The 46279-nt window shown below is 70.8% G+C and carries 46 protein-coding genes and 3 pseudogenes (1 of these 49 running past the window's edge); 36 read left to right on the top strand and 13 right to left on the bottom strand.

The genetic code is table 11. The annotated features are described in order from the left end of the window. Positions 1–181: 181 nt before the first annotated feature. Positions 182–1387, top strand: coding sequence for a zinc-dependent alcohol dehydrogenase (locus ACSHSS_RS13085; protein ID WP_035956289.1), 1206 nt, complete (start codon positions 182–184; stop codon positions 1385–1387). Positions 1388–1389: 2 nt separating this feature from the next. After that, on the top strand, positions 1390–1740 hold the full coding sequence (locus tag ACSHSS_RS13080) for a hypothetical protein (RefSeq protein ID WP_006417218.1): 351 nt from the start codon (positions 1390–1392) through the stop codon (positions 1738–1740). Between the two features lie 10 nt (positions 1741–1750). On the opposite strand, the gene ACSHSS_RS13075 is transcribed toward ACSHSS_RS13080, so the two are convergent. Further along, complete coding sequence (locus tag ACSHSS_RS13075) at positions 1751–3334, bottom strand: PAS domain-containing hybrid sensor histidine kinase/response regulator (protein ID WP_445545061.1); 1584 nt, start codon at positions 3332–3334, stop codon at positions 1751–1753. A gap of 435 nt (positions 3335–3769) precedes the next feature. Between ACSHSS_RS13075 and ACSHSS_RS13070 the strand changes: the two genes are divergently transcribed. The 11 genes from ACSHSS_RS13070 (at position 3770) to ACSHSS_RS13020 (ending at position 16048) form a co-directional block, all read left to right on the top strand. Beyond that, positions 3770–4141 (top strand): hypothetical protein, encoded by a 372-nt coding sequence (locus tag ACSHSS_RS13070; RefSeq protein WP_043282141.1) that lies wholly within the window; start codon positions 3770–3772, stop codon positions 4139–4141. A 161-nt stretch (positions 4142–4302) separates the two neighbouring features. Next, positions 4303–5274 carry a BON domain-containing protein gene (locus ACSHSS_RS13065; protein ID WP_049019152.1) on the top strand — a complete coding sequence of 324 codons (972 nt, stop codon included), beginning with the start codon at positions 4303–4305 and terminating at the stop codon, positions 5272–5274. A 47-nt stretch (positions 5275–5321) separates the two neighbouring features. After that, positions 5322–8066: an ABC transporter transmembrane domain-containing protein gene (locus tag ACSHSS_RS13060; protein WP_049019150.1), complete on the top strand. Its 2745-nt coding sequence runs from the start codon at positions 5322–5324 to the stop codon at positions 8064–8066. After that, on the top strand, positions 8011–8535 hold the full coding sequence (locus tag ACSHSS_RS13055) for a hypothetical protein (RefSeq protein ID WP_035957039.1): 525 nt from the start codon (positions 8011–8013) through the stop codon (positions 8533–8535). Before ACSHSS_RS13060 ends, ACSHSS_RS13055 begins: the two co-directional genes overlap by 56 nt. A 187-nt stretch (positions 8536–8722) precedes the next feature. Further along, positions 8723–9472, top strand: a complete 750-nt coding sequence (locus ACSHSS_RS13050) for an SDR family oxidoreductase (RefSeq protein WP_006398898.1) — start codon at positions 8723–8725, stop codon at positions 9470–9472. Next, the gene (locus tag ACSHSS_RS13045; protein ID WP_006398899.1) at positions 9463–10074 is read left to right on the top strand and encodes a D-glycero-alpha-D-manno-heptose-1,7-bisphosphate 7-phosphatase; all 612 of its coding nucleotides are present in this window, start codon (positions 9463–9465) and stop codon (positions 10072–10074) included. The genes ACSHSS_RS13050 and ACSHSS_RS13045 overlap by 10 nt, the downstream gene beginning before the upstream one ends. Continuing rightward, a complete protein-coding gene (locus tag ACSHSS_RS13040) occupies positions 10071–11288 on the top strand; it encodes a glycosyltransferase family 9 protein (RefSeq protein ID WP_049019151.1) in 1218 nt (405 codons plus the stop codon). The genes ACSHSS_RS13045 and ACSHSS_RS13040 overlap by 4 nt, the downstream gene beginning before the upstream one ends. Before the next feature lie 3 nt (positions 11289–11291). Further along, entirely contained in the window at positions 11292–13037 is a 1746-nt protein-coding gene (locus tag ACSHSS_RS13035; RefSeq protein WP_006417278.1) for a carbamoyltransferase family protein, read from the top strand. Continuing rightward, positions 13034–14035, top strand: coding sequence for a glycosyltransferase family 2 protein (locus tag ACSHSS_RS13030; RefSeq protein WP_048995119.1), 1002 nt, complete (start codon positions 13034–13036; stop codon positions 14033–14035). Before ACSHSS_RS13035 ends, ACSHSS_RS13030 begins: the two co-directional genes overlap by 4 nt. Next, entirely contained in the window at positions 14032–15108 is a 1077-nt protein-coding gene (locus ACSHSS_RS13025; protein WP_006415346.1) for a glycosyltransferase family 9 protein, read from the top strand. Before ACSHSS_RS13030 ends, ACSHSS_RS13025 begins: the two co-directional genes overlap by 4 nt. After that, complete coding sequence (locus ACSHSS_RS13020) at positions 15098–16048, top strand: glycosyltransferase (RefSeq protein ID WP_043281482.1); 951 nt, start codon at positions 15098–15100, stop codon at positions 16046–16048. Before ACSHSS_RS13025 ends, ACSHSS_RS13020 begins: the two co-directional genes overlap by 11 nt. A 46-nt stretch (positions 16049–16094) precedes the next feature. Here the strand turns inward: ACSHSS_RS13020 and ACSHSS_RS13015 are convergent, their stop codons facing one another. Further along, on the bottom strand, positions 16095–17138 hold the full coding sequence (locus ACSHSS_RS13015; RefSeq protein ID WP_111311729.1) for a sigma-54 interaction domain-containing protein: 1044 nt from the start codon (positions 17136–17138) through the stop codon (positions 16095–16097). Between the two features lie 348 nt (positions 17139–17486). Between ACSHSS_RS13015 and ACSHSS_RS13010 the strand changes: the two genes are divergently transcribed. Then, positions 17487–18854, top strand: a complete 1368-nt coding sequence (locus ACSHSS_RS13010) for a sigma-54-dependent transcriptional regulator (protein WP_445545060.1) — start codon at positions 17487–17489, stop codon at positions 18852–18854. A 21-nt stretch (positions 18855–18875) separates the two neighbouring features. Here ACSHSS_RS13010 and ACSHSS_RS13005 read toward each other — a convergent pair. Both ACSHSS_RS13005 and ACSHSS_RS13000 read right to left on the bottom strand, forming a co-directional pair. Next, a pseudogene (locus ACSHSS_RS13005) lies at positions 18876–19796 on the bottom strand (glycosyltransferase family 2 protein); the annotation flags it as partial. Beyond that, complete coding sequence (locus ACSHSS_RS13000; protein ID WP_006415723.1) at positions 19775–20485, bottom strand: PIG-L family deacetylase; 711 nt, start codon at positions 20483–20485, stop codon at positions 19775–19777. The gene ACSHSS_RS13000 and the pseudogene ACSHSS_RS13005, both read right to left, overlap by 22 nt. A gap of 116 nt (positions 20486–20601) precedes the next feature. On the opposite strand from ACSHSS_RS13000, the gene ACSHSS_RS12995 reads away from it, so the two are divergent. Continuing rightward, positions 20602–22905: a hybrid sensor histidine kinase/response regulator gene (locus tag ACSHSS_RS12995; protein ID WP_445545059.1), complete on the top strand. Its 2304-nt coding sequence runs from the start codon at positions 20602–20604 to the stop codon at positions 22903–22905. 22 nt (positions 22906–22927) lie between these two features. On the opposite strand, the gene ACSHSS_RS12990 is transcribed toward ACSHSS_RS12995, so the two are convergent. Beyond that, on the bottom strand, positions 22928–23974 hold the full coding sequence (locus ACSHSS_RS12990; protein WP_006398911.1) for a UDP-glucuronic acid decarboxylase family protein: 1047 nt from the start codon (positions 23972–23974) through the stop codon (positions 22928–22930). Continuing rightward, positions 23974–25290 (bottom strand): glycosyltransferase family 4 protein, encoded by a 1317-nt coding sequence (locus ACSHSS_RS12985; RefSeq protein ID WP_006415724.1) that lies wholly within the window; start codon positions 25288–25290, stop codon positions 23974–23976. The genes ACSHSS_RS12990 and ACSHSS_RS12985 overlap by 1 nt, the downstream gene beginning before the upstream one ends. 266 nt (positions 25291–25556) lie before the next feature. On the opposite strand from ACSHSS_RS12985, the gene ACSHSS_RS12980 reads away from it, so the two are divergent. The 8 genes and pseudogenes from ACSHSS_RS12980 to ACSHSS_RS12945 form a co-directional block, all read left to right on the top strand. Further along, complete coding sequence (locus ACSHSS_RS12980) at positions 25557–25961, top strand: BON domain-containing protein (RefSeq protein ID WP_006415722.1); 405 nt, start codon at positions 25557–25559, stop codon at positions 25959–25961. Positions 25962–25985: 24 nt separating this feature from the next. Continuing rightward, the gene (locus ACSHSS_RS12975) at positions 25986–27014 is read left to right on the top strand and encodes an SDR family oxidoreductase (protein WP_006398915.1); all 1029 of its coding nucleotides are present in this window, start codon (positions 25986–25988) and stop codon (positions 27012–27014) included. A 31-nt stretch (positions 27015–27045) separates the two neighbouring features. Further along, entirely contained in the window at positions 27046–27345 is a 300-nt protein-coding gene (locus ACSHSS_RS12970) for a DUF2795 domain-containing protein (RefSeq protein ID WP_006415718.1), read from the top strand. Positions 27346–27403: 58 nt separating this feature from the next. Further along, positions 27404–27970 carry a hypothetical protein gene (locus ACSHSS_RS12965; RefSeq protein ID WP_006398917.1) on the top strand — a complete coding sequence of 189 codons (567 nt, stop codon included), beginning with the start codon at positions 27404–27406 and terminating at the stop codon, positions 27968–27970. A gap of 131 nt (positions 27971–28101) precedes the next feature. After that, positions 28102–28959 (top strand): SDR family oxidoreductase, encoded by an 858-nt coding sequence (locus ACSHSS_RS12960; protein ID WP_006414507.1) that lies wholly within the window; start codon positions 28102–28104, stop codon positions 28957–28959. A gap of 26 nt (positions 28960–28985) precedes the next feature. Then, a complete protein-coding gene (locus ACSHSS_RS12955) occupies positions 28986–29600 on the top strand; it encodes a DUF4142 domain-containing protein (RefSeq protein WP_006414506.1) in 615 nt (204 codons plus the stop codon). A 57-nt stretch (positions 29601–29657) separates the two neighbouring features. Beyond that, positions 29658–30266 carry a DUF892 family protein gene (locus tag ACSHSS_RS12950; RefSeq protein ID WP_006414504.1) on the top strand — a complete coding sequence of 203 codons (609 nt, stop codon included), beginning with the start codon at positions 29658–29660 and terminating at the stop codon, positions 30264–30266. A 28-nt stretch (positions 30267–30294) separates the two neighbouring features. Further along, positions 30295–31437: pseudogene (locus ACSHSS_RS12945) on the top strand (alcohol dehydrogenase catalytic domain-containing protein); the annotation flags it as partial. A gap of 42 nt (positions 31438–31479) precedes the next feature. Here ACSHSS_RS12945 and ACSHSS_RS12940 read toward each other — a convergent pair. Further along, positions 31480–32784 (bottom strand): Nramp family divalent metal transporter, encoded by a 1305-nt coding sequence (locus ACSHSS_RS12940; RefSeq protein WP_048995100.1) that lies wholly within the window; start codon positions 32782–32784, stop codon positions 31480–31482. Then, positions 32781–33440, bottom strand: coding sequence for a UdgX family uracil-DNA binding protein (locus tag ACSHSS_RS12935; RefSeq protein WP_043280526.1), 660 nt, complete (start codon positions 33438–33440; stop codon positions 32781–32783). Before ACSHSS_RS12935 ends, ACSHSS_RS12940 begins: the two co-directional genes overlap by 4 nt. 198 nt (positions 33441–33638) lie before the next feature. Here ACSHSS_RS12935 and ACSHSS_RS12930 point away from each other — a divergent pair, with 198 nt between their 5' ends. Further along, on the top strand, positions 33639–34160 hold the full coding sequence (locus tag ACSHSS_RS12930; RefSeq protein WP_006412872.1) for a response regulator: 522 nt from the start codon (positions 33639–33641) through the stop codon (positions 34158–34160). 102 nt (positions 34161–34262) lie between these two features. Here ACSHSS_RS12930 and ACSHSS_RS12925 read toward each other — a convergent pair whose 3' ends face one another. From ACSHSS_RS12925 to ACSHSS_RS12915, 3 genes are all read right to left on the bottom strand, one after another. After that, a complete protein-coding gene (locus ACSHSS_RS12925) occupies positions 34263–34649 on the bottom strand; it encodes a PRC-barrel domain-containing protein (protein ID WP_217121532.1) in 387 nt (128 codons plus the stop codon). A gap of 88 nt (positions 34650–34737) precedes the next feature. After that, entirely contained in the window at positions 34738–35169 is a 432-nt protein-coding gene (locus tag ACSHSS_RS12920) for a CBS domain-containing protein (RefSeq protein ID WP_006398926.1), read from the bottom strand. A 53-nt stretch (positions 35170–35222) separates the two neighbouring features. Then, on the bottom strand, positions 35223–35483 hold the full coding sequence (locus ACSHSS_RS12915; RefSeq protein WP_006412871.1) for a hypothetical protein: 261 nt from the start codon (positions 35481–35483) through the stop codon (positions 35223–35225). A gap of 170 nt (positions 35484–35653) precedes the next feature. Here ACSHSS_RS12915 and ACSHSS_RS12910 point away from each other — a divergent pair, with 170 nt between their 5' ends. The 11 genes from ACSHSS_RS12910 (at position 35654) to ligD (ending at position 44295) form a co-directional block, all read left to right on the top strand. Continuing rightward, complete coding sequence (locus ACSHSS_RS12910) at positions 35654–35959, top strand: hypothetical protein (RefSeq protein WP_035957046.1); 306 nt, start codon at positions 35654–35656, stop codon at positions 35957–35959. A gap of 410 nt (positions 35960–36369) precedes the next feature. Continuing rightward, positions 36370–36600: a hypothetical protein gene (locus tag ACSHSS_RS12905; RefSeq protein ID WP_035956331.1), complete on the top strand. Its 231-nt coding sequence runs from the start codon at positions 36370–36372 to the stop codon at positions 36598–36600. After that, positions 36597–36908 (top strand): hypothetical protein, encoded by a 312-nt coding sequence (locus tag ACSHSS_RS12900; protein WP_006413627.1) that lies wholly within the window; start codon positions 36597–36599, stop codon positions 36906–36908. Before ACSHSS_RS12905 ends, ACSHSS_RS12900 begins: the two co-directional genes overlap by 4 nt. Positions 36909–36952: 44 nt before the next feature. Then, the gene (locus ACSHSS_RS12895) at positions 36953–37264 is read left to right on the top strand and encodes a hypothetical protein (RefSeq protein ID WP_006413625.1); all 312 of its coding nucleotides are present in this window, start codon (positions 36953–36955) and stop codon (positions 37262–37264) included. A 20-nt stretch (positions 37265–37284) separates the two neighbouring features. Then, positions 37285–37794 (top strand): DUF892 family protein, encoded by a 510-nt coding sequence (locus tag ACSHSS_RS12890; protein ID WP_006413626.1) that lies wholly within the window; start codon positions 37285–37287, stop codon positions 37792–37794. A gap of 191 nt (positions 37795–37985) precedes the next feature. After that, positions 37986–39413, top strand: coding sequence for an RNA polymerase factor sigma-54 (locus tag ACSHSS_RS12885; protein ID WP_006413623.1), 1428 nt, complete (start codon positions 37986–37988; stop codon positions 39411–39413). 65 nt (positions 39414–39478) lie between these two features. Continuing rightward, complete coding sequence (locus tag ACSHSS_RS12880; RefSeq protein WP_012464947.1) at positions 39479–39667, top strand: DUF3008 family protein; 189 nt, start codon at positions 39479–39481, stop codon at positions 39665–39667. A 46-nt stretch (positions 39668–39713) separates the two neighbouring features. Then, positions 39714–39875, top strand: coding sequence for a DUF1328 domain-containing protein (locus ACSHSS_RS12875; RefSeq protein WP_006398937.1), 162 nt, complete (start codon positions 39714–39716; stop codon positions 39873–39875). Beyond that, positions 39872–40258 carry a DUF3022 domain-containing protein gene (locus ACSHSS_RS12870; RefSeq protein WP_006413624.1) on the top strand — a complete coding sequence of 129 codons (387 nt, stop codon included), beginning with the start codon at positions 39872–39874 and terminating at the stop codon, positions 40256–40258. The genes ACSHSS_RS12875 and ACSHSS_RS12870 overlap by 4 nt, the downstream gene beginning before the upstream one ends. Before the next feature lie 185 nt (positions 40259–40443). After that, the gene (gene ku / locus ACSHSS_RS12865; protein ID WP_006413412.1) at positions 40444–41487 is read left to right on the top strand and encodes a non-homologous end joining protein Ku; all 1044 of its coding nucleotides are present in this window, start codon (positions 40444–40446) and stop codon (positions 41485–41487) included. Positions 41488–41511: 24 nt separating this feature from the next. Further along, positions 41512–44295 carry a DNA ligase D gene (gene ligD, locus ACSHSS_RS12860; RefSeq protein WP_048994857.1) on the top strand — a complete coding sequence of 928 codons (2784 nt, stop codon included), beginning with the start codon at positions 41512–41514 and terminating at the stop codon, positions 44293–44295. 6 nt (positions 44296–44301) lie between these two features. Here the strand turns inward: ligD and ACSHSS_RS12855 are convergent. Both ACSHSS_RS12855 and ACSHSS_RS12850 read right to left on the bottom strand, forming a co-directional pair. Next, a pseudogene (locus tag ACSHSS_RS12855) lies at positions 44302–45622 on the bottom strand (cation:proton antiporter domain-containing protein). Positions 45623–45661: 39 nt separating this feature from the next. Beyond that, a complete protein-coding gene (locus ACSHSS_RS12850; RefSeq protein ID WP_006412891.1) occupies positions 45662–46018 on the bottom strand; it encodes a DUF3175 domain-containing protein in 357 nt (118 codons plus the stop codon). Between the two features lie 154 nt (positions 46019–46172). Between ACSHSS_RS12850 and ACSHSS_RS12845 the strand changes: the two genes are divergently transcribed. Beyond that, positions 46173–46279, top strand: partial view of a hypothetical protein gene (locus tag ACSHSS_RS12845; protein ID WP_048994856.1) — the beginning only. Its footprint extends 268 nt past the window's final position; only the first 107 of its 375 coding nucleotides appear in the window; the start codon lies at positions 46173–46175; its stop codon lies beyond the right edge, outside the window.

The raw sequence follows: 46279 nt of genomic DNA, 5'->3' as shown, positions 1-46279 counted from the left end.
CACACCGCACACCGCACACCGCACACCGCACACCGCACACCGCACACCGCACACCGCATCTCCCCCTGCTTCCTTGTCGATCCGCGCCGCGCATCGCTCACGCGCGCGATGCGGGCGCGCGCCTTGCTCGACCGCGTGGCGGCGACGATGCCGTTGCCGCGTTCGACAAGGAGGGTCCGACATGAAAGCAGTCGTATTTCACGGTATCGGCGACATCCGCATCGATACCGTTCCCGATCCGGAAGTCGCCGACACCACCGATGCGGTCGTGCGCCTGACGGCCAGCGCGATCTGCGGCACCGATCTGCACATGGTGCGCGGCACGCTCGGCGGCATGAAGCCGGGCACGATTCTTGGGCACGAAGGCGTCGGCATCGTCGAGGCGGTCGGCCGCGACGTGCGCAATCTGCGGCGCGACGACCGCGTGCTGATTCCGTCGACGATCGCATGCGGCCACTGCGTGTACTGCCGCGCCGGCTATACCGCGCAGTGCGACGTCGCGAATCCGGGCGGCCCGCGCGCGGGCACCGCGTTCTTCGGCGGCCCCGCCGATTCGGGCGCGTTCGACGGACTGCAGGCGGAATACGCACGCACGCCGCTCGCGAACGCGAGCCTGATCCGTCTGCCCGACGAAATCGACGACGATCGCGCGATCCTGATGTCCGACATTTTTCCGACCGGCTATTTCGGCGCACAGCTCGCCGAAGTGAAGCCGGGCGATACGGTCGCGGTGTTCGGCGCGGGCCCGGTCGGGCTGTTCGCGATCGCGAGCGCGAAGCTGATGGGGGCGGGCCGTGTGATCGCGATCGACCGGATCGCGTCGCGTCTCGACATGGCGTGTGCGCAGGGCGCCGAAGCGGTCGACTTCTCCGAGGACGATCCGGTCGACACCGTGCTGCGTCTGACCGGCGGCATCGGCGTCGATCGCGTGATCGATGCGGTCGGCGTCGACGCGATGCGCGCGACGCACGGGCCGGCCGCCGCGGACGCCGACGCGGCACGTGCGTTCGATGCGGAGGTCGACGCGGTCGCGCCGCGCCGCAAGCCGGACGGCCGCAACTGGGTGCCGGGCGACGGGCCGTCGCAGGTGCTGCAATGGGCCGTGCGCGCGGTCGCGAAGGCGGGCACGGTCGCGGTGATCGGCGTGTATCCGCCGCAGGCGCGCGTGTTTCCGATCGGCGAGGCGATGAACCGCAACCTGACGATCAAGATGGGCAACTGCAATCACCGGACGATCACGCCGCAGCTGATCGAGCTGGTGCGCAGCGGTGCATTCGATCCGTTGTCGGTGCTGACGCAGCGCGAGCCGCTGACCAATGCGATCGACGCGTATCGCGCGTTCGACGTGCGCGAGCCGGGCTGGGTCAAAGTGAAACTGGAGCCGTGATCATGGCACCCGCAACGAACCGCACCGAACTGAACGCGCGCTACGACACCTGCATGGCTGCATGCGACGCATGTGCGCATGCGTGCGACGCCTGCGCGGGCGCGTGTCTCGCGGAGCCCGACCCGCGCGCGCTGACCGCCTGCATCGCACTCGACATCGAATGCGCGCTGCTGTGCCGCTTCGCGTCCGGCGCGATGGCCCGGCGCAGCGTGCTTGCGCCGCAGGTCTGCGCACTATGCGCGCTGGTCTGCGAGCGCTGTGCGGCGGAATGCCGGCGCCATACGCACGAGCACTGCCGGCGCTGCGCGCTCGCCTGCGATGCCTGCGCGGCGATGTGCCGCGCGATGGCATGAACGCGGCCGCTTACGGGCGCGCGTGGAACTTGCGCGCGACGCGCTGCAGCAGCGCGTCGAGCACCGGCATCTCGACCGGTTTCACGAGATGGTCGTCAAAGCCGGCGCCGGTACTGCGCGCGCGGTCCGCCGGTTGCGCGTGTCCCGACAGCGCGACGCACGCGGTGTCGGCGAGCGCATCGATGCGGCGCAGTGCCTGCAGCAGCGCGAACCCGTCGACGTCCGGCATCGTCAGGTCGATGAGCATCAGATGCGGCGTGTAGTCGCGTGCGAGCGCGAGCGCTTCGTCCGCGCTGTATGCGACGCGCGGCGCGTGGCCTTTGACCTGCAGCAGCACGGCGAGCGTGTCCGCGGAGTCGCGGTTGTCGTCGACGACGACGATGCGCAACGGTGCGACCGGCGCGGCGGCGGCCGCCGTCGCGACGGGCACCTCGGGCTCGGCGCGCGCCGCGCGCTCGACCGGCAGCCGGACGATGAACGTCGCGCCGTGGCCGGGGCCTTCGCTTTCCGCCGAAATCATCCCGCCGTGCAGTTCGACGAACGACCGGCAGATCGCGAGGCCGAGCCCGAAGCCGTCGGCCGGCCGATGGGCGGCGCCTTCCTGCTCGAACAGATCGAAGATCGATTCGAGCGCACCGGGCGCGATCCCGACGCCGCGATCGACGACGCGGATCGCGACGACCGTGCCCTCGACACGCGCGCTGATGTCGATGCGCCCGCCGCGCGGCGAGAATTTCGATGCGTTGTCGAGCAGGTTGTGCAGCACCTGCACGAGCCGTGCATCGTCGCCGCGCAGCACGATCGGCTCGGGCGGCAGCTCGACGTGGATCTCCTGCTCGCGCGTCGCGAGCTTCGGTTGCACGCTTTCGACGCCGCGGCAGACGAGATCGCGCACCGTCACCGGCCGATCCTCGAGCTCGACCTTGCCCGACGTGATGCGGCCGACGTCCAGCAGATCGTCGACGAGCCGTGTCAGTTGCCCGACCTGACGGTGCACCGCTTCGCGGCACTGCGCGAGCGCGGGCGCCGGATCGGGCAGGCTTTGCAGCACGCCGACCGAATGGCGCAGCGGCGCCAGATGATTGCGCAGTTCGTGCGCGAGCATCGCGATGAATACGCTGAGCCGATGCGTGGACGTCTCGAGTTCCTCGAGCCGCTTGCGCTCGGTCATGTCGCGCGTGATCTTGATGAAGCCGCACAGCTGATCGGACTCGTCGCGCACCGCGGTGATCGTCACGCTCGCCCAGAACAGCGAGCCGTCCTTGCGCACGCGCCAGCCTTCGTCCTCGAAGCGGCCGTGCGTCGCGGCTTCGCGCAGCCCGTACGACGGGCGGCCGGCCGCGAGCGCTTCGGGCGGATAGAAGCGCGAGAAATGGTTGCCGACGATTTCGCTCGCACGGTAGCCCTTGATCCGCTCGGCGCCGGCGTTCCACGTGACAACGCGCCCCTCCGTGTCGAGCATGAACACCGCGTGGTCGGTGATCGAGGCGACGACGGTCTGAAAACGGAATTCCGCGAAGCGATGCAGCAGGTCGCCCGCGTCCGGGGCGGACGGCGGGGGATTCGAGTGGGGTCGAATGTCGTCTTTCGTCATCAGAGGCGGGCTCGGCTGCAAATGACACGCCATGGGCCGTCCGCGGGACAGCGGGACGGCGGCGCGGTGGTTCGGGGCGGCACCCCGAGAGCATACGGGATCGCCGCTTGATTGGCCAATCTGCACGCACGGACTGTGCCGGGCCGCACGCAATGAACGGGGCCGGTCGCGCGCGGGACGCCGGCGCCGGGCGAGCGCACCGATGACCGCGCCGCCGGTCACGCCCACCCGTCACGCCACACCCATCGTGCGCGCCCGTCACGCGCGCCGGCCGCGCACGCCGGTCGCCCGGACCGCCCCGGCCGCCCGCGCCGCCCGCGCAGGCCGCCTGTCGTCGCGCTCGCGGCCGGCACGGCCCTTGCGTCCCTCGCGTGCCCGGCGACCGGCGCGGCCTGTTCGGGCCGCGCCGCGCATGGCAACCGCGAGGACATGGCGATGAGCACACTGAATCCCGACAACGAGCCGGCCGGCCCGGACGACGAGAACGCGAGCCGCGGCCGCGACGGACGCGCACTGGGCCCGAGCGACTCGTCGGACAGCGGCAGCGACACGGCCGGCGCACGGCGCCACGCGTTCGACGTCGATTCGCCGCTCGACGCGCATGCGCTGGAGCGCGGCGACGCGACGCTCGACAGCGACACGGACCGCGCGGGCACCGGCGAGCGCGCGGCCGCCGACGGCGACGCGACGCTCGAGGAGAGCGCGGACATCGAGCCGGACCGGCTCGAGCAGCTCGCCGAGCCGCCCGAGGTGGACGAGCCCGACGAATCCGACGAATCCGACGCGGGCGGCGGTCGGCGCGGCTGACGCGCACGCAAAAACTGCAATCCGGTTGCAGATCGGCACGACCGGCGCGTGCGGCGCACGCGTTCGGGCCCCGCGCGCGCGGCATGCCGATTGCGCCGGCGACGCGACGCGCGCCGGGCGGCATGGGGCCGTCCGCCGCGCACGCGGTCAAGGAGGACACGATGCAACGACGATATCCCGGGCGGCCGGTCGAACGGCGCGGCCCGCCCGATTGGCAGGAACGCAGCGAACGCGCGTACCGGGACGCGGGCGAGCGCGGTTTTCCGGACGATCCGGCGCTGCGCCCCGAAGAGGACTACGAGTCCGCGTACCGGCGCTTCGCGAGCGAAGACGTCGGCCCGGAGGAATGGGGCAGCGAATGGAGCGAGCGCTCGGCACGGCCGGCCGCCGAGCTCGGGCGGCGCGGCGCGCGCACCGAATGGCACGGCGGCCCGGGCGGCCCGGGTGAACCGCGCGGCGCGCGCGATGCGGCATACGAGGCCGAGCGCGGCCGCGGACAGCCGGACGAGCGCTCGGCCGCGCACCGCTACGGCGGCGGCCGTGACGAGCCGCCGGGCCTGCGCGGCCATTTCCGGCTCGGCTGGTACGGCGGCGGCGAGCGCGGCTACGACGATCCGCGTACGGCCGACGCGCCGGACCTGTCGCGCTTCGGCAGCGGCGCGGCGCGCGACGCGATGCGCGGCCGGCGCGGCCCGAAAGGCTATACGCGCTCGGACGAACGGATCCGCGAGGATGTCTGCGAACGGCTCGCGCATGCGCTCGACATCGATGTCAGCGACGTCAGCGTGCAGGTCAGCGACGGCCGCGTCGAGCTCGAGGGCACGGTGCCCGCGCGCTGGATGAAGCATGCGATCGAGGACATCGCGGACGATTGCATGTGCGTGCGCGACGTCGAGAACCGCGTGCGCGTGAAGCGCGAAGGCGAGCACGACAGCGGCATGGTGCTGCACCCCGCGCAGCGGACCGTCACGCCGACGCAGCCGGCCGTGCGCGAGCCGGAGCCCGGCACGTCGGCGGCGCAGGGCGCGGGCGGTGGCGACGCGGGTAGCGGCGGCAGCGCAGGCAGCGGCGCCGCAGGCAGCGGCACTGCGGCGGGCACCGGCGGCACGCCGGGCCGCGAGCGCCATCACTGACGGAGGACGGGCGCCATGAACCCGCCACAACGGAACGCAGTGCGCGCATGACGGCGGCGACCGGGGAGACGCGACGCGACGCGCGCGGCCTGCGGCTGCGGATCACGGCCGAGCTGTGGCGCGCGATCTGGCGCTATCGCGCGCGCGTGCTCGCGGCGATTGCGCTGCTCGTGCTCGCGAAGGCCGCGGCCGTGTCGGTGCCGCTGCTGCTGAAGGAGATCGTCGACGATTTCGGCCAGCTCGCGCAGCGGCCCGCATCGCTGCCGGTGCTGCTGCTGTTCGCGTACGCGGTCGTGCGGTTCGCGTCGAACGCGCTGAACGAAGTGCGCGACATGACGTTCGTGCAGGTCACGCAGAGCACGGTGGCCGCGTTCACGGTACGCACGTTCGGCCATCTGCACCGGCTCGGCGCGCGCTTCCATTCGCAGCGCGAGACGGGCGCGGTCGTGCGCGACCTCGAGAAGGGCACGGCCGGCATCGGCTATCTGCTCGGCGTCGCCGTGTTTACGATCGTGCCGACCGCGATCGAGATCGGCTCGGTGCTCGTGATCGTCGTCAGCAAGTATGGCGGCGGCTTCACCGCGATCATCTTCGTCACGTTCGCCGTCTACGCCGCGTACACGATCGTGTTCACGCGGCGGCGCATGCGCTACCAGCGCCGCGTGAACGCGCTCGAGGCCGAATCGAATTCGCGGATCGTCGACAGCCTGCTGAACGTCGACACCGTCAAGTACTTCGCGCGCGAGGACGTCGAGCGCGACCGGCTCGACCGCGTGCTGAACGCATGGTCCGACGCGGGCGTCGACAACCAGTACGCGCTGTCGACGCTGCACATCGGGCAGAGCGCCTGCATCGGCGCGGGCATCGCGGCCGTGATGCTGCTCGCCGGCGAGCGCGTCGCGAGCGGCGCGATGACGGTCGGCGACCTTGTGCTGATCAACGCGTACATCATCCAGATCAGCCTGCCGCTGAACGCGCTCGGCTTCGTGTTCCGCGAGGCGAACGACGCGATGACGAACATCGAGCGGCTGTTCGGGCTCCTCGACGCGCGCGGCAAGCCGGGCGAGGACGGCGACGTGCCGGGTGCGCAGCCGCTCGTCGTGCGCGGCGGCGCGATCGAGTTCGAGCACGTGGACTTCGGCTACGAGCCGAGCCGGCAAATCCTGTGGGACGTGTCGTTCCGGATCGAGCCCGGCCAGTCGGTCGCGGTGGTCGGCGGCAGCGGCTCGGGCAAGTCGACGCTCGCGCGGCTGCTGTTCCGGCTCTACCAGCCGGACGCCGGCACGATCCGCATCGACGGCCAGGATCTGCGCCTCGTGACCGAGCGCAGCCTGCGCGACGCGCTCGGCATCGTGCCGCAGGACACGATCCTGTTCAACGACACGATCGCGTACAACATCGCGTACGGCAAGCGCGACGCGACGCGCGCGGAAGTCGTCGCCGCCGCGCGCAGCGCGCAGCTCGACACGTTCATCGAGCGGCTGCCCGATGCCTACGACACGCGCGTCGGCGAACGCGGCGTGCGGCTGTCGGGCGGCGAGCGGCAGCGTGTCGCGATCGCGCGCGCGCTGCTGAAGGCGCCGCCGATCGTCGTGTTCGACGAGGCGACGTCCGCGCTCGACACGCGGTCGGAGCGCGCGATCCAGCAGGAGCTGATGCGCGTCGCGCAACACCGGACGAGCCTGATCATCGCGCACCGGCTGTCGACGATCGTCGATGCGGACCGCATCCTCGTGATGGAGTACGGCCGCCTCGTCGAGCAAGGCACGCACGACGAGCTGCTCGCGAGCGGCGGTGTCTATGCGCAGATGTGGGCGCTGCAGGCGAAGCAGCGCGAGCTCGAACGCACCGAGGCGAAGTTCGCACGGCAGCCGGTGCGCATCAATCCGCTCGTGTCGCAGGTGCTCGACGGGCTCGCGGACGCGGCCGAGCGGCGCGGCGTGCCGGTGTTCCGCCATTTGTCCGACGAGGACCTGATCGTGAAGGCCGATCCGGCCGCGCTGCGGCGCTTCGTGTGGGAGCTGTGCCGCAACGGGATCGACGTGAGCGGCAGCGGCGGGCGCGTCCAGGTCTATACGGAGCGGCACGATCCGGACGCACGGATCACGGTCGCATGCGCGGGCGTCGATGCGCCGGAGCTGTCGCTGCTCGCGCTCGAGCCGCTGCAGAACGCGATCGAGGAGGCGGGCGGCTACGTCGTGCGCGAACGCGACGACACCGGTGTCACGCTGCACGTCGCGCTGCCGCTGTGCGCGATCGCGCCGGCGTCGATGCAGCCGGCCGATGCCGTGCCCGCGCCGATCGCCGACAAACCGCTCGAAGGGCTGCGCATCGCGTGCGTCGACGATCACGACGAAGCGCGCGATGCGCTGACCGCGCTGCTGACGGTGGCCGGCGCGCAGGTCGACGCATTCGCGTCGGGCCAGGCGCTGCTCGATACGCTGTGGCGTGCGCGCCGGGCGGACTGGCCGGCGCTGCTCGTCTGCGACATCGACCTCGGCGACGACGAGGAAGACGGCTACACGGTGATGACGCGCGTGCGCCAGCTCGAAGCGGCGCGCGCGAACGAGGACGGCGCGTCGTCCCTCGAAGCGCTCGCGCTGTCCGGCCACGCGCGCGAACGCGACCGCGCGCGGGCCGTCGAGGCGGGTTTCCATGCGTATCTGACCAAGCCGGCGGCGCCGGCCGACCTGATCGCGACGCTGCGCGCGCTCGCATTTTCCTCCGGAGACTCTCATGCCCACTCATCTGAATCCGCCCCCCGAAGGGTTGACCGCACGTCGCGGCGGTAGCGCGTTCGCGGATCGCCAGGCCGCGATCGCGGCCGTCGAACTGCTGTTGCCGACGCTGTCGGCCGCGCTGCAGAGCGACTTCGTCGGCGACAGCGGCTGCCTGCACATCGTGATCATGGATCCGGCGCTCGGCCCGCAGGACGCGTCGTTCGAAGACGCGATCCTCTACGAGTTCTCGCTGCCCGACCCGAAGGACTGGGACGCCGACTATCGCGCGTATGCGCGCGCAAAAGCGCGCCTGTCGTGGGAAACCGGCCGCGACGGCCACGTCGTGCAGGCGCTCGAGCCGTACCGGCTGCGCGCGGGCGACACGAACCTGTGGGGCGCCGTCGCGCAGCACGGCATCGTGGTCGGCGTATCGGGCGCGCAGCCGTGGTTCGACGAGGCGTTCGCGGGCTGCATCGCGCACTGCCTGCGCGCGCTCGCGAAGCATCGCGCACAGGCGACGCCCGACGCGCTCGCGATCTGATCGCGCGCCGCGCGCGGTGCGGGCACGTTTTTACAGCCGGTTATAAAAAAGCCAGCGAACGCGCGGCGGCGCGCGACGCAACGCGGTTCGAACCGGACGGGCACAAATCTCGCTGTCTTCCCTGTCATGACGCTTGTCACGACAAGCGTTCCGACGAAGTTCTTCGGACGCCGACAGGGAGGTACTTGTGAACGGGACCCACGATCCAGCTCAACTGCCGCTCGCCGGCCGCACCGCACTCGTCACGGGCGGCGGCCGCGGGCTCGGCGAAGCGATCTGCGAGGAACTCGCGCGCAACGGTGCGCACGTCGTCGTCGCGGATCTCGACGGCGACCGCGCGGCGGCCGTCGCGCAGCGGCTCACGCGGCACGGCGTGAAGGCGGTCGGCCGTCCGCTCGACGTGCGCGACGAGGCGTCGGTGCTGCAGGCCGTGCACGATGCGCGCGAAGTCGTCGGCGATCTCGACGTGATCGTCAACAACGCGGCGATCGACGTGACCGCGCCGATCGACGACGTGAGCGTCGACGCATGGCAGCAGGTGCTGATGACGAACCTGTTCGGTCCATACCTGATGTGCCATGCGGTCGTGCCGATGATGAAGGCGCGCGGCGGCGGGCATATCGTCAACATCGCGTCGACCGCATCGAAACGCGCGTGGCCGAACGCATCGGCGTATCACGCGACGAAGTGGGGGCTGCTCGGTCTGTCGCATGCGCTTCATGCGGAGCTGCGCCCGGCCGGCGTGCGCGTCTCGGCGATCGTCGCGGGCGGGATGCGCACGCCGTTCCTGCTCGACCGCTTCCCGGACATCGACGAGGACACGCTGCAGCCGCCCGAGAACGTCGCGGCCGCGGTGCGCTTCGTGCTGACGCAGCCGCCGGGCACGGTCGTGCCGGAAGTGATGGTGCTGCCGATGAAGGAGACATCATGGCCCTGAAGCACGATCCGCGTCCGCGCGGCGCCGTGCTGCTCGACAAGGACGGCACGCTGCTCGACGACGTGCCGTACAACGTCGATCCGGCGCGCATGCGGCTCGCGCCGGGCGCCGCGCGTGCGCTGCGCTCGCTCGCGTCGACCGGCATGCCGATCGCGGTCGTCTCGAACCAGCCGGGCGTCGCGCTCGGCCGCTTCACCGAATCTCAGCTTGGCGCGGTCCGCCAGCGTCTTGCCGAACTGTTCGAAGAGAACGGCGCGGCGCTGGCGGATTTTTTTTACTGCCCGCATCACCCGCAGGGCAGCGTGCCGCGCTATGCATGCGACTGTCTGTGCCGCAAGCCGAGGCCCGGCATGCTGCGCCGCGCGGTCGCCGCGCTCGGCGTCGAGGCCGGCGCGAGCTGGATGATCGGCGACATACTCGACGACATCGAAGCCGGCCGCGCCGCGCAGTGCCGCACGATCCTCGTCGATCGCGGCTACGAGACGGAATGGCGGATCGACGCGACACGCACGCCGCATTTCGTCGTCGACCGGCTCGATCTCGCGGCCGACATCGTCGTGCGCGAAACCGCGCGCCGTCACGGCTCGCGGGTACGGCAATGAGCGCGCCCGCGTGGGACCGCGCGCGCCGCATCCTGTGCGTGCGGCTCGACAATCTCGGCGACGTGCTGATGACGACGCCGGCACTGCGCGCGCTGAAGGAAAGCGGCAACGGCCGGCATCTGACGCTGCTGACGTCGAGCACGGGCGCGGCGCTCGGCACGCATCTGCCGATGGTCGACGACGTGTGGACCTACGATGCGCCGTGGGTCAAGCACCCCGACGCGCCGGCCAACCCGGTCGCCGATCTCGACATGATCGACCGGCTGCTGTCCGCGCGCTTCGACGCGGCGGTGATCTTCACCGTCTACAGCCAGAGCCCGCTGCCGGCCGCGATGATGTGCTGGCTCGCCGGTATTCCGCTGCGGCTCGCGCATTGCCGCGAGAACCCGTATCGGCTGCTGACCGACCGCGTCGCAGAGACCGAGCCCGAACAGCAGGTGCGCCACGAAGTGGCGCGCCAGCTCGCGCTGGTGCGCACGATCGGCGCGAAGACGGCCGACTGGCGGATGGCGTTCGAGCCGGGCGACGCGGCGCGCCGGGCGGTGCAGGCGCGGCTGCGCGCCGCGCTGCAGCGCTTCGGCGGCCCGCGGCGCGGCGACGCGCACGGTTGCGGCCGCTGGCTCGTCGTGCATCCGGGCGCGAGCGCCGCATCGCGGCGCTGGCCGGCCGACCGCTTCGGCGACGCGGCCGCGCGCCTCGTGTCGCAGTTCGACGGCGTCGCGGTGACGGGCGGCAGCGGCGAACGCGCGCTCGTCGATGCGGTGTGCGAGCGGATCGGCCCGCGCGCGCTGCCGCTCGCGGGCGCGCTGCCGCTCGGCGAGCTCGGCGCGCTGATCGAGACGGCCGACCTGCTGCTGTCGAACAACAGCGGCCCCGCGCATCTCGCGGCCGCGCTCGGCACGCCGGTCGTCGATCTCTACGCGCTGACCAATCCGCAGCACACGCCGTGGCGCGTTCCGCATCGCGTGCTGAACGTCGACGTGCCGTGCCGCAACTGCTATCGCAGCGTGTGCGAACAGCCGGGACATCCGTGCCTGCGCGGCGTGCGTGTCGACGACGTCGTCGACGCCGCGCACGCGCTGCTGCGCGGCAACGCGCGCGGTGCGCGGCACGCGGGTGCCCGCGCGGCCGCCGCGTCCGACACGTCGCTCGCCGGCAGCGCAGCCGGCGCATCGAACGTGATTCCTTTCGCGCACGTCATCACCAGGAGCTGACGCATGCCCGAACCGATCTATACGCTCGGCATCAACGCCGCCTTTCACGACAGCGCCGCGTGCCTCGTGCGCGACGGCGTGGTCGTCGCCGCGGCCGAGGAAGAACGCTTCACGCACGTGAAGCATGCGAAACGGCCGGTGCCGTTTTCGACCTGGGAATTGCCGTATCACGCGATCGACTACTGTCTCGCGGAAGCGGGCATCGCGCTCGCGGACGTGCAGCACGTCGCGTATTCGTACGATCCGTGGCTCGAACTCGATCGCCACGCCGGACAGCCGTCGCTGACGCTGCCGCTCGAACCGTCCGCGCACGCGCGGCCGCCGGGCGGCGAGTCGCCGTGGCATCCGCTGTTCCTGTCGTCGATCGTCAACGCGCCGCGCCAGCTCGCGGGCGGCGCGCCGCACCATCTGCAGCGGCGCTTTCGCGGCGTCACGCACGACGGGCCGTTCCGCTGGCATTTCGTCGAGCACCATCTCGCGCACGAGGCGAGCGCGTTTCTCGCGGCGCCGTACGAGCGCTGCGCGGTGATGACGATGGACGGCCGCGGCGAGCGCGCGACGACGAGCTACGGCGTGTTCGACGGGCGCACGTACCGGCGCATCGCGCAGGTCGACCTGCCGCATTCGCTCGGGCTGCTGTACGAGCGCGTCACGCGCTACCTCGGCTTCCTGCATTCGTCCGACGAGTACAAGGTGATGGCGCTCGCGTCGTACGGCAAGCCGATCTACGCGGATCAGATGCGCCAGCTCGTGCGCTATCGCGGCGACGGCCGGTACGACGTCGAGGATGCGGATCTGGTCGCGCTGTTCGGCCCCGCGCGCGAGCGCGGCGGCCCGATCACGCCGAACCATTGCGACATCGCGCACGCGCTGCAGCTGGTGCTCGAGGAAACGACGCTGCGCGCGGTCGAATGGCTCGCGGCCGAAACGGGCGAGAAGCAGCTCGCGATGGCGGGCGGCGTCGCGCTGAACTGTGTGATGAATGCGCGCATCCGCGATCGCGGTCCGTTCGACGACGTGTGGGTGCAGCCGGCGGCCGGCGACGCCGGCACGGCGCTCGGCGCCGCGCTGTGGACCGACTTCCGCGTGCGCGGCGCGCGCGGCGACTGGCGCATGGATCACGCGTATCTCGGCCCGTCGTTCGAGGACGACGCGATCGAGGCGTTCATCCGCGAAGCGCAGCTGCCGTATCGGCGGCTGAACGACGTCGCCGCGCAGACGGCCGCGCTGCTCGCGCAGAATCGCGTGATCGGCTGGTTCCAGGGCCGCATGGAGTTCGGCCCGCGCGCGCTCGGCGCGCGTTCGATCCTCGCGTCGCCGATCGATCCCGACATGCAGCGCAAGCTGAACCGCATCAAGGATCGCGAGGATTTCCGGCCGGTCGCGCCGGTCGCGCTCGAAAGCAAGGCGCATGAGTGGTTCTCGGGCGGCCGGCGCGAGCCGCTGCATGCGCCGTTCATGCTGTTCGTCTACGACGTGCGGCCCGAGCGCGCGGAGCGGATTCCGGCCGTGCGCCATATCGACGGCACCGCGCGCGTGCAGACGGTCGGGCCGCAGCAGAACCCGCTGCTGCATGCGCTGCTGACCGAGTTCGACGCGCTGACGGGCGTGCCGGTGCTCGTCAACACGTCGTTCAACACGCGCGGCGAGCCGATCGTCTGCACGCCGCGCGACGCGATCGAATGCTTCTGGACCTCGCCGCTCGACGCGCTCGTGATCGGCTCGTTCCTGATGGAGAAGCCGCGATGAACATGCGCGACACGCAGCTGCCGCCGGTCGTGTCCGTCGTCGTGCCGACCTACCGGCGGCCCGATCTGCTCGAACGCTGTCTCGACGCGCTGTGCGTGCAGGTGTTCGATCCGACGACGTACGAGATCATCGTCGTCGACGACGATCCGGCCGGCAGCGCGCGGCCGGTGGTCGACGCCTGCCGCGCGCGCATGACCGACGTGCCGGCGATCCGCTACCTGAGCGCGCCCGACACGCAGGGGCCGGCCGGCGCACGCAACGTCGGCTGGCGCAGCGCGCGCGGCGCGCTGATCGCGTTCACCGACGACGACACGATTCCCGATCCGACCTGGCTGCGCCACGGCGCGGCCGCGCTGCTCGCGGAGCCGTCCGCGGCCGCGGCGGCAGGGCGCATCGAGGTGCCGCTGCGGCCGCGGCCGACCGACTACGAGCGCGACGCGGCCGGGCTCGCGCATGCGGAATTCGCGACCGCGAACTGCTTCGTGCGGCGTGCCGCGCTCGAACGCGTCGGCGGCTTCGACGAGCGCTTCACGCGCGCGTGGCGCGAGGATGCGGACCTGATGTTCGCGCTGCGCGAGCATGCGGGCCCGATCGTCGAGGTCGAGGACGCGCGCATCGTGCATCCGGTGCGGCCCGCGCGCTGGGGCGCGAGCATAGGCCAGCAGTCGAAGGTCTATTTCGACGCGCTGCTGTACAAGAAGCATCGCACGACGTACCGGCGCCATATCCGGCCGGTGCCGCCCTGGCACTACTACGGCGCGGTGTTCGCGGCGCTCGCGGCGATCGTCTGCTTCCTCGCGCGCTGGCACGCGGCCGGCGCGGTGTTCGCCGGCATCTGGGCCGCGATCACCGCGTGGTTCTGCTGCAAGCGGCTGCGCGGCACGGCGCTCACGCCGTCGCACGTCGCCGAGATGATCGTCACGTCGATCGCGATTCCGCCGGTCTCGCTGTACTGGCGCATCCGCGGCGCACTTCACTTCCGGGTGTTCTTCCTATGACGCTCGACACGTCCTCCCCGCCGGCGCCGCGCACGATTGCCGTGTTCCGCGCGCTGCAGCTCGGCGACATGCTCTGCGCGGTGCCGGCGCTGCGCGCGCTGCGCCGCGGCGCGCCCGATGCGCGGATCACGCTGATCGGACTGCCGTGGGCGCGCGAGTTCGCGTCGCGCTTTGCCGACTACATCGACGACTTCATCGCGTTTCCCGGCGCGCCGGGACTCGGCGAGCAGGCGGAACCGGAAGCTGCCGCGCGCGACGCGTTCGTCGCGAAGTGCCGCGCGCGCGCGTTCGATCTCGCGATCCAGTTGCACGGCAGCGGCGCGCGGACCAACGCGATCGTCGCGTCGCTCGGTGCCGCGCGCACCGCGGGCTTCATGCCGGCCGACGGCGACGCGTTCGCGCTCGACCGCTCGATCGTCTGGCGCGACGAGGAGCCGGAAGTCACGCGCTATCTGCGGCTGATGCACACGCTCGGCTATCCGGACTGGGGCGACTATCTCGAGTTCCCGCTCGGCGGGCTCGATTACGCGCTGTGGCACGTGCTCTGCGACGAATACGCGCTCGAGGCCGGCCGCTACGTGATCGTGCACCCCGGCGCGCGGATGGCGTCGCGCCGCTGGCCGGTCGAGCGTTTCGCGAACGCCGCGCGGCGGCTGGCGGACGACGGCTGGCAGATCGTGCTGACCGGCACGCGCGCCGAAATCGCGCTCGCCGGCGCGTTCGCGGAGCAGCTCGGGCGGCCGTGCGTGAATCTGTGCGGCCGCACGCCGCTCGGCGCGCTCGCCGCGCTGATCGGCCGCGCGCGCCTGCTGCTCTGCAACGACACCGGCGTGTCGCATGTCGCGGCCGCGCTCGGCACGCCGAGCGTCGTCGTCGCGTGCGGCAGCGACACCGCACGCTGGGCGCCGCTCGACGGCGAGCGCCATCGCGTGCTCGCGAACTATCCGTCATGCCGGCCCTGCATGTACGACACGTGCCCGTACGAGCACGAGTGTGCGGTGGCGATCGGCGTCGACGACGTGATCGATCAGGCGAGCGCGCTGCTCGCGGAGGAGAGACGTCATGTCACGTAAGCGTTTGCGCGTGCTGACCTGGCACGTGCACGGCAACTACCTGTACTACCTGTCGCAGGCGCCGCACGATTTCTTCATCGTGACGAAACCGCAGCATCCGCCCGGTTACGCGGGCCGCGTCGGCCATCTGCCGTGGGGCGACAACGTGCACGAGGTGCCGGTCGAATGCGTGCGCGATACCGCGTTCGACTGCGTGCTGTATCAGCATCACAGCCACTACCACCACGACCGGCTGCATCTGCTGAGCGATGCGCAGCGCGCGCTGCCGACGCTGTTCATCGAGCACGATCCGCCGCGCGAGCATCCGACCGACACGCTGCACCCCGTGCAGGACCCGAACGTGATGCTCGTGCACGTGACGCCGTTCAACGCGCTGATGTGGGACAACGGCATCACGCCGACGCGCGTGATCGAGCACGGCGTGCTCGTGCCCGACAACGTCGCGTATCACGGCACGCTGCCGAAGGGCGTGACGGTCGTGAACAACCTCGCGCGCCGCGGCCGGCGGCTCGGCGCGGACGTGTTCGAGCAGGTCCGCACCAGCGTGCCGCTCGATCTGGTCGGGATGGGCTCGAGCGAGCTCGGCGGCATCGGCGAAGTGCCGAATCCGGCGCTGCCGCACTTCCTGTCGCACTACCGGTTCTTTTTCAATCCGATCCGCTATACGAGCCTCGGGCTCGCGGTGATCGAGGCGATGATGATCGGCTTGCCGATCGTCGCGCTCGCGACGACCGAGATGGCGCAACTCGTGAAGACCGGCGTGAACGGCGCGGCCGACACGCGCCCGGCGGTGCTGATCGAAGCGATGCGGATGCTGATCCGCGATGCGGACCTCGCGCGCGCGTGGGGCGAAGCCGCGCGCCGCGACGCGCGCGAGCGCTTCGGCATCGAACGCTTCGTGCGCGACTGGGTCGCGGTGCTGACCGAAGTCGCGGCGTAAGTGCATCGGCGCGGGCCGCGCGACGGCGGCCCGCCCGCTCGCTCACTCACTGGCTCGACGCGTTCGTCGTCGGGTTCGTGCCGCATCCCGCACCGCCGCCTGCGTTGCCGGTGCCGCCCGACAGATTCGCGACGAGATTGCGCTCGTGCTCGGGCAGCAGCGCGAGGCGGTTGTACAGCGTCTTCAGGCTGATGCCGAGCGCTTTCGCGGTGCGCGGCTTGTCGCCGTTGAAATGCCGCAGCGACGCGACGATGAAGCGCTGCTGCGTATGCGCGAGCGTCGTGCCGATATGCAGCGTCATCGCGTTGTGGCGCACTTCCTCGCGCGGCGGCTGACGGCGCGGCAGCTGCAGGTCGATCTGCTCGTCGGCGAGGATGAACGCGCGCTCGACCGCGTTGCGCAGTTCGCGCACGTTGCCGGGCCACGTGTAGGCGCGCAGCGCCTTCATCGCCTGTGACGACAGCCGCTTGCGCGTGCGATGGCGCGTGTTCAGGCGCTCGACGATCTGCAACGCGATCTCGCCGACGTCGTCTTCGCGCTGGCGCAGCGCGGGCACGTGCAGCGCGACCGTCGCGATGCGGTAGAACAGGTCTTCGCGCAGACGGCCGCTGCGCACGGCTTCGACGGGATCGTGATGGGTGGCCGCGACGATGCGCACGTCGATCGGAATCGCTTCGTGGCCGCCGACGCGCATGATCGTGTTCGACTCGAGCGTGCGCAGCAGCTTGACCTGCAGCTCGAGCGGCATTTCGGCGATCTCGTCGAGAAACAGCGTGCCGCCGCGCGCGGCCTCGAACATGCCGACGTGCTGCGCGACCGCGCCGGTGAAGCTGCCTTTCTCGTGGCCGAACAGCTGCGACTCGGCGATATCGCCGGGAATCGCGCCGCAATTGACCGGCACGAACGGCCCGCGCCGACGCGGGCTCATGTCGTGCAGCAGGCGCGCGACAATGTCCTTGCCCGCGCCGCTTTCCCCCACGATCAATACGCTTGCGCGCGTGGTCGCGACCCGCGACACCTTGAGCATCAGGGTCTGGATCGAGCGCGAGCGGCCGAATAGCCGCGTGCCGTCATCGTCGGATTTCGACATGGTCTGATATCGAAGTGGGAAGTTTTGACCGAATACGTCACGGCGGAAAGGAAAAAACGACGCGGTGTGCGTCGCTGGTTCGTGCACAGAGCATATCGTCGATATCGTGTGCGAGGCATTGAATATCGCAATCCGCGCGCGCGAGACGGATAGATTTAATCGATGAAGCGAGCACGCGAGACACGCTTCTTCTATACTGCTAAGCACTGTTACTGATGGCAGGACTGCTTGTCTGCCCCGATGACGCGCACCGCGTGATGCGCCGCCGAGTGCCCCGGCGGTCGACGCGCTGCCTACTCGCCGCGGTTCCGGCCGCTCGCGTGCCGGGCCGCACCACAAGGAGCCCAGATGCCCTACGTTCTGATCGTCGAAGACGATGCCGATACGCGCACGATGCTCGCGACGCTCGCGCGCTCGCAGCAGCTCACGTGCGACACGGCCGCGACGCTGGAAGAAGCGCGTACGCTCGTCGCGACGCATACCCCCGATCTCGTGCTGTGCGATCTCGTGCTGCCGGACGGCAACGGTATGGATCTGTTCGATGCATTACCGAAACGCGCACACTGCGAGATGGTGCTGACCACCGGTCATGCGAGCCTCGAAACCGCGATCGACGCGTTGCGGCGCGGTGCGACCGACTATCTCGTGAAGCCGCTGAACATGCAGCGGCTGAACAGCATCTTCGCGCGCGTGCCGCGCACGACCGCGCTGCATGAAGAAATCGCGGAGCTGCGTTCCGAACTGCAGCGGCTCGGCCGCTTCGGCCGCATGCTCGGCAGCTCGCCGGCCATGCAGGCCGTCTACGACGCGATCGGCCGCGTCGCGCGCACCGAGGCGTCGGTGCTGCTGACGGGCGAATCGGGCACCGGCAAGGAGCTGGCCGCGCAGACGATCCACGATCTGAGCCTGCGCCGGCGCGGCCCGTTCCTCGCGATCAACTGCGGCGCGATCGCCGCGAATCTCGTCGAGGGCGAGATGTTCGGCCACGACCGCGGCAGCTTCACCGGTGCCGAGCGGCAGCACAAGGGCTTTTTCGAGCGCGCGGACGGCGGCACGCTGTTCCTCGACGAAATCACCGAGATGCCGCTCGAATCGCAGGTCAAGCTGCTGCGCGTGCTCGAGACGGGGCGCCTCACGCGGCTCGGCTCGACGCGCGAGATCGACGTCGACGTGCGCATCGTCGCGGCGACGAACCGCGACCCGGAAGCCGCGATGGCCGACGGCAAGCTGCGTCCCGACCTCTATCACCGCATCAACGTGTTCCCGATTCCGCTGCCGTCGCTGCGCGAGCGCGGCGACGACATCCCGATGCTCGCCGACGCGTTCCTGCAGCGCTACAACGAGGAAAGCGGCCGCAACCTGCGCTTCGCGCCGGCCGCCCGCGAGGCGCTGAAGACGTACGCGTGGCCCGGCAACGTGCGCGAGCTGCGCAACTTCGTGCAGCGCGCGAGCATCTTCAGCGACGTCGACGTGATCGAGACCTTGCCGCCGCCGATCATGGACGAGCTGTCGAGCATGGTCGATTCGCATGAAGATCGCGTGACGGTGCCGTTCGGCACGCCGCTCGAGGAAGTCGACCGCAAGCTGATCCTCGGCACGATCGCGCAGTGCGGCGGCGTGAAGGCGCAGGCCGCCGAAGTGCTCGACGTGAGTCTGAAGACGATCTACAACCGGCTTGCGCAGCTGGAAAACGAAACCGACAAGCCGGATTCCTGATGCCGCCGCGAGCCTGTCTACGCGCGCGCGCGCGTTGCGCCGCGCGTCGTCGGCGGCGATCAGGCGACGCATCCGTTCGACGTGCGGCGCGATCGCGCGCCGCTCGCGCAGGATCCACGGCAAGCCCGCGAACGCGCGCACGAGCCCGCGCTCGCGCCGCAGCCGCGGCAGCATCCGCACCGTATGCACGAGCGCCGCGCCGGCCGGCCAGCGCAGCCACGCGGTCCACGCGTCGTTGCGCGCGGCGACGCTCGCGCGCGTGCGCGTGTCGCGCACCGTCGACGGATAGTGGTGGACGGTCAGCGTCGGCACGTACACGAGCCAGTCGCCGGCCGCGCAGAGGTCCAGCGCAAGCAGCGCTTCCTCGCCGCCGAGAAAGTAGCGCGGATGATAGCCGCCCGCGCGCACGAACGCATCGCGCCGGAACATCGTCGCGCCGGCCAGCAGCCCGAGGATCGGGCGGCCGGGCAGCGGCACCGGCGCCTCGAGCGGGCTCGCGGCCATCACGCCGCAGGTCGGATCCTCGCGCTCCTCGGGGCCGACCAGCACGCGCGCCGTGAGCGCGGCCACGTGCGGATACGCGTCGAGCAGATCGGCCGCGTCGCGCAGCGAACCGGCGGCCCACCACGTATCGTCGTCGCAGAACGCGACGTAAGGCGTGCGCGCGACCGCGACGCCGAGATTGCGGCCGGCCGCGCCCGGATTGCCGGGCGCCGCGACGAGTGCGACGTGCGGAAAGCGCGCGCGCACGAGGGCGGCCGTCGCCGCGTCGGCCGCGTTGTCGACCACGACGATCGCGGGCCGGTCCGGCAGCGCGGTCAGTCGCGCGAGCGTGCGCGCGAGTTCGTCGGGGCGCCGGTACGTGAGCACGACCGCGGTCACGCGCGGCTCGTGCGGCGGCAGCGCGACCTGCGCGGGCGTTACGCGTACGTGACGTCGCATTCGAGCTGCCAGTACGTTTCCGGTTTGCGGAGGTCCGCGAGCATATGCGGCTCGAACAGCGCGATCTGACTCGCGTACGCTTCGACCGCGCGCGCCTTTGCGTCGCGGCCGTCCGTGCGCTCGCCGTCCGTGCGCTCGCCGGCCGGCGCGCCGACCGGCCGCGCGATCCAGCCGTGCTCGCGCCAGCCCACCACGCGCTTGGCCATCAGCCCCTCGATGCGCCGATACGGCACGTCTTCGTAGAAACGCCACACGCGCGACGTATCATCGTCGCGCAGCAGCGTCAGCATCGCCTGCTGCACCTGCAGATGATCGCGATGGAACAGGCCGGCCGGCGCGAGCACGCCGTAGCCGGGGTGCTCCGCGATCACGGCGGCCACGCGCGCGGCAATCGCCGATGCCGCGGCCGGCGTGCCGTACTGATCGTCGAGGAAATCGAGCCACACCGGCCGTGCATCGAGGATCGACAGCGCGCGACGGTCTTCGTCGCGGCGCGCGCGCATCGCGTCGTCCGCGCTGCGAAAGCCCGCGCGCCGATCCCAGGGCGGCGCAACGGTTCCGGCCGGCGGAATGCCGGCGAATACCGTGACGACGACCGACCCGGGTGCCTGCGCGAGCAGTTGCCCGCAACTGAACACCGCGTCGTCGAGATGCGGCGAAACAACGAGCCAGCGAGTGGGAGCAGTCATGGCAGAGGGGACTCCATCGTATGCGGCAGCATCCGCGGTACGCATCGGCGAGCACGCGGCATGCCCGCGCATGCGCCGCGCCGCAGCGCACGCAGCGCACGCCGGGAGCGCGGCCGATGAGTGAAAAGATGCGCCCGCATGCCGGAAATTGCGCGACGGCCGTGATGTGCGTCGCGATCGCGACGGTGCTGCAGGCGCTCGCGATCCGCTTCGGCGGCGCCAACATGCCGCTCGCGCTGTACTACCCGTTGCTCGCGGTGGTCGCGTGGGCGACGACGTTCCTGTTCGGCCTGGTCGCGACGCTCGCGAGCAGCGTGCTCGTGTGGACGCTGTTCCTGTCCGATCCGGGCGCGTACACGATGGCGCTGCCCGAACGGCTCGCGCGACTCGGTGAATTCGCGCTGATCGGCGTGCTGGCGTGTGCAGTCGTCGCGGCGGTGCGCCATGCGCGCGTGACGAACGAGCGCGCGCGGCGCCGCGAAGCCGCGGGCCGCGCGCAGCTCGAGGCCGTGCTGCACGCGCTACCGGACGGCGTGATCGCGACCGATACGCACGGACGGCTGACCTATCTGAACGCCGCGGCGGCCGCGCTGCTCGGCTGCCGGCCCGACGACGCGCTCGGCCGCGCGCTGCGCGACGTGCTGCAGCTGACCGATCGCGACGGGCGGCGTGTGCAGACCTCGGCGCTCGACCATGCGCTCGGCGGCGCGCGCACGACCTGCGAGCGCCACTGGCTGCGCGCGGCTCGCGGCGAGCCGGTGCCCGTCGCGGAGATCGCTGCGCCGATCGCCGATGCGGACGGCAACGTCGACGGCGCCGTGCTGCTGCTGCGCGACGCGAGTGCCGAGCGTGCGCGCGCGGACGCCGCGCAGGTCCGGCGCGCGGTCGTCGACGCGTCGCCCGACGCGATCGTCGGCATCGACCGCGACGCGCGCATCGTCAGCTGGAATCCGGCCGCGCAGCGCATTTTCGGCTACGACGAAGACGCGGTATACGGCCGCCGCTTCGACACGCTGATCGCGAGGCGCTGGCTCAAGCGTCATCCGCTCGTGCAGACCTTCGACCATCTGCGCGAAATCGTCGGGCCGGTCGATCTGCTGTGCGTGCGCCGCGACGGCGGACGGTTTCGCGCGACCGTTGCCGCGCGGCCCGTGAGCGGCGAGGCGCGCGACGGCGTCGCGCTGTCGATGACGCTGCGCGAGACCGGCGTTCAGCGACGCCAGGACCGCCGCACGCAGCGTTCGCTGCGCAGCGCGCGCGACGCGGGCGAGCAGGCCGCGACGTCGAATCGTCTGAAGGATGAGCTGCTCGCGACCGTGTCGCACGAGTTGCGCACGCCGCTGAACGTGATCTACGGCTGGGTCGAGGTGCTGCGCAATTCGCGCGACGACGCGCTGCGCGTGCAGGCGATCGACGCGATCGACCGCAGCGCGCGCTCGCTCACGCGCATGGTCGGCGACATCCTCGATGCGTCGTCGCTGTCCACGGGCAAGCTGCGGCTCGACACGATGCCGGTCGACATCGTGCGGCTGTTCGCCGACGTCGTCGCGGCGTTCCAGACGGCCGCGTCGAGCGCCGGCATCGCGCTCGAATTCGAGTCGCACGTCGCGACCTGCATCGTGTCGGGCGACGCCGAACGGCTGCGGCAGATGCTGTCGAACCTCGTGTCGAACGCGCTGAAGTTCACCCCGGCCGGCGGCGACGTCACGGTGAGCGTCGCGCACGACGACACGCATGCCGTGCTGACCGTGACCGACACCGGGCAGGGCATCGCGCCCGAATTCCTGCCGCACGTGTTCGACATGTTCCGGCGCGCGGACGATTCGCCCGCGTCGTCGCGGCGCGGCCTCGGGCTCGGACTGTCGATCGTGCGGCATATCGTGCAGCTGCACGGCGGCACGGTCGTCGTCGACAGCGCGGGCCGCAATCGCGGCACGACCTTCACGGTGAAGCTGCCGGCCGGCTGGCAGCCGATCGGCGCGATGGCGTGGGGCATCGCGCAGACGGTCGTCGAGCGCGAACGGCTCGGCCTCGACACGCAGCGGATCCTGATCGTCGACGACGACGCGACCACGCGCGCGAGCCTGACCGCCGCGCTGCGCACGCTCGGCGCCGAAGTCGCGGTCGCGTCGTCGGGCCATCAGGCCGTGACGATCGCCGCGCAGATGCGGCCGACCGTCGTGCTGTCGGATCTCGCGATGTCGGACGGCGACGGCTTCTGGCTGCTCGACGCGATCCGCCGGCGCGCGGCCGAAGGCGACGACGCGTGCAATCCGCGCGTCGTCGCGGTGACCGCGCACGCGGGGCTCGCCGACGAGCGGCGCGCGCGCGCGGCCGGCTTCGACGGCTATCTCTGCAAGCCGGTCGACGTCGGCGATCTCGCGCGCGAGATCGCACGCGTGACGAGCCGCGACGACTGAGCCGACGCGGCGCGCGGCGCGGTTACGAGGTCGGCGCCGCGCGGTTGCGTGTGCCGATCTGCGCGAGCATGTGCGACGCGATCTGCGTGCTGCGCACGAGGTCGCCCGGCGCATGGTGCGCGGCTTGCCGATGGATGAAATAGCGCGCGGTATGCGCGAGCCCGCTCGCGAACGGCGTCGTCGCGCGCCAGCCGAGCCGCTTGCGCGCCGCGTCGAGATTCGGCCGGCGCTGGCGCGGATCGTCGGCCGGCAGCGGACGAAACTCGATCGGCACCGTCGCGCCGACCACACGCACGACTTCGCGCGCGACGTCGATCATCGCGATCTCGTCGTCGCTGCCGAGATTGACGGGCTCGCACGCGTCGCCCGGCTCGTCCATCAGCCGCACGAGCGCGTCGATCATGTCGTCGACGTAGCAGAACGAGCGCGTCTGCGTGCCGTCGCCGTAGACGGTCAGCGGTTCGCCCGCGAGCGCCTGCGTGATGAAGTTCGACACGACGCGGCCGTCGGCCGGATGCATGCGCGGCCCGTAGGTGTTGAAGATCCGCGCGATCCGCACGTCGACGCCGTACTGCCGGTGATAGTCCATGAACAGCGTTTCCGCGCAACGCTTGCCTTCGTCGTAGCACGCGCGGATGCCGATCGGATTCACGCGGCCGCAATAGCGCTCGTCCTGCGGATGCACGTCGGGGTCGCCGTACACCTCGCTCGTCGACGCCTGCAGGATGCGCGCCTTCACGCGCTTGGCGAGACCGAGCAGGTTGATCGCGCCGTGCACGCTCGTCTTGGTCGTCTGCACCGGATCGCGCTGGTAGTGCACGGGCGACGCGGGGCACGCGAGGTTGTAGATTTCGTCGACCTCGACGTAGAGCGGAAACGTCACGTCGTGACGCATCAGCTCGAAATTCGGCGCGTCGAGCAGGTGGGCGATGTTGTCCTTCGCACCGGTGTAGAAATTGTCGACGCACAGCACGTCGTGGCCGGCCGTCACGAGACGCTCGCAGAGATGCGAACCGAGAAAGCCGGCGCCGCCCGTCACGAGCACGCGTTTTCGATCGTAGCCCTTCATCACGCATTCTCCTTGCGGGTGGCCAGTACGGCCGGTGTCGTCGCGACCGGCGTGCGGCGCGACGTGGCGGCCGTCGTGCCGGCACGCTCGCGTGCGACGTCGCGATAGACGTCGACGAGCCGGTCGACGACGCCGCGCCACGTATAGAAGCGGTGCGCGCGTTCGTAGCCGGCGCGGCCGAGCGCCGCGCAGTGATCCGGTTGCGCACGCAACTGAACGAGCCGCTCGGCGAGCGCGGCCGGATCGCGCGGCGGCACGAGATAACCGGTCTTGCCGTCCTCGACCGTCGTGCGGATCCCGCCGACGTCGCTGCCGATCACGGGCGTCGCGCAGGCCATCGCCTCGACGGGCGTGATGCCGAACGGCTCGTACCACGGCGTCGTCACGAACACGTCGGCTGCGCTGTAGTAGAGGTGCAGCGCGTCGCGATCGCGCCGGCCGACGAACGTCACGCGATCGGCGATGCCGACGTCGTGCGCGAGCGCGGCGAGCCGCGCGAGCTCCGGATCGTTCGCCGGGTCGGGCGTCGCCTGGCTGCCGCCGACCACGTACAGCCGCGTCGGCCGCTGCGGGTCGCGCGGCATACGCGCGAGCGCGTCGATCACGTTGTCGATCCCCTTGCGCGGCACGAGGCGGCCGAGCTGCAGTACGACGAACGCATCGTCCGGCCAGCCGAGCTGCGCGCGCGCGGCCGCGCGCGGCGCCGGCCGGAATTCGCGCGCGTCGAACCCGCACGGCACGATCTCGATGCGCGAGGCATCGGCGCGATAGTGCGTGGTCAGATCGAGCGCGTCCTGCGGGCATTCGGCGATCAACCGGTCCGAGCGGCGCGCGAGCGTGTCCTCGATCGCGAAGCGCGCATCGGGGAAGCCGTCGGCCGCACCCTGATGCAGACGCCGCACGCGGCCGAGCGCATGGAACGTCGTGACGAGCGGAATCCCGAGGCGCTTTTTCACACGCAGCGCCGCTTCGCCGGACATGAAGAAGTTCGCGTGCATGACGTCGACCGGATCGGGCTCGCGGCGCATGCGCGCGATCATGTAGTCCGCGAACGCGCCCATGTACGGCAGCAGCTTTTCCTTCGGCACGTCGACCGGCGGGCCGGCCGGCACGTGGATCACGCGCATCCGCGTGCCGATCCGCACGACTTCCGGCAGGTGCGCGTTGTCGCAACGCGTATATACGTCGACGTCGAGCCCGCGCTCGGCGAGCTGCTTCGCGACGTTCGCGACATAGATGTTCTGCCCGCCTGCATCGACGCCGCCGATGACCCCCAGCGGCGACGCATGTTCACTGATCAACGCGATTCTTTGCATGGTGTCGCTCCCGATATCGGGGCCGCGCCGGTGCGTCCCTCGAAGCTTCTCCGGCAATCGTCATGCCCGCTGCTACGCGCGTGTGCGCGTACGGGAGAGCGCCGCAAAAATTACAACGCGTTGGATGAAAGGGCGTCTGATCATCGGCGGGCACACGCCGAATGCGGTTCGACCGGACATGACGCGCGCGTGGGCGGTCCGGCACGCGGCTTGCGCCGGCGTGGCGTACCTGCCGGCTCGCCCGGCGTGACAAAAAGGAGGTCACGATGAAGCTCAACTCGCTGCAAGCCCGTTCTCCGCGACTTCGCGATCGTCGCACGCGCCGCATCGGTCTCGCGATCGCGGTCGCCGCCGCCACCTGCGCGCTCGCCGCGCCGAACGTGTACGCCGCCGGCGACGACAGCGCGTCGTCGTCCTCGTCTTCGTCGTCGTCGCATTCGTCGACCGGCACGAAAATCCGCGACGCGACGATCACGACGAAGGCGAAGGCCGAACTGGTCGGCACGAGCGGCCTGACGAGCGGCGACATTCACGTGAAGACGCGGCATGGCGTCGTGATGCTGACCGGCAGCGTGCCGGACGAACAGCAGCGCACGATGGCCGTCGACGCGGTGAAAAAGGTCGATGGCGTGCAGAGCGTGCGCGACCAGCTGACGATCCGGCCGAAATAACGGCGCCGCCAAAGGAGTCCAGTGATGAACTGCATGCTCAAACCGGTCGGCGAGCAGACGATCGTGATCACCGGCGCGACGAGCGGCATCGGCCTCGTGACGGCGCGCAAGGCGGCACGGCGCGGCGCGAAGCTCGTGCTATTCGCGCGCAACGCGGACGCGCTCAACACGCTCTGCGAGGAAATCCGCCAGCACGGCGGCCTCGCGGTGCCGGTCGCCGGCGACGTCGCGAACATCGAGGATCTGCAGCGCGCGGCCGCGCAGGCGGTCGAGACCTACGGCGGCTTCGATACCTGGGTCAACAACGCGGGCGTGTCGATCTTCGGCACCGCGGCGACGGTGCCGCTCGAGGATCAGCGGCGCCTGTTCGATACGAACTATTGGGGCGTCGTGCACGGCTCGCTCGTCGCGGCCGACCATTTCCGCCGCCAGAACGACTTGCGCGGCGGCGCGATCATCAACATGGGCAGCGAGGCGTCCGACGCGCCGCTGCCGCTGCAAAGCGCCTACGTCGCGTCGAAGCACGCGGTGAAGGGCTTCACCGATTCGCTGCGGCTCGAACTCGAGTCGGACCGGCTGCCGGTGTCCGTCACGCTGATCAAGCCGGCCGCGATGGACACGATGTTCGTGATGCACGCGAAGAACTACATGAACGTCGAGCCGAAGCTGCCGCCGCCGATCTACGACCCCGAACTCGTCGCCGACGCGATCCTGTTCGCGGCCGCGCATCCGCGCCGCACGCTGTTCGTCGGCGGCGCCGCGAAGCTGACGTCGGCGAGCGCGTATCACGCGCCGCGGCTGTTCGACCGGCTCGCGGCGACGCTGTTCTCGCGCGGCCAGCGCACGGTGCGGCCGGCGCGGCCGCGCGACGACAACGCGCTCTACGAGTCGCGTCATGCGCTGCACGAGCGCGAAGGGATGGAAGGGCCGGTGCTGCGCTCGTGCGCGTACAACACGGTCGTGCAGCGTCCGAAGGTCGCGAGCGCCGTCGCGCTGACCGCGGCCGCGCTGCTGTTCGCGGCCGTCGCGCGGTCGCGCCGCGCCGCGGCGTGATTTCGTTTCACTTTTCGAAGGAGGCATCGCAATGACATCCCGACAACATACGGGCCACGAGCACAGCCACTCGCGCGCGCACGAAGGCGAGCGCACGCAGCAGGATCACGACAAGGGCGGGCACCAGGGCGGGCACGGCAAGCCGCCGAGCCCGATCGACGTGCAGAAGGCGCTGAAGGGCCTCGACTATCCGGCGAGCAAGTCGGACGTCGTCGAGTGCGCGGAGCGCTCGCATGCGAATCCGGACGTACTGGAGATGCTCAAGCAAATTCCCGATCGCGAGTACGAAACGCCGGCGTCGGTCTCGAAGGAACTGGGCCGGCTGATGTAAGCGCCGCGCCGCCGCGCGCCCGCCGCGCGCGCGGCGCACCGTCACGAGGAGCAGAGCAATGGCGATGATCGTCGCAGGTCGGTTCACGACCTTCGAGGAAGCGGAAGGCGGCGCGCGCCGCCTTTACGAGCGCGCATTCGGCCCGGACGACGTGTCGATCTTCTTCCTGAATCCGGGCGGCCAGCATGCGCGCTTTCCGGTCGGCGGCGACGTGTACGCCGACACGGCCGCGAAGCCGGGCGGCCGCGGCGCCGTCGTCGGCGTGATGCGCGGGCTCGCGATCGGGCTCGTCGTCGGGCTGATCGTCTATGCGATCGGCTTGCGCTACTGGTTCGTGCCGGTCGCCGGCGCGCTCGCGGGCGCCTATCTCGGCGCGTTCGGCGGCGCGCTCGGCCGGATGCGCGGGCAGCAGGCCGAAGGGCGCGGCACGCTCGCGAAGACCGAATCGGGCGTGATCCTCGCCGCGCGCGTGACGCCGGGCAGCGCGACGACGGCCGAGGACGTGCTGCGCGCGACCGGCGCGACCTCGATCGAGCGCGTCGAAGGCGACTGGCAGAACGGCGAATGGCGCGATTTCGATCCGGTGCGCCGTCCCGACGAGGCCGGCGCCGCGGGACCGCGTTGAGCCGCGTATTTTCTGCACGCGTTTTGCAATGCCGCGCGCGCGAGGCCGCGCCGTCGGCGCCGCGCGGGCGCGCGGCGCACGGCACGGCGCTTGCGTCGCGCTGCGCACACCGACGTTGAAGGAGGAACCCCATGACCACGGCACAGACGCCGCCGCCGCAGAAGCAGACGCAGCAACCGGGCACCGAGCGCGAGATGAATCCGAAGCCGCGCGACGAAGCCGCCGATTACGTCGGCAGCGGCAAGCTCGCGGGCAAGGTCGCGCTCGTCACCGGCGGCGACAGCGGGATCGGCCGCGCGGTGGCAATCGGTTTCGCGAAGGAAGGGGCGGACGTCGCGATCGTCTACCTGAAGGAGTCCGACGATGCGGCGCATACGAAGCGGCTGATCGAGCAGGCCGGGCGGCGCTGCGAGGCGATCGCCTGCGACGTCGGCGACCGGCAGCAGGCGTTCGACGCGGTCGCGCGCACGGTCGAGCGGCTCGGCCGGCTCGACGTGCTCGTCAACAACGCGGGCGAACAGCATCCGCAGCCGAGCGTCGAGGAGGTCAGCGAAGAACAGCTCGAACGCACGTTCCGCACCAACGTGTACGGCATGTTCTTCTGCACGCAGGCCGCGCTCAAGCACATGCAGCCCGGCGCGCGGATCATCAACACGGCATCGGTGACGGCCTATCACGGCAGCCCGAAGCTGCCCGACTATTCGGCGACGAAGGGCGCGATCGTCGCGTTTACGCGCTCGTTGTCGATCGAGCTCGCCGAGCGCGACATCCGCGTGAACGCGGTCGCGCCGGGACCGATCTGGACGCCGCTGATTCCGTCGACATTCACGGCCGAGCAGGTCGCGAAATTCGGCTCGAACGTGCCGCTGAAGCGGCCGGGGCAGCCGGACGAACTGATCGGCTGTTACGTGCTGCTCGCATCGGAAGGCGCGAGCTACATGACGGGGCAGACGCTGCACCCGAACGGCGGCTCGATCGTCGGCGGCTGACGCCGCCTCACGCAAGGAGGAACCGAATGAGAACCCACAACTGGACGATCGCGGCACTCGCCGCCGCGGGCGTGCTCGGTCTGTCGACGGCCGCGCACGCACAGATGCCGAGCGAGCCGCCGGCATCGAATTCGCACGTGCCGGGCGGCGTCGTGAACCCGTCGTCGGGCGCGGCCGCTGCCGACAGCGGCATCGCGAAGTCGCCGCAGGGCGCCGACGCCGAGTTCGTCGACAAGGCGGCGCTCGGCGGCAAGACCGAGGTGCAGGCAAGCCAGCTCGCGCTGAAGCAGGCGAAGTCGGCCGACGTGCGCGCGTTCGCGAAACGGATGGTCGCCGACCACAGCAAGGCGAACGCGCAGCTGACGAAGCTCGCCGCGCGCAAGGGCATCAAGCCGCAGGCCGAGCAGATCGCCGACCCCGACGTCGAGGCGCTGCGCGGCAAGCAGGGCCACGACTTCGACGTCGCGTACGTCGCGGCCGCGGGCCCCGATGCACACCGCAAGACGATCGCGCTGTTCGAGGGCGAGGCGCGCGACGGCAAGGATGCCGATCTGCGCGCGTTCGCGAAATCGACGCTGCCGACGCTCAAGCATCACCTGAGCATGGCGGAGGCGCTGCAGCGCAAGGTGGGCGCGCAGTAACGCGCGTCCGGTTCAACCGCAGGGCCGCGCGTGCGGCCCGATTTTTCGGAGGCAGTCATGGCCCAACGGCAAGCGAAACACGAAGGTATTCTGGAACTGCTGTGTCAGGCTTACGAGACCGAGCTTGGCGGCGAGAAGGTGTATCAGGCGGCGCTGCAGTGCGCGGTGGACGAGGATCTGCACAAGGAATGGGAGAAGTACCATCGCGAGACGCAGCATCACCAGGAAGTGCTGCGCAAGGTGTTCGACGCGCTCGGTCTCGACCCGGATACGAAGACGCCGGGCCGCGCGGCCGTCGCCGCCACCGGCAAGTCGCTCGTGCAGGTGATCGAGCACGCGAAGAAGCAGGCCGAGCCGGCCGTCGCGCAGGTCGTCGCGGCCGAATGCGTGGTGCTCGCCGAGACGAAGGATCACCTGAACTGGGAACTGATCGGCTATGCGGCCGACCAGCTTTCGGGCGATGCCGCGAAGGTGCTGAAGGAAGCGCACGACGAGGTCGAGCCAGACGAGGATCATCACCTGTACCACACGCGCGGCTGGGCGCGCGAGATGTGGATCCAGTCGATGGGCTTCAAGGCCGTGCTGCCGCCGCCGGAAGAGGTCAAGAAGGTCGAGTCGGCTGCCGAAGCGGCGCGCGCCGAGCGCTCGCGCGGCAAGATGATGTAACGCGTCGCCGGCCACGGGGAGAACGCCGATGATGGCCTTGTGCTGGCACGGCAAACGCACCGTGCGCTACGAGCGGGTGCCCGATCCGGCGATCGAGCACCCGCGCGACGCGATCGTCAAGGTGCGGCGCTGCGCGATCGGCGGCGCCGATCTGCATCTGTACGACGCGGCGCTGCCGGGGCTGAAGGACGGCGCGATTCTCGGCCGCGAATTCGTCGGCGAAGTCGTCGAGGTCGGACGCGAGAACCGCCATCTGCAGGTCGGCGATCGCGTCGTCGTGCCGTTCGTCGTCGCCTGCGGCGAATGCGAGCAGTGCCGGCACGGCAATTACTCGGTCTGCGAAGCGTCGAACCCGAACCGCGCGTTCGTCGAGCGCGTGTACGGGCAGGGCACGGGCGGCCTGCTCGGCGGCGGTCATCTCGCCGGCGGCTATGCGGGCGGCCACGCCGAATACGTGCGCGTGCCGTTCGCCGACGTCGCGCCGATCCGGCTGCCCGACGAGCTCGACGACGAGCGCGCGCTGCCGCTCGGCGACACGCTGCCGGCCGGCTGGCAGGCGGCCGCGCAGTGCGCGATCCAGCCGAACGACGTCGTCGCGGTGTGGGGCGCCGGCGCGGTCGGCCTGTTCGCCGCGCTGGCCGCGCGCCTGCTCGGCGCGCGCGAGGTGATCGCGATCGACTGCGTGCCGGCCCGGCTCGAATGCGCGCGCACGCTCGGTGCGACGCCGCTCGATTTCACCAAGCTCAGCGTGGCCGACACGCTGGCCAAACACACGCGCGGCAAGGGGCCCGACAAGTGCATCGACGCGGTCGGCCTCCACGCGCACGCGATCGATGCGGTCGATGCGCCGCTCGACCGCTTCAAGGAAACGCCGGCGCCCGGCGTCGACCCGCCGCACGTGCTGCGCGAAGCGATCTATGCGTGCCGGCCGGGCGGGATCGTATCGATCGCGGGGCTGTACGGCGGGCTCGTCGACAACGTGCCGGTCGGTGCGATCGTCAACAAGGGACTGACGCTGCGCGCGGCGCAGACGCACGTGCCGCGCTGGAGCGACGAACTGCTCGAGCGCATCGCCGACGGCCAGCTCGATCCGTCGTTCGTCGTCACGCACCGTGCACGGCTCGCGGACGGGCCCGCGCTCTACGAGCTGAGCCGCACGCGCCGCGCCGGCGCGCGTACACGGCGTTCGCGCCGCTGCGCACGACGTGCCCCATTACGTCACCATATCGACGATCATCGTGACGACGGCGGCCGCCATCAGCGCGACCGCGAGCCAGCCGAAGCATTTCGACGCGACGCCGGTGCCCGGCCGCCCGTCGACGCCGCGCCGCGCGGACAGCAGCATCACCATCACGAGCATCGGCACCGCGGCGACGCCGTTGAGCACCGCGCTCCAGTACAGCGCGCGGATCGGATCGATCGGGCTGAAGCAGATCGCGATGCCGACGACGACGCAAAGCGCGAGCACCGTATAGAACGCGGGCGCGCGCCGCACGGGCTCGTTGAGTCCTTCGCGGAAGCGCCAGGCTTCTGCGCAGCCGTATGCGGCGCTGCCCGCGAACGCGGGAATCGCGAGCAGCCCGCAGCCGACGATGCCGAACGCGAACACGAGAAACGCGGCTTCGCCGGCGATCGGCCGCAACGCTTCGGCGGCCTGCGCGGTGCTCGCGATGTCGTGCTGGCCGCGCGCATAGAACACGGCCGCGCCGACGACCATGATGCAGAACGACACCGCGTTCGTCACGACCATCCCGGCCCACGTATCGACGCGGATCCGCTGCGCCTGCCGGTCGCAGAGCGCGGTGTCGCGCACGCTTGCGCCGTTGCGCTGCGCCGCCTGCGCTTCCTCGACTTCCAGCGCGGCCTGCCAGACGAACAGATACGGGCTCAGCGTCGTGCCGAGCACCGCGACGGCGGTCGTCGCGTACGCGTGCGAGAAGGCGATCTGCGGCAGCACGAGCGCATGCAGCGCGTGCGGCCAGTCGACGTGCACGAAGGCGAGCTCGACCACGTAGGCGAGCAGCGCGAACGTGAGCCACTTCAGCCAGCGCGCGTAACGCTCGTACGACATCGTCACCTGCAGCGCGAGCGAGACGATGCCGTAGACGGGCGCGAACCAGTAGCTGCGTCCGCCGACGACGAGCGCGGTCGCGTCGCCCATCGCGGCGAGGTCGGCGCCGACGTTCACGACGTTGACGATCACGACGAGCGCGATCAGCGCCTTCGCCATGCGTGCCGAATAGTGCTGGCGGATGCCCGCGATCAGCCCTTCGCGATTGCTGCGGCCGATGCACGCGGAGGCGATCTGCACGGCGACCATCATCGGCAGCGTGACGACGATCATCCACAGCATGTTGAAGCCGACCTGGCTGCCGGCCTGCGCGTAGACCGCGACGTTGCTCGGGTCCGCGTCGGACGCGCCGGCCAGCAGCCCCGGTCCGAGCCGCCGGTACCACGGCTGCGGGGCGGGCTTGGCGGGGTCGTCGGCGGGCGGCGCGTCGCGTCGCGCGCTGCTCATTCGGCGTCTCCGCCGCCCGCGTGCGGGTTGCCGTCGTCGCGCGCGAGCTTCGACGCGGTGCGCAGCGCATCGACGAGCGTCTGGTACGCCTGCTCGCGCGAATCGGCGCCGCGCGTGCGCAGCACGTACGACGGGTGGTAGGTCGCGACGACGAGATAGCCCTGCGCGGTGCGCGTCGGTGTCGGCGTGCGCTGCAGCGTCGCGTCGTTGTCCTGCAGCACGGCGCGCAGCGCGGTGCCGCCGAGCGCGACGATCACGCGCGGATGCACGCTCTCGAGTTCGCGGTCGAGCCAGTAGCGGCACGCGGTGATCTCGCGCTGCGCGGGCGTCTTGTGCAGCCGCCGCTTGCCGCGCGGTTCCCACTTGAAGTGCTTGACGGCGTTGGTCAGATAGACGGAGCGGCGATCGATGCCGGCCGCGTCGAGCGCGCGGTCGAGCACGTGGCCGGCTGCGCCGACGAACGGCACGCCCGTGCGGTCTTCCTGGTCGCCCGGCTGCTCGCCGACCAGCACGATCGACGCGTGCCGCGGGCCGGTGCCGGGCACCGGCTGCGTCGCGTGTTCCCACAGCCCGCAGCGCCGGCATGCGTCGAGCGTCGCGGGCTTCTGATCGTCCGGCGTGTCGTCGGCGCCGGATGCGGACGAGGCGCGCGTCATCGCGCATGCGCTCCGCATGCCGGCGCACGGCGCGCGTGCGCGCACCGCGTGCCGGCCGACGACAAGGACTCGATCGCTCGCATCGACGGCTCCCGTTTTCGATGAATACGAAAGCACACAGCAACCCGCATGCCACCGCCGTTCAATATGGGCGCGCGCCTTGCGTGGCGGGCGGCATTCGATCACAGGAGAAGAGCCATGCCTATTGCCCCCGGCGACGATCCGGCCGCCGACGACGTGCTGCTGTGGCGCGCCCCCGACAGCGTGCCGCGCCGCCCGCGCCGCGTGCTGGTGGTCGACGACTACCGCGACGCGGCCGACGCGCTGCAACTGCTGCTCGATGCCCGCGGCTTCGAGTGCCGCGTCGTCGACGATCCGTTCGCGGTGTGCGACGTCGCGCGCGACTGGCAGCCGTTCGCGATCGTGCTCGACATCGCGATGCCGGGGCTCGACGGGCTGCAGCTCGCGCGGCGGCTGCGCGGCGACCCGCGCACGGCCGACATGCTGCTCGTCGCCTGCAGCGCGTTCGCGTCGCCGGTCGATCGCGAGCGCGCGCGCGAGGCGGGCTTCGACGCGCATTGCGCGAAGCCGCTGACGCCGCATCCGTTGCTGCGTTACCTGGAAGCCGCATGCGGCGCGCGCGCCGCGCAGCGCGCGGACGGCGCCGAGCGCGCGGACGGGTTCGACGGCGCGGACGGATCCGTTACACGCGGCTTGTAAAAACGCGTGACGGCGCGCGGCGCATATAAAGGCCCGCGCATAAAAAAACCCCGCCGAAGGCGGGGCGCGGACCGCGTCGCCGTTGCCGGCGACACGTCGCGATTACAGCCGGCCGTCGCGCGCGCGCGGATCGTTCAGGTCTTCGGTCGGATCGGTGAGGCCCAATTCGTCGCCCGCGCTCCAGTACGGCGTGCTGCCGTAGTACTCGTGCAGCGGCCCCGCCCATTGCGGGTCGGCCATCGCGGGCCAGTGGTCCTTGTCGAAGCCCGGCGCGTTGCGGATCCGCTCGGACGATACCGACAACAGGAAGCACTTGCGTTCCGTGTCGAGCGTCAGCGCGCTCCACGGAATCGCGAGCAGCTTGTCGCCGATGCCGAGCAGGCCGCCGCTCGACAGCACCGCATACGCGACGCGGCCCGAGCGCACGTCCAGCATGATGTCCTTGATCTTGCCGACGATGCGGGTCTGTCCTTGATCGGGAGTCTGCATGATTGTCCTCCTGCTGCGTGGGCGCGGCCGGCCGGATCGGGCGCGGGCCGCGCGTTCGGGGTAATGACGCGAACGGACACCGTGTCCGTCACGCCTGCTTCGGCTGCGACACGCCTTCCAGCGTGTTCGCGAGCGCGTCGCGCGACGGGCCGGCCGTGCGCGTCGCGATGTCGGCGAGCGAGAGCATCCCGACGAGCCGCTTGTCGTGATCGACGACCGGCAGACGGCGCAACTGCGCATCCGCCATGTAGTGCTGGATCTCGTCGAGCGAATCGTCGTCGAAACACCATTCGATCGGCCCGGACGCCACTTCGTGGACGCGCGTGTCGGGCGGCTTGCCGGCCGATACCGCGCGCACCGCGAGATCGCGGTCGGTGACCATCCCGACCAGCCGGTTGTTGTCGCACACGGGCAGCGCGCCGATGTCGTAGCGCGCCATCAGTTCCGCGGCGTGGCGAATCGAGTCGGTCGGCGCGATGCGCACGACGTCCTGCGACATGATTTCGTTGACGCGATGCATGTAGTCGTTCCTCCTTCGGGTTCGGCCCGTCGTTCTCGCAACGGGCGTGCCGCTCAGCGTCCGCCCTCGTCCTGCTCGCGCTTTTCCTGCCACGGCCCGTCGTCGTGCGTGCCCGGCGGCGTGTCGGGCTCGATCCGCGTGACGCCGCCCGTCGACGGCGCGTCGCTCGCGGGAAACGTGTCTTCGAGCGACTTGTCGATGTGGCGCTCCGAATGGCGCGTGCGCGCGCTGTCGCGATCCTTCAGCGGCGGCGTCGGGTCCGGCTGCTGCCCGGACGACGGCGTGCGCTCTTCGGATCGGGTCGTATCGTTCATGGCAAGTCTCCGTGTCGATGACGCGCAAGAAGCGCGCAATGCACGTTCCCGTAGTGGTGCCGCGGCACGCGGCTTGCCGTGCGCAATACAACTGCGCCGGCGCCGGACGCGCGCCGGCGCGCGACGCGCTGCCGGGCAGGCAGCGCGAGAGTCGAGCGGGAGGCACGACGATGATTCCGATCAAACGACAGCCGCGCGTGCGCTACGAGGTCAACGTGTGCGGCGGCGGATTCGATTCGGTGAAGCACCACTTCACCGCGTGGAAGCAGGAGCCGCTGATCTACCGGCCCGAGCGCCGCATGTTCGAAGGCAAGGCCGACGTGCGGCCGCTCGGCGACGAGACGTTCGGCGCGACCGAGCCTGCGCGCTTCGCGCTGCAGCGCGCGTGCGAGCCGGGCGATCCGTACGCGCTCGCCGCGCGCGTGGAAGACGAGGGCCGCAATCTGTGGCTCGTGATGGCCGCGTACGACACGTAGCGATGGTCTCGCTCGTCGTACGCGGTGCAGAGCGGCTGCGCCTGTCGCGCGACTCGCGTATCGCGCATCGTGCGCGTGCGCGTGCGCGGCGTGCGCGTCGTCGCTACGCGCATGCACGGGATGCGATGTGCCGCGTGATACGCGCATGCCGCGCGCGCTTGCGCGCGCCGTCGCGTGGTGCGCGCAAGCGCGCGCGTCTGCCCCGTCCGCACGCCATCGCCGCGCGCATCGCTCGCATGAAAGATTTGCAGCGCGCGGTGTAGCGAAGTCACGGTGGCGCGCAGCGCCTCGCACGGACGCGGCCGCTCGCGCCGCGCCTGCCGCACGGCGGACGGAACGCGGCTTGCGGCCCCGGACGGCGACGCCACCGCGACCGACATCGTTCGCGACCCGACCGTCACGGAGCACCCATGAACGAGGACCTTGCACACTCGCTGCATCGGCCTGATCCGCCGATGCCCGATACCGAGCCCGAGCCGGTGCCGCCGCCGGCACCGGAACTGCCGCCCGACGTGCCGCAGCCGTACCACGACCCCGAAGGCGATCCGCCCGAACACCGGCCGCCCGAGCGCGAGCCGCCGGCGCCCGTGCCGCCGGCGCACGCGGCAACGCCGCCCGCGCGGCAGGAGCACGCACGATGAGCATCCGTGTGAAGCAGGGCATGTTGCGCGACATCGCCGAGACGCTCGGTCGCCATTTCGAAGCGCGCGCGATGCCGTTCCACGTCGAGGAGCAGCCGGCCGGCGCGCTCCATATCGGCTTTCGCGTCGACGGGCATCCGGCGTCGCTGACCGTCACGTTCGACGCGGACGCGTTCGCGGCGCTCGAGCAGGCCGACATCGCGCGGCAACGCGGCGCGCTTGCGCGGATGGCCGCCGAGTTCGACACGATGATGGCGCGGCGCGGGCCGACTGCGTACGCGGCCGACTTTCATTTCAACCGGCTCTGAGCGTGCGCGCGTCGCACGCCGGGCCCCCTTGCATGGAGGTCTCGATGAAATCGATCCATTCGCTGTCGGCCGCCTTCTGCGCGGCGGCCGCTGCATGCGTGATGAGCGCCTGCACGCAACCGAACCCGTATGGCACGACGGGCGCGCCGCCGCCGCCCCATCAGGGCGGCAACGCGTCGCCGCCGACCGAGACGATGCCGGACGCGAACACGCGCTACGACACGCGTCCGTCGCCGGGCAACACGATGCCGCAGCGCTCGACCGGCACGCCGACCGACGTGCCCGATCCGAACGTCGGCGGTGCGCCGACCAACACGCGGCCGATGCCCGGCACGCCGCCGCCGATGCAGTACTGACCCGCGCGACGGAGCAACGGATGGCGACGCCGCACACCCACCTCGAGGACTGGCTGCGCGACGCGTATGCGATGGAGCGTCACGCGCAAGCGCTGCTCGACGCGCACGCGCGTCGCGTCGGCCACTACCCGCTGCTGCAGGACCGGCTGCGACAGCATCTCGACGACACGCTCGGCCAGCAGGCGCTCGTCGAAGCGTGCCTGCAGCGGCTCGGCACGATGCCGTCGGCGATCAAGGATCTCGGCGCGCGCATCGGCGCGTACGGGCAGGTCGCGACCGTCATGCTGGCGGGCGACGAAGTCGTGAAGGCGACGATGGCCGCGTATGCGTTCGCGCAGGTCGAGATCGCCGCCTACACGGTGCTCGTCGCGGCCGCGCGCGCGGCCGGCGAGGCCGAGATCCACGCGTGCTGCGAGCGGCTGCTGCAGCAGGAGCGCGACATGGCCGCGTGGCTGCTGCGCGAGCTGCCGGACGTGACGACCGCGTTTCTCGACCGCTCGGCCGTCGACCGGATCGACGCGAAACGCTAGCGAAGCGCGGCGCGCGCACGCGAATTGCGCCGCCAAACTTGCCGCCCGCTTGTAAAAAAGCGGGTGCGGAAGCGCTGAAAAATAGGGTGCGTACGCGCCGAAGCGCCGTCCGGCGGGCGTCTGCGGGACTGGCATGGAAGCTGCATAAGTCCGGCATACGACTTTCGCGAACCCATTCAGGAGGACCGCAGATGTCCGTCACGCTTGCGCTCCAGATGCGACAGCATCTGGCACTTACGCCGAGGCTCCAGCAGTCGCTGCGCCTGCTGCAGTTGTCTTCGCTCGAATTCCAGCAGGAATTGCGGCAGGCGCTCGACACGAACCCTTTTCTTGAAGACGGCCAGGGCGACGACGAGGTCGCCGCGTCGGACCCGGCGGCCGAAGCCGCCGCGCCGGAGGCCGCGCCCGAGCGCGACGAGGTGCGCCCGGTCGACGGCGAGCTGTCGTACACGGCTGCGCCCGCGCCGCGCGGCGGCAGCCGACAGGGCGAAGACGGCGGCGATCTGTCGCCCGGCGAATGGATGGCCGCCGAGCCGTCGCTGCATCAGCACCTGCACGAGGCGCTGCGGCTCTATCCGCTGAACCGGCGCGATCGCGAAGCGGCGCGCCTCGTGATCGACGCGCTCGACGACGACGGCTACCTGCGTCAGGAGCTCGGCGACCTGCTCGGTGCGGCCGATCCGGCGCTGCTGCTGTCCGAGCGCGATCTGTCGGTCGCGCTGCGGCTCGTGCAGATGCTCGACCGGCCCGGCATCGCCGCGCGCTCGCTGTCGGAGTGCCTGCTGCTGCAGCTCGACGCGATTCCGGCCGGCACGCCGGCGCTGCCCGAAGCGAAGGCGATCGCGCGCGAACATCTCGAACGCCTTGCCCGCCGCGAGACCGCCGAGATCCAGCGGCGCATCGGCTGCAACCAGCAGACGCTGCAGGCCGCGTGCGCGCTCGTGCGCGGGCTCGACCCGCGTCCCGGCAACCACTACGGCAGCACGCGCGGCGACTACGTCGTGCCCGACGTGATCGTGCGCCAGGTGCGCGACGAGTGGGTCGTGACGATCAACCCGGCCGTGCTGCCGCGCGCGCGGCTGCACGAGCGCTATGCGACGCTGTTCGCGCAGTCGAGCGGCGAGCGCGACTCGCCGCTCGGCCAGCAGCTGCAGGAAGCGCGCTGGCTGATCCGCAACGTGCAGAAGCGCTTCGACACGATCCAGCGTGTCGGCGAATGCATCGTCGCGCGGCAGCGCGACTTCTTCCGCTACGGCGAGATCGCGATGAAGCCGCTCGTGCTGCGCGACATCGCCGAGGAGCTCGACCTGCACGAATCGACCGTGTCGCGCGCGACCGGCAACAAGTACATGGCGACGCCGCACGGCACGTTCGAGTTCAAGCATTTCTTCCCGCGCAAGCTGGAGGCGGCGGGCCGCGGCGTCTGCTCGGCATCGGCCGCGAAGGTGCTGATTCGCGACATGATCGCCGCGGAACGGCACACCGATCCGCTGTCGGACGTCGCGCTGACGCAGAACCTCGCCGGCCGCGGCATCCTTCTTGCGCGCCGTACGGTAACCAAGTATCGGCAGGCGATGAAGATTCCGCCGGCCGAGCTGCGCCGCCGCGACGCCGCATGACGACGCGTGCGGCCGAACCGATCGCGCGCCGCTGCGGCGGCGCGCGCGAACCCACGGAGCGAACCATGCCAGCGAAATCCCAGGCCCAGCAGCGCGCGGCAGGGGCGGCCCTGTCGGCCAAGCGCGGCCGCACGAAAATGCAGGACCTGAAACCGCCGTCGAAGTCGATGGCCAAATCGATGAGCGAGAAAGAGCTCGAGAAAATGGCCTCGACGCCGACCCACGGCAAACCCAGGCACAAGCACGATTCTTGATCGACGACGATGAGCGTCGACGGTCGCTGTTCCCCAGGAGGAATCCATGCTTCGATACGCACTCATCTTCTTCGTCATCGCGATCATTGCAGCCGTCTTCGGCTTCGGCGGCATCGCTGCCGGCGCGGCCGAGATCGCGAAGATCCTGTTCTACATCTTCGTCGTGATCTTCCTGGTCACGCTGCTCTTGGGCGTCGTACGCCGATGACGGCAGCGTCCGACCGTTCGCAGCGCATCGTCGAAATCGAGCATGCGCTCGCGAACGGCTTTCCGTCGCAGTCGACCGTGGTCGTCCACGCGGACGACGCGTCGGGACGGTTGACGATCCAGGTGTCGTGGGTGCGCGCGCCGGTCGAGGCCAGTGCGCGCGAGTGGCGGTGTGCGGTCGATCTGCGGTTCGAACCCGACGTGATCGCCCGCTACGCCGCGCTCGACACCGCCGAGCGGCTGCGCGTGCGCACTTATCTGTGCGATCTCGCGCGGCGCGCGATCGACGAGAACAAGCCGCGCGTCGAGGATGCGGCGATCGAATGCAGTGCGGTGCTCGACGTGAGCGCCGCCGACATCGGCGACGCGTTGCGCGGGCCGTGACGCGCCCGTCACGGCGCGCGCCATGCGTGCTCGCGCGCAGCGGCGCGCGTCGCCTGCGGCTGCCGCACGGCGTGCCGCGTACCCGCGCGGCGCGGCGTGCCGCCACGGCTGCACGCTGACGCGGCTCGCCGCGACGCGCGCCCCGCACGCCGTGCGCGTGCACGGCTGCCCGCAAGGAGGAAAGCATGGCAGCACGGATGATCTGGAAAGGCGCGATCAGCTTCGGGCTCGTGCACGTGCCCGTGCAGCTGTTTCCGGCCACGCGCACCGTGAAGCCGTCGTTCCGGCTGCTCGACAAGCGCTCGATGGACCCGGTCGGTTATCGGCAGATCAACAAGCGCACCGGCAAGGAAGTGTCGCGCGACGACATCGTGCGCGGCTACGAGTACGAGAAGGAGCGCTACGTCGTGCTGACCGACGACGAGATCCGCGCAGCCAATCCCGAATCGACGCAGACGGTCGACATCCTGACGTTCGTCGATCAGGAGGCCGTGTCGTTTCTCTATCTCGACACGCCGTACTACCTAGTGCCCGACCGCAAGGGCGAAAAGGTCTACGCGCTGCTGCGCGACGCGCTGAAGGACAGCGGCAAGATCGGCATCGCGCTCGTCGTGATGCGCGACAAGCAGCATCTCGGCGCGCTGATTCCGGTCGGGCCGCTGCTCGCGCTCGACACGCTGCGCTGGCAGGACGAACTGCGCGGGCTCGACGAGCTGTCGACGCCGGTCGAGGATGCGAAGCGCGCGGGCGTCAGCGCGCGCGAGCTCGCGATGGCGAAGAAGCTGATCGACGACATGTCGGGCGAATGGACGCCCGAGCAGTATCACGACACGTTCCGCGACGACATCCTCGAACTCGTCGAGCGCAAGGTGCGCGAAGGGCGGATCGAGGAAATCGAGGAACGTCCGGCCGATCGCGGCCACGTGCCGTCGAACGTCGTCGACCTCACCGAGCTGCTCAAGCGCAGCCTGCGCGGCGCCGGCCGCGGCTCGGAGCGCGCGGCCGCGAACGAGGACGAACACGACGAGGACGCCGACACGCGCCCGCGCGGCCGCCGCCCGCCGGCCGCCGCGAAGCGCGGTGCGAAGACCGCCGCGAAGACGAGCGCCAAGACGGCGACGAAAACGGCCGCGAAGCGCACCTCGGCCGCCAAGCCCGGCGACAAGCGCGGCGACGGCAGCGCCGCCGCGAAAAAAACCGCCGCGCGCAGCAAGAAGCGCGCGGCATGATGCCGCGACACGCGAGGTGACACGATGGCCGGCAAGCTCGATCCGTATCGCCGCAAACGTCATTTCGACGCGACCCCCGAACCCGAAGGCACGCGCGGCCGCCGCCGCGCGCCGGGCGAGGCGCAGCCGGCCGAGCGCGGCCGTCATCCGCTGCGCTACGTGATCCAGGAGCATCACGCGCGGCGCCTGCATTACGATTTCCGGCTCGAACTCGACGGCACGCTGAAGTCGTGGGCCGTGCCGAAAGGGCCGAGTTTCGATCCGTCGGTCAAGCGGCTCGCGGTGCATGTCGAGGATCATCCGCTCGAATACGCGTCGTTCGAAGGCGAGATTCCGGCCGGCCATTACGGCGCGGGCTCGGTGATCGTCTGGGACGAGGGCACGTGGACGCCGGAGGGCGGCATCGCGAAGGCGCGCGAGGGCTATCGCGCCGGCAAGCTGAAATTCCGGCTCGACGGCGAGAAGCTGCACGGCGGCTGGGCGCTCGTGCGCAGCGGCCGTCAGGAAGGGCGGCAGGAGCAGTGGCTGCTGATCAAGGAACGCGACGACGACGCGCGCAGCACCGATGCGTACGACGTCGTCGCGCAGCAGCCCGGCAGCGTGCATGACGGCGCGACGCGCGGGCGCGCGGCGAACGGGCATGCGGCGAACGGGCATGCGCGGGCGGGCCGACGCGGTGAGAAGGCGGCCGGCAAGGCGGCCGACGCCGAGGCGGGCGCCGACACCGACGCGCCGCGCGGCCGCGCGACGAAAGCGAAACGGCCGCCCGCGCTGTCGCGCGTCGAAGGCGCGGTGCGCGCGCCGCTGCCAGACCGCGTCGCGCCGCAGCTCGCGACGCTCGTCGATGCGCCGCCCGCGCACGGCGACTGGCGCTACGAACTGAAGTTCGACGGCTACCGGATGCTCGCGCGTATCGCGGGCAAGGGCGCGCGGCGGCGCGTGACGCTGATGACGCGCGAAGGCCGCGACTGGACGCCGAAGCTGCGCGCGCTGCGCGACGCACTCGCGGCGCTCGACGTCGACGATGCATGGCTCGACGGCGAAGCGGTCGTGCTCGGCGAGAACGGGCTGCCCGATTTCCAGCTGCTGCAGAACGCGCTCGGTTCCGGGCAGTCGGATGCGGTCACGCTGTTCGTGTTCGATCTGCCCTATCTGAACGGTTATGACCTGCGCGATGCGCCGCTGACGGCACGCCGCGCGCAGCTCGAACCGCTGTTCGACGACGCCGATCCGGCGCGGCTGCGTTTTTCGCCGGATCTCGGCAGCGATGCGGCCGGACTGATCGCGAATGCGTGCGACACGGGCCTCGAGGGGCTGATCGGCAAGCGCGCGGACGCGCGTTACCGCGCGGGACGCTCGCCGGCCTGGATCAAGCTCAAATGCCGGCGCCGGCAGGAATTCGTGATCGGCGGCTATACGGAGCCGACCGGCAGCCGCCACGGCTTCGGCGCGCTGCTGCTCGGCGTGCACGAACCGGCGCCGAACGGCAAGCGCACGCGCGGCGCGTCGCCGCTGCGCTACGTCGGCCGCGTCGGCACCGGCTTCGACACGCGGATGCTCGACAAGCTCGCGCCGCTGCTGCGCGAGCACGAACGCGCGTCGTCGCCGTTCGACCCGGCGCCGCAAGGGTGGTCGCGCACGCGCGTCCACTGGGTCGAGCCGACGCTCGTCGCCGAATGCGAATTCGCGGAATGGACCGGCGACGGCATCGTGCGGCAGGCCGCGTTCGTGGCGCTGCGCGAGGACAAGCCGGCGTCGCAGATCGTCAGGGAAGTCGCGCGCCACCCCACCACGGAGAACACGATGGACGAGCGCACGAGCTCATCCGCGCGGCGCGGCCGCGCCGCCGCCGACACGCGTGAAGGCGCGCAAGAGCGCGCGCAGGACCGCGCACCCGCCGCACGCGGCAAGTCGGCGCCCGATCAGGTCGGCCAGGTCCGCATCACGCATCCGGAGCGCGTGCTCGATCGCGAGAGCGGCACGCGCAAGATCGATCTCGCGCACTACTGGGAGCGCGTCGCGCCGTGGGCGTTGCCCGATCTCGCGGGCCGCCCGGTGTCGCTCGTGCGCGCGCCGCAGGACATCGGCGGCGAGCTGTTTTTCCAGAAGCATGCGGAGCGCCGCGAGATTCCGTTCGTCACGCAGCATCCGGGGCTCGATCCCGGACACGGTCCGCTGCTGTCGATCGACAGCGTCGATGCGCTGATCGGCGCCGCGCAGATGGGGACGATCGAACTGCATACGTGGAACGCGCACACGTCGAACATCGAGCGGCCGGACCGCATCGTGTTCGACCTCGATCCCGATCCGGCGCTGCCGTGGCGCACGATGATCGAGGCCGCGCAGCTCGTGCGCGGGCTGCTCGACGAGCTGGGCCTCGTGTCGTTCTGCAAGACGAGCGGCGGCAAGGGGCTGCACGTCGTCGTGCCGATCACGCGGCATTCGGGCTGGGACGAGATGAAGGAGTTCTCGCGCGCGGTCGCACAGCACATCGCGGGCGCGCTGCCCGACCGCTTCACGGCGACGATGGGGCCGCGTCACCGGCGCGGCAAGATCTTCATCGACTATCTGCGCAACGGCCGCGGCGCGAGCACGATCGCCGCGTATTCGGTGCGCGCGCGGCCGGGCATGGGCGTGTCGGTGCCGATCGACTGGGACGAAGTGCCGGCCACGACGGGCGGCGCGCAGTGGACGATCGACACCGTGCACGAACGGCTCGACGCGCTCGAGCGCGATCCGTGGGAGGCGTACGCGGACACGCGGCAGCGCATCACGGCCGCGATGCGCACGCGCCTCGCCGCGCGCTGAGCGCCGTCAATGCCGGCGCTGCCGGCGGTGATACCAGTTCATCAACGGCGTCGCCGAAATGCCGTGCGCGACCACCGATGCAGAGACGACCGCGAGCACCGGCGCGGAAAGCGGGCGCACGGTATCGGTCGGCCCGTGCTCGAGCGCGAACAGCAGGTAGTAGAACGAGCCGATCCCGCGGATGCCGAACCAGGCCATCAGCCGCCGCTGCGCGATCGTCGCGCGCGAGCCGGCCAGCGTGAGGCGCACCGCGAGCGGCCGCACGACGACGAATAGCAGCGCGGCCAGCGCGAGCGCGCGCCACGTGATGAGCGGGCCCCGGCAGCGTCGCGAGCACGCTGCCGACCATCGTCATCACGACCGCTTCGGCGATGCGTTCGAGTTCGATCGTGAAGCCGAGTACCGATTCGGCCATGAACGCATGGGCCTTGTCCGGATCCTTTTCGGTCGCGACGACGTCGGCCGAGTCGACCTGGCCGATCACTTCGCGCGGATCGCGGTCGCCGCTCGCGCGATGCTCGACGCGGCGCATCGCGACGCCGGCCGCGAACGTCGCGATGAAGCCGAACGCATGCGCGACTTCCGCGGCGCCGTACGACAGCACGATCAGCGCGAGCGCGAAGAAGCCTTCGAAGCCGAGCGCCTGCGCGTAGCGCATGCGCAGCCAGCCGATCGTCTTCGTCGTGATCCAGCCGAGCCCGCCGCCGATCGCCGCTGCGCCGACGATGCCCCAAGCGGTCGCGAGCGCGAACGACAGCGACAGCGGTGCCCTGCCGTGCGTCGCTTCCGGCGCGCCGCAGAGCGCGAGCGCGGCGAGCGCGAACGGCAGCGCGATTCCGTCGTTCATCCCGCCTTCGCCGGACAGCGCGAAGCGCACGAGGTCGCGATCGCCGGGGTCGTGCACCTGCACGTCGTGCGCGAGCACGGGATCGGTCGGCGCGAGAATCGCCGCGAGCAGCAGCGCGGGCGCCCAGCCGATGCCGAGCGCGAACACCGCGCAGGCGGCGAGCAGCGGCACGGTGACGATCATCGCGAGCAGCCCGAGCCGGCACGGCACGAGCCACAGCGGATCGGACAGCGGCACGCGCAGCCGCAGCCCGATCGCGAACAGCGACACGAGCAGCCCGATCTCGACGATCATCCGCAGCAGCGCCGCGTCGCGCTCGATGTCGACGTGCAGCAGCCCGGCGCCCGCCGGGCCCAATGCGATGCCGAGCACGAGATAGATCATCGCGGTGCTGCACGGCAGATGACGCAGCGCCGACGTCGCGATGCCCATGCCCATCAGCACCGCGCCGGTGATCAGATACCACAGCGTTTCATGCATGCGTGCAGTCCGGAAACGGGAGGCAGGCGCACGCGTGCGTCACGGCTTGCGGCCGAACGCTTCGCGCAGCTTGCGCTTCGCGCGCTCGAGCGTCGTGCGGCGCGTTTTCGGCAGGTTGCGGCCTGCGCGGTTCACGTAGAAGTTCAGCATCGACATCGCCGACTGGAACGGCGTCGCCTTGCGGCGGCGGCTGCGTTCGGCCGAGCGTTTCAGCGACGCGGCGATCTCGCCCGGATCGTCGGACTTGAAGATGTCGGGCTCGAGGTCGAGCGCGTCGCTGCCGCGCGTGACGTCGGCCGACCAGCGTTTCGCGTGGCCGCGATCGGTGCTGCGCGCGCGGCCCGCGCGCCGCGTCAGGCGTTTGCCGCGCGCGTGCGGCGGAGAAGAAGAAGGCATCGCATGACGCTCCGTCGTTGGCGTATGCGACGACGGCCCGCAATTCGCGTGCCGGCCGACGCCGGCGAATCGGCAGCGCATTCGAATGACTGACGGCATGGGCCTTGCTGAAGAAACGGGGCAGATACTTCATTTCCGTTACGGAGAATCCGTCATGACGTCAGCCCTATCCACAACGAAATCCCCTGCGCGCCGCGTGCTCGGCTGCGCGGCCGCCGCCATGCTCGCGGCCGCGAGTTCCGCTTTGGCGCAGAACTCGCA

This window comes from Burkholderia sp. BC1, assembly GCF_052683555.1.
Note: the sequence above shows the minus strand (reverse complement) of the source record. Positions and strands in the feature narration are given on the sequence as shown.

Bases quoted from the DNA above. Each gene is read 5' to 3' on its own strand.
- ACSHSS_RS13085 (WP_035956289.1), top strand. From the start codon at position 182: ATGAAAGCAGTCGTATTTCACGGTATCGGCGACATCCGCATCGATACC.
- ACSHSS_RS13080 (WP_006417218.1), top strand. From the start codon at position 1,390: ATGGCACCCGCAACGAACCGCACCGAACTGAACGCGCGCTACGACACC.
- ACSHSS_RS13075 (WP_445545061.1), bottom strand. From the start codon at position 3,334: ATGACGAAAGACGACATTCGACCCCACTCGAATCCCCCGCCGTCCGCC.
- ACSHSS_RS13070 (WP_043282141.1), top strand. From the start codon at position 3,770: ATGAGCACACTGAATCCCGACAACGAGCCGGCCGGCCCGGACGACGAG.
- ACSHSS_RS13065 (WP_049019152.1), top strand. From the start codon at position 4,303: ATGCAACGACGATATCCCGGGCGGCCGGTCGAACGGCGCGGCCCGCCC.
- ACSHSS_RS13060 (WP_049019150.1), top strand. From the start codon at position 5,322: ATGACGGCGGCGACCGGGGAGACGCGACGCGACGCGCGCGGCCTGCGG.
- ACSHSS_RS13055 (WP_035957039.1), top strand. From the start codon at position 8,011: ATGCCCACTCATCTGAATCCGCCCCCCGAAGGGTTGACCGCACGTCGC.
- ACSHSS_RS13045 (WP_006398899.1), top strand. From the start codon at position 9,463: ATGGCCCTGAAGCACGATCCGCGTCCGCGCGGCGCCGTGCTGCTCGAC.
- ACSHSS_RS13040 (WP_049019151.1), top strand. From the start codon at position 10,071: ATGAGCGCGCCCGCGTGGGACCGCGCGCGCCGCATCCTGTGCGTGCGG.
- ACSHSS_RS13035 (WP_006417278.1), top strand. From the start codon at position 11,292: ATGCCCGAACCGATCTATACGCTCGGCATCAACGCCGCCTTTCACGAC.
- ACSHSS_RS13030 (WP_048995119.1), top strand. From the start codon at position 13,034: ATGAACATGCGCGACACGCAGCTGCCGCCGGTCGTGTCCGTCGTCGTG.
- ACSHSS_RS13025 (WP_006415346.1), top strand. From the start codon at position 14,032: ATGACGCTCGACACGTCCTCCCCGCCGGCGCCGCGCACGATTGCCGTG.
- ACSHSS_RS13020 (WP_043281482.1), top strand. From the start codon at position 15,098: ATGTCACGTAAGCGTTTGCGCGTGCTGACCTGGCACGTGCACGGCAAC.
- ACSHSS_RS13015 (WP_111311729.1), bottom strand. From the start codon at position 17,138: ATGTCGAAATCCGACGATGACGGCACGCGGCTATTCGGCCGCTCGCGC.
- ACSHSS_RS13010 (WP_445545060.1), top strand. From the start codon at position 17,487: ATGCCCTACGTTCTGATCGTCGAAGACGATGCCGATACGCGCACGATG.
- ACSHSS_RS13000 (WP_006415723.1), bottom strand. From the start codon at position 20,485: ATGACTGCTCCCACTCGCTGGCTCGTTGTTTCGCCGCATCTCGACGAC.
- ACSHSS_RS12995 (WP_445545059.1), top strand. From the start codon at position 20,602: ATGAGTGAAAAGATGCGCCCGCATGCCGGAAATTGCGCGACGGCCGTG.
- ACSHSS_RS12990 (WP_006398911.1), bottom strand. From the start codon at position 23,974: ATGAAGGGCTACGATCGAAAACGCGTGCTCGTGACGGGCGGCGCCGGC.
- ACSHSS_RS12985 (WP_006415724.1), bottom strand. From the start codon at position 25,290: ATGCAAAGAATCGCGTTGATCAGTGAACATGCGTCGCCGCTGGGGGTC.
- ACSHSS_RS12980 (WP_006415722.1), top strand. From the start codon at position 25,557: ATGAAGCTCAACTCGCTGCAAGCCCGTTCTCCGCGACTTCGCGATCGT.
- ACSHSS_RS12975 (WP_006398915.1), top strand. From the start codon at position 25,986: ATGAACTGCATGCTCAAACCGGTCGGCGAGCAGACGATCGTGATCACC.
- ACSHSS_RS12970 (WP_006415718.1), top strand. From the start codon at position 27,046: ATGACATCCCGACAACATACGGGCCACGAGCACAGCCACTCGCGCGCG.
- ACSHSS_RS12965 (WP_006398917.1), top strand. From the start codon at position 27,404: ATGGCGATGATCGTCGCAGGTCGGTTCACGACCTTCGAGGAAGCGGAA.
- ACSHSS_RS12960 (WP_006414507.1), top strand. From the start codon at position 28,102: ATGACCACGGCACAGACGCCGCCGCCGCAGAAGCAGACGCAGCAACCG.
- ACSHSS_RS12955 (WP_006414506.1), top strand. From the start codon at position 28,986: ATGAGAACCCACAACTGGACGATCGCGGCACTCGCCGCCGCGGGCGTG.
- ACSHSS_RS12950 (WP_006414504.1), top strand. From the start codon at position 29,658: ATGGCCCAACGGCAAGCGAAACACGAAGGTATTCTGGAACTGCTGTGT.
- ACSHSS_RS12940 (WP_048995100.1), bottom strand. From the start codon at position 32,784: ATGAGCAGCGCGCGACGCGACGCGCCGCCCGCCGACGACCCCGCCAAG.
- ACSHSS_RS12935 (WP_043280526.1), bottom strand. From the start codon at position 33,440: ATGACGCGCGCCTCGTCCGCATCCGGCGCCGACGACACGCCGGACGAT.
- ACSHSS_RS12930 (WP_006412872.1), top strand. From the start codon at position 33,639: ATGCCTATTGCCCCCGGCGACGATCCGGCCGCCGACGACGTGCTGCTG.
- ACSHSS_RS12925 (WP_217121532.1), bottom strand. From the start codon at position 34,649: ATGCAGACTCCCGATCAAGGACAGACCCGCATCGTCGGCAAGATCAAG.
- ACSHSS_RS12920 (WP_006398926.1), bottom strand. From the start codon at position 35,169: ATGCATCGCGTCAACGAAATCATGTCGCAGGACGTCGTGCGCATCGCG.
- ACSHSS_RS12915 (WP_006412871.1), bottom strand. From the start codon at position 35,483: ATGAACGATACGACCCGATCCGAAGAGCGCACGCCGTCGTCCGGGCAG.
- ACSHSS_RS12910 (WP_035957046.1), top strand. From the start codon at position 35,654: ATGATTCCGATCAAACGACAGCCGCGCGTGCGCTACGAGGTCAACGTG.
- ACSHSS_RS12905 (WP_035956331.1), top strand. From the start codon at position 36,370: ATGAACGAGGACCTTGCACACTCGCTGCATCGGCCTGATCCGCCGATG.
- ACSHSS_RS12900 (WP_006413627.1), top strand. From the start codon at position 36,597: ATGAGCATCCGTGTGAAGCAGGGCATGTTGCGCGACATCGCCGAGACG.
- ACSHSS_RS12895 (WP_006413625.1), top strand. From the start codon at position 36,953: ATGAAATCGATCCATTCGCTGTCGGCCGCCTTCTGCGCGGCGGCCGCT.
- ACSHSS_RS12890 (WP_006413626.1), top strand. From the start codon at position 37,285: ATGGCGACGCCGCACACCCACCTCGAGGACTGGCTGCGCGACGCGTAT.
- ACSHSS_RS12885 (WP_006413623.1), top strand. From the start codon at position 37,986: ATGTCCGTCACGCTTGCGCTCCAGATGCGACAGCATCTGGCACTTACG.
- ACSHSS_RS12880 (WP_012464947.1), top strand. From the start codon at position 39,479: ATGCCAGCGAAATCCCAGGCCCAGCAGCGCGCGGCAGGGGCGGCCCTG.
- ACSHSS_RS12875 (WP_006398937.1), top strand. From the start codon at position 39,714: ATGCTTCGATACGCACTCATCTTCTTCGTCATCGCGATCATTGCAGCC.
- ACSHSS_RS12870 (WP_006413624.1), top strand. From the start codon at position 39,872: ATGACGGCAGCGTCCGACCGTTCGCAGCGCATCGTCGAAATCGAGCAT.
- ku (WP_006413412.1), top strand. From the start codon at position 40,444: ATGGCAGCACGGATGATCTGGAAAGGCGCGATCAGCTTCGGGCTCGTG.
- ligD (WP_048994857.1), top strand. From the start codon at position 41,512: ATGGCCGGCAAGCTCGATCCGTATCGCCGCAAACGTCATTTCGACGCG.
- ACSHSS_RS12850 (WP_006412891.1), bottom strand. From the start codon at position 46,018: ATGCCTTCTTCTTCTCCGCCGCACGCGCGCGGCAAACGCCTGACGCGG.